Raw genomic sequence first — 56,384 nt, forward strand, 5'->3', positions numbered from 1 at the left:
GCTGGCCTGCGTGAGCACCAGCAGGTCCTTGGACAGCGCGCTGGCGCGGGCGTCCGGCCCCGCGGTCAGGCTGCGCGCGGCGACGCTGTCGCTGCGCAGCACGCCCAGCCCGGAGGCCAGCACGGCCTGCAGCGCGGGCTCGGTGCCGTCGTCGACCAGCTCGTAGTGCCGGTAGCCGAGGAACGTGAAGTGCCCGTCGGCCAACCACCGCAGGAGCTCGGCTCCATCGTGGACGTCGGCACCCGGCAGCGGCGGCGGGGTCTGGTCCAGCTCGTCGGCCAGCGACCGGGCGGTGGCGTGCATCCGCTCGGTGTCCTCGACGACCTCGCGCACGTCGTTGAGCACGTCGGCCAGGCCCTGCTTCAGGTCGGCGATCCGGTCGGTGTCGACGACCCGGTCGACCTCGACGAACATCCAGCTTTCGGCCATCGCGTCGGCGGGCGGGGCCGCCGGGTCCGCGTCGGGCAGCACCTCCAGCAGCTCGCCGGCCACGTCGCGGCGCACCACGACGATGGGGTGGATGATGCGCTGCACCTCGGCGCCGTAGCGGCCGAGCTCGGCGATCACCGAATCCACCAGGTACGGCATGTCGTCAGTAACGGTCTGGACCACCGTCGCCTGGCTACCCCAGCCGTCCTCGGCCCGATCCGGGTTGAAGATCTGCACCAGCGGCCGCCCCGCGACCCGCTCCGCGGCGAGCCGGTGGTGCGACCGCAGTGCCCCGACGAGGTCGGCGGGCTCGTCGTCGACGAGCTCCTCGGCGGGCACGTGCCGGTAGTAGGCGCGCAACAGCTCGGCGAGTTCCGGTGCGGACTCAACCGCTCTGTCCAGCAGACGGCGCTTGGCCAGTTCGGGGTTCTCGGACCGCTCGCCGACCGCGTCGTCCCCATCGGCTCGCGGGCGTTCTCCGGTCTTCAACTGTCCGGGATTCGAGGTCATCTTCAGGCAGCTCCACGCTTGACGGCACCTCTTTGTGCCAACAGGTTCCACCTTAAGACTGCCAGTTCCAGCGCCCGGCAGAGGGCGGTAGCGCGGTCGGGCACGTGAAAAGCGGCACAATGATCGATGACTTTGACGTTTCAGAAAACGGTCTTGATCGCGATTCCCACCCGGCCACCGGAAGGTGGCGTGGAATGTCGCCCGTCACGTCCGCGCAGGCCGCGGTGCACGTCGACGCGCGCCTGCGCATTCGGACCAAGCCGTTGCGCCGCTTCGGTGAAACGGCTTCAGAACAGCGGATCCACCGCCGTGGAGTCGCCCGCCGCCCGGCGGTGCCGAGGGGCCACGGCGGGACCTCGATCGTCCGATGTGGACGAATGAACGGAGCGGGAAACCTGGGAATGGCCGGTGACTCCGGACACACGCGCTTCGCTGTGCCGGCCCGACGGCGCGGCCTCCTCGACCTCGGGTTGCTCGCGCCGACCGCTCTCGTAGGCCATCAGCGCCTCGGTGAGCAGCTCCGCGAGGCCGATCTTCTCCGCTGCCCCCGCATCCGCCGCCGGTGGTTCCACTGCGGGCAGTGTTGCGGGAGGTGACATTGCGGCGGGCGGTTCCGGGGCCTCGCGGTCGCCTGCCGGTTCGGAAGTTCCCGCGACGGGCAGCGACGGCTGCGGTTCGACGACCGGGAGGTTCGGCTCGGTCGCCCAGTCCTGGCGGTGCCTGCCGAGCAGCTCCGCGGCGGGAGTCGGCGATGTGACCGCAGCGGCGGACGATTCTGGTGGTTCGATCGGTTCTGGTGGTTCGGCCGGTTCGGCGTGCCTAGCGCGGCGGCGCCCCGGGCGGGGCTCCGCGGACAGCTGGAGACCGGCGCGGATCTCGGCCAGCGACTTGCCACGCGATCGGCGACCGCCTTCGCGCTGCTCCGTCCCTGCCGCAGAAGCCCCAGCCGACTCGACCACCGGATCGTCCGCCGTCGGCGTGCCCGGGGTCAGGACGTCTGCCGGCGGTGTCTGGATCGTCGGTGTCTGAATCGTCGGTGTCTGAATCGTCGGGGGCTCGGTCGCCGGGGGCTCGGTCGCCGGGGCGGCTTCACCCTCACCGTGGAACGGTTCGAGCGACAGCGCATCGTCGGCCCGGTGTCCCCCCGGCCGTTCGGCGGCGGGTTCGGTCGCCGTCGGGTCCTGGCCGTACTGCGATTCGAAATCGGCTCGCGCTTCCGGCAGCGGATCGGCCACCGGGGAATCCGCCACCAATCCGGTTCCCGACCAGTCGTCCGGCCCGGCCGGAGCCCCGATCACCGGCATGATCGTGGTGACATCCGCGGCGCTCGAGTCGCGGCCGGCAGTGGCCGCCGTCCGGCGAAGGTTGTCCAACGTCGCGGCGAGCGCGCTCGTCCCGGCCTGGAGACCTGCGTCACCCGGCTGGTCCTGCTGCGGCTCGTACGCCACAGGCACCTCGGGAATGGTGCGCTCGGCGCCGGACGGCTGGTCCGAGCCTTCCGAAGGCCACCAACTCGCCTGCGACGAGGCCGAAGCCTGCTCGACGTGCTCCGCAGACTCGGGCTCCCCGCCGGGAACGCCCTGATCGGCGGGCGGCGGGAAGGCAACCGTCTCCGTGTGTACGAACTGACCGCCCTCGGTCTCCACCGTCTCGGTGCGTGCGAACTGACCGCCGCCCTCGGCTTCCGGCGGCTCGGCGGCCGGGAACGCTGCCGCACCGGACTGGTCCACCTCGGGCTCGGCCGGTTGGATCGTCACCGGGTCGAGCACGACCGTCGGCTGCGCCGACTCCTCGGAAATCCGGGGCTCGGGCATCTCCTGCCGACGGCGCCCGCCTTCGCGCTGTCGGGCGGCCCTGCTGGTGAGGGTCTCCATCAGTCGACGCGCCGCGTCGTGTGCATCCCCGTGCTCGGACTTCGCGTGCTCCGATTCGGCCTGCTCGACAGCGTCCTGCTCGGGCTGACGAGGTTCCGGCGGCCAGTACGCCGGCTGCTCCGGCACGACCGCTCGGGCCCCAGCCGGATCGGGGCCCTGCGGCACCGGCTCGTGCGGTACAGACCGGGATAGACCGCTCGAACGCGGAGGCACCTCGACGTCGCCCGCGAGCACCGGGTACTCCGCGAGCAACCGGACCCGCGCGTTGTGCACGGCCGCGCGCCAGCGCCGGTCGGCGGCGTACGCACCCCTCAGCGCGCGAAGCGCTTCGGGGAACTCCGCTCCCCGTTCGTGCACGTGGGACAGCGCGTTCAGCGCCTCAGCGAGCAGACCGTCCAGCTTGTGCCGCTCCGAGATGGCCGCGGTGTCGTTGAGCGTCCGCACCGCCGCGCCGTGGTTGCCGTCCGGCAGGTGCACGCGCGTCGCCATCGCGAGCCCCAGCCAACCGACCGGCCCGGCCGCCGCGGCGCGAACCGGCTGTGCCAGCACGGATTCCGTCGCCTGGACGGCCTCCGGACGGCGCCCCAGCTCCAGCAACGACTGCACCCGTTCCAGGATGAGACGGGTCCGGATCTCCCCGCTGTCCGCGGCCGGATCGCCGAGCTGCCCGAGCAGCGCGAGACCGGCGTCGGCCGCGGCGACGGCCTCGCCGAACTCGCCCAGCCGGCGGTGATGCCCCGCTCGCGCGGCGCGGACCCGAGCCTTGAGCAGCCGGGCGGTGTCCCGGCTGAGGCCGCACGTCTCGTACAGCCGCTCGGCCTCGTCGAGCGCCTCGGAGCGCTGGCCGTCCTGCTGGTGTGCGGGCAGTGACGCGGCCAACGCCAGCAGGGCGTGCGCCCGCACTTCGGGTTCGATCCGCTCCTGCTCCAGCACCGGGTTCAGCACCCGGACCGAGACCTCGCAGTTTCCCGCGCTGCGCGCGCACCACGCCAGCTCGACCCGCAGCTCCGCCACGACCTCGGCGTCACCCGCGGCCTCCGCGTCGCGGACCGCCGCGAGCGCCCGGACGGTTGCCGGGACGCCCCGGCCCAGCCGGTTCGAGGCGAACAACGCGAGGGCCTCGGCTCTCAGGCGAGCCGCCTGGTCACCGGTGCGCCTGGCGAGCGCGACCGCACGATCACTGAGCATCAATGCCAACTCGGGCACTCTCCACCGCATCTGCCGTGCGGGTTCGAGCAATCCCTGTGCCGAGCTTGTGTTCGGTGAAGCGGGCACGCTCGCCAAAGCGCCTCCGTTCAGCCCCTGGTCAGCTTGCGATGCGTCACTCGGTGCGGACGGGCCGCCTCCGCGCCCATCCTCTCGATCTTATTCGCTTCGTAGCCCTCGAAGTTGCCTTCGAACCAGAACCACTTCGCCGGGTCCTCGTCGTCGCCCTCCCACGCGAGGATGTGCGTGGCGACGCGGTCCAGGAACCAGCGGTCGTGGGAGATCACCACAGCGCAGCCGGGGAACTGTTCGAGCGCGTTCTCCAGCGAGCTCAGCGTCTCCACGTCGAGGTCGTTCGTCGGCTCGTCCAGCAGGATCAGGTTGCCGCCCTCCTTGAGCGTCAACGCCAGGTTCAGGCGGTTGCGCTCACCACCGGAGAGCACTCCGGCCGGCTTCTGCTGGTCCGGACCCTTGAATCCGAAGGCGCTGACGTAGGCGCGCGACGGCATCTCGACCTGACCGACCTGGATGTAGTCCAGCCCGTCGGACACGATCTCCCAGACGTTCTTGGCGGAGTCGATGTTCGCCCGGTTCTGGTCCACGTAGGACAGCTTGACGGTGTCGCCGACCTTGACCGTGCCGGCGTCCGGCTGCTCCAGGCCCACGATGGTCTTGAACAGCGTCGTCTTGCCGACCCCGTTCGGGCCGATGACGCCCACGATGCCGTTGCGCGGCAGCGTGAACGACAGGCTGTCGATGAGGAGGTTGTCGCCGAAGCCCTTCTTCAGCTTCTCGACGTCGACGACGACGTTGCCCAGGCGCGGGCCCGGCGGGATCTGGATCTCCTCGAAGTCGAGCTTGCGAGTGCGCTCGGCCTCCGCGGCCATCTCCTCGTAGCGGCCCAGTCGGGAACGCGACTTGGTCTGGCGCGCCTTGGCGTTGGAGCGGACCCACTCCAACTCGTCCTTCAGGCGCTTCTGCAGCTTCGCGTCGCGCTTGCCCTGCACGGCGAGCCGCTCGCCCTTCTTCTCCAGATAGGTCGAGTAGTTGCCCTCGTACGGGTAGGTGCGGCCGCGGTCCAGCTCCAGGATCCAGCCGGCGACGTTGTCCAGGAAGTACCGGTCGTGGGTGACGGCGAGGACGGCGCCCGGGTAGGTGGCCAGGTGCTGTTCCAGCCAGAGCACGCTCTCGGCGTCCAGGTGGTTGGTCGGCTCGTCGAGCAGCAACAGGTCGGGCTTGCTCAGCAGGAGCTTGCACAGGGCGACGCGGCGGCGCTCACCACCGGAGAGGTTCTTGACCTCCGCGTCCGGCGGCGGACACCGCAGGGCGTCCATCGCCTGCTCCAGCTGGGAGTCCAGTTCCCACGCGTCCGCGTGGTCCAGGTCCTCCTGGAGCTTGCCCATCTCCTCCATGAGCTCGTCGGAGTAGTCGGTCGCGAGCAGCTCGGCGATCTCGTTGAAGCGGTTGAGCTTCTGCTTGATCTCCCCGACGCCCTCCTCGACATTGCCGAGGACCGTCTTCTCCTCGTTGAGCGGCGGCTCCTGCTGCTGGATGCCGACGGTGTAGCCCGGCGTGAGGAACGCTTCACCGTTGTTCGGCTGGTCGAGTCCCGCCATGATGCGCAGCACGGTCGACTTGCCAGCCCCGTTCGGCCCGACGACGCCGATCTTGGCGCCCGGGTAGAACTGGATGGTCGCGTTGTCGAGGATGACCTTGTCACCATGCGTCTTGCGCACGTTTTTCATGGTGTAAATGAACTCGGCCATGCCATGAATCGTAGTTGCGCCCCGTGGCGGACCGCGCACGCGGTCCCCCAGCACCTCGCCGACGGCGTCCGGCCGCCCCACACCGGCGGTTATCACCTCCCCGGAACCGAAATCCGCAATGATCGGGAGAAAGAATCGCGATCAACCGCCGGGCAGCGAGACGAGCCCGCGGTCCGTCGCCGACCGTGGTCGGGGCACGCCCGGCGCCTCCGGTGGCGCGGCCCGCGCCAGGTCTAGGCCGATCGCGGTGGCCTCCAGCTCGACGACGGTGCGCCACTGCCCGCCCGCCTCGTACTCGCGGGTGCGCAACCGCCCGGTCGCCACCACCGGATCGCCCTTGCCCAACGCCGCGGCGACCCCGTCGGCCAGCCGCTTCCAGCAGTTCACCGTCGCGAGGAACCGGTCGCCGTCCACCCATTCCCCGGTGTCCCGGTCGAACCGGCGGGAGGTCGCCGCCGCCCGGAAGCTCACCACCCGGTTTCCGTTCTGCGTCTCCCGCACGACGGGCTCGGTGATGACGTAGCCCACCACCGTCACCTGGGTCTCGAACATCTCTGCCGCTCCTCTCGGTCCTGCGCGGCCGACTTCCGGCCCGCGAACCAAGACTGCCCGAAGATCGTCACGCAGCGCGACCGATTTACCGCGTTCCGTGACAACTCCGGCCGATCGGCCAGGTCAACTACGCCGAGGGGTGTCCTTGTCGGAGAGCTGCTTAAGCATTTCGTTGTAGGCGGCCAGATCCGCGTCGCCGTCCGCATCGGCCTTCCGGTCGATTCTCCGGGCGGCCCGGGAATCCGCGCGGGACCACTGGATCAGCAGCGCCAGCATGACCACGACCAGCGGCACCTCGCCCGACGCCCAGGCCAGCCCGCCGCCAAGCCGCTGGTCGGCGAGCAGATCGGTCATCCAGGGCAGGTCCAGGCCGCGGTAGAAGCTCGCCCCGATGACGGTCTGCGACATCATCAGCACGATCCCGAAGAACGCGTGGAACGGCATGGAGGCGAAGACCAGGCCGACCTTGCCCAGCGAGGGCAGCGGGCGCGGCGCCGGGTCGATGCCGATCACCGGCCAGTAGAAGATGTAGCCCACCAGCAGGAAGTGCGCGTTCATCGCCAGGTGCGCCCAGTGCTCGGTCAGCGCCACGTCGAACAGACCGGTGAAGTACAGCGCGTAGAAGGACCCGACGAACAAGGCCAACGCGACGATCGGGTTGGTCAGCAGCCGCGTCACCGGCGAGTGCACGAAGGCCAGCAGCCACTCGCGCGGCCCCGGGGGCTGCGACTTCCCGGCGGGCTTGAACACCCGCAGCGCCAGCGAGGTCGGGCCGGCCATCACCAGGAAGACCGGCGCCAGCATGGACATCAGCATGTGCTGGCCCATGTGCACGCTGAACACGGCGGGCGCGTACTTGCCGATCCCCGACGAGGTGGCCACCAGGATCGTCGCGCAGCCGCACAGCCAGGCGATGGTCCGGCCGACCGGCCAGGCGTCGCCGCGCTTGCGCAGCCGGTGGACGCCCACCAGGTACAGCGCGGCCAGGGTCAGCGCGAGCGTGCCGTAGACCAGGTCGAACCGGCCGTCGAACAGCAGGCGGAGGAACGTCGGCGGCTCGTCGAGCGGATAACCGATCAGCAGCTCGGTCCGGCCGGGCACCTCCCTGGCCCCGTCCGGCGGCGGCGTGCGCCCCAGCGCGACGGCGATGCCGATCGTGGCGAACATGACCAGCACCTCGCCCGCGCCCAGCCGCAGCAGCGCCGACCTGCCGGCCCCGCCGTCCAGCCGCTGCACGACGCTGCGGCGCTGGAAGAAGCCGAACACGCCGAGCGCCACCAGCCCGACGGTCTTGAGCACCAGCAGCACGCCGTAGGTGGAGGTGAACAGCTGCTCCGGCGAAACCCGGACCAGCGAGTTGATCACGCCGGACAGCGCCATGGCCGCCCAGCAGACCAGGGCGACCAGCGAGAACCGCCTGGCCACCAGCGGCAGGTGGGCGCCGTCGCGGGCAGCGTGCGCCAGCAGCGCCACCAGGCCGCCGACCCAGATGACCGCCCCGAACAGGTGGAAGAGCAGGCTGTTGGTCGCGATGTCGTGCGCGCCACCGCTGGCCGAGTGGCCGGTGGCGATCACCGGGAACAGCCCGGCGAGCCCCAGGCCGAAGGTCACCACGGTCCAGCCCCAGGACAGCACCACCCGGCAGGCCAGCGCGACCACGAACGCGAACAGCGCGGTCAGCGCCCAGGCCTTGGCTTCCTCCAAGGCATCGACGAGGCCGAACAGCACTTCGGCGCTGAGCACATCGGACACCGGGCGCCCGGTGGCGTCGGCGGCGATGAACGGCACCATCAGCGCCGCGCCCAGGCACCAGACGGCCGCCGCCCAGCCGGCGGTCCGCACGGCCGCGTACCCATCGGCGGCCAGCGCGCCCGAGCGCTTCGCCGGGATCCCGAACGCCGCCAGCAGCAACGAGCCGATGCACACCACCGCACCGGACTCCGCCAGCACCCGGACCACCGGCAACCCGTACTTCGTGATCGGCCCGGGATCGGGCAGGCCGAGCAGGGCGTATGAGGCACCGGCGGAAAGCGTGGTGAGGGCGGCGGCGATCAGGGCCGCCAGCACCCCGGCGGTGACGACCAGCACGCCCACCGCGCTGGCCGTGCCGCGCCGTTCCGGTGCTGGTACGGGGGTTTCGGATGGCACACACCGAGCGTAACGGCCGACGCGTGGCGGCCACGCCGCAGGATGGCGCGCGGGAACGTGGTCTGCCGCACCCGCGGGCCGCTACGGTTACCGCGTGACCATTGTCCGTCGCTGTGCGTTCCTGCTGCCGATGTTGCTGCTGTTCGCGGCGACCGCCTGCGCCGCGCAGGTTTCCGGCGAGCCGGTACCGGCAGCGGGGTTCTACGACAACACGACGCCGCCTTCGCAACCACCGTCGACCGTCGTGACCCAAGTGCGCATCGCCACCCCGCGCAACATCGAGGGGATCGACTCCTGCGGCCTGCTGACGCCGGTGGATCTCGCGGAGGTCGGCGGCCCGGTGGGACCGCCGCACGCGGACAACCCGATCGCGGGCGCCTGCGCCCACCTGCTGGCCAGCGGCCCGGAGAACACCGCAGCGGCCGGCTTCTACGAGCCGTACCAGGCCGTCGTCACCCGCCAGCCACGCGGCGCGGCGACCGACATCGAGGGCCATTCGGCCTGGTTGTACTGCGAGCTCGTGAACACGCACCAGACCTGCACCGCGGCCACCGCGATCCGGTCCGACCGGACGCTGGTGACCATGCTCTCGATGCAGGGTGCCTCCGCGGCCGATACCGCTGACCAGCTGTTCTGGCTCACCACGGCCGCCCTGCACAAGCTGCCACCCGCCTGATCGGGTCGCGTTCGGCAGTCGATCAGCTTGCCGTTAGGTACCGGCTCGGCAACGGTGCGGCGTCAGTCCCACACCTGCCCCCCCGTACGGCTACCCTGCTTGCTGCAGCCCAGGCGAGCCGCAACCCGATCGGCCCCCATAGCTCAGCTGGATAGAGCAAAGGACTTCTAATCCTTAGGTCGCAGGTTCGAGTCCTGCTGGGGGCGCAAAGGCGCAGGCGTGCGAAACGGGGGTTGATCCGGTTCAAGATCAACCCCCACCTTATTCCCATCTTCGCTTCAGCCGTTCGATAGCAGGTTCGAGCCCCTGTTGGGGAAGGCGCGAATCGCCCCTCACCGGGGGACTCCGGCGAGGGGCGATTTCTTGTATCTGGACCCACCAGGGGATCAGCGGGCCTGTTCGAGTTCTTCCTTTCCGCCGGCTCCGACGACGATGTTCCCGGCCGAGACCGCGCCGACGTAGCTGTAGGTCTGGCCGATGACTCCGGCGGGCGTCGACCGGACGCCGGTGAGCTGCCACGTCGTCGGGGCGACGCCCTGCTCGAACAGGCGCTGGCCCTTGCCCAGCGTCACCGGGAAGGTCAGCAGCCGCAGCTCGTCGACCAGCCGGTTCTTCAGCAGGAACTGGATGAGCCTGCCGCTGCCGTGGACCTGCAGGGCCCGCCCCTCCTGCGCCTTGAGGTCCGTCACCTGCCGGACCAGGTCACCGCCGGCGAGGATGTGCGTGTTGTGCCAGTCGGCGCTCGTCAGCGTGGCCGACGGGACGTACTTGGGCAGCGTGTTCAGCTTGGTCGCCGCCTGGTCCTCCGGGTTGGTGATGTTCGGCCAGTGCGCGGCCATCAGCTGGTAGGTGCGCCGCCCGAGCAGGAACGCGTCGGCGTCCTCGAACCACGGCCCGGCGATGGCGTTGAACCCCTCGTCGACGTGCGGCACGAGCCAGCCACCCAGGTCGAACCCGAGCGAGTTGTCCTCCGCCGGCCCGCCCGGGCTCTGCAGCACCCCGTCGAGGGAGATGAAGGTGGTCACGGTGAGCTTCATCGTTGGTTGATCCTGTCCTTGTTCCCGAGAGATGACGATCGGCAGCACGGGGCGCGCGAGCCGGCGTCGGCCCGGGCCATCACCCGCCGCCCGCCGTCCCGATCGACTGCGCAGCGGTTGTCCCGATGGAGGGCGGTCACCGGGTGGAATCCGCTGGCGCGGACCACGGCTGCCGCCCTCCTGTCGTGCGATTGCCGATGCTGCGTAAAGCCTGCGGAATCGCGGCGCGTCCGAACAAGACGACAAATCGAAACGTCCGTTTAGCCGCGATCAACGATCGGCGCGTGCCGGAGCCGCGCCGAAGAAGCCGGACCTGGCTGCATCGTTGAGTTCGAGTTCACGGTCGATTTCCCGATCGCGCATTGATCGTTCCGGATCCGGGCGCGATCGTTGGTCCCGGCGGCGAAAGATCCGGCGAGAGGAGGGACATCGCCGCCTAGCGGGCGAACGGGCCGTGCTCTTCGACGATCTGTGCGAAGTCCCTGATCAGGTCGGGCCGGCTCGCGGTGCGCCCAGTGCGCCAACGCGGCGCCGCGGATCGGGGCGAAGGCGATGTCGGGCCGAGGGGACACGGCTTCGCCGGAGGCGAGGACCGGGAAAAGCACCCCAGCCGATTTCGGCGTTGTCCCTGGCAGATCCGCTGAAGTCCGCGGCACATCACCTCTGGAACGGGCCCGTCCGGATTGGGAAGTTCCTCGCGCGGAAACGCCTACGTCATCAGGGCAACACCGCGGAGGAGGGCAGTCGTGTGACGCACGACCATTCGGATCGACTGGGCGGGATCGCGTTGTCCGTGACGCGGATCGTCGTGTCCTTCATGTTCATGCTGCACGGTGCGGCCGGCCTGTTCGGCGTGCTGGGCGCGCCGTACGCCGCGCCGCTGTTCGCTTGGCCGTCCTGGTGGGCGGGGGTCATCCAGTTCGTCGGCGGCGGTCTGGTCCTGCTCGGGCTCTTCACCAGGCCGGCCGCGCTGGTCTGCTCGGGCGCGATGGCGTACGCGTACTTCTCCGTGCACCAGCCCCGGGGCCTGCTCCCCATCCAGAACGCCGGCGTTCCGGCCGCGCTCTACGCCTGGTTCTTCCTGCTGATCGCCGTGCTCGGTGCCGGACCGTTCGCACTCGACGCGCTGTTCCGCCGAATCCCGCGCACACCCGAGCACGCGGCGCGCTCGGACTGAGCCCGTCAGGCGTTGACGCCGGTGAGGGCGAAGAACTCCTGCCGGGAGCGCGCGTCCTGCCGGAGGGTGCCCAGCAGCGTCGAGGTCACGGTGTTGGAGCCGGTGGCCTGCACGCCGCGCAGGGTCATGCAGGTGTGCTCGGCTTCGATCACGACGCCGACGCCCTTGGGGTCGAGCTGCGCGCACAGCCAGTCGGCGACCTGCTTGGTCAGCCGCTCCTGGACCTGCGGGCGGCAGGCGAAGTGCTCGACGATCCGGGCCAGCTTGGACAGCCCGAGGATCCGGTCGCCCGGCAGGTAGCCGACGTGTGCGACGCCGACGAACGGCAGCAGGTGGTGCTCGCAGACCGAGCGCACCGGGATCGACCGCGCGAGCACGAGCTCGTCGTACTGCTCCTCGTTCGGGAAGGTCGTCAGGTCGAACGGCCGCGGCGAGAACAGCTCGGCGTACGCGCGGGCCATGCGGCCGGGCGTGCCGACCAGGCTCTCGGAGTCCGTGGAGATCCCCAGCGCCCGCAGCAGGTCGCCGGCGGCCTTCTCGGCGGCGGCGAGGTCGATCTCGCCATCGGACTCGTGGACGACGTGCGGGGAGAGGGCGGACATCGGGCGTTCCTCCGGTCGGTTGTGCCAGGCCGGACCTGGTTTCACCAACGAACGTTAGTCTTATTCCGGAAGCCGGGTCAATGCAGCAGCATGCCGATGTTCCGGTGCGATTTCGGACACCGCATTGGGCGCGGGAAGCGTTACCGTTAGGACATGGTGTCCAGCGACGAGCCGGTGGCGGGCTCGATGGCGGCGATCGCCGTGTTGGCGGACGACCTGCGACGCGGGATGTACGAGTTCATCCGCCGCGCCCGGCGTCCGATCGGCCGGGACGAAGCGGCCGCCGCGGTCGGCATCTCCCGCAAGCTCGCCGCCTTCCACCTGGACAAGCTCGTCGACGCGGGGCTGCTGTGCGCGCGGTTCGAGCCGGTGGGCGGCATCCGCAAGGTCGGGCGCACGCCGAAGGTCTACGAGCCCACCGATGCCCACATCGGGGTGAGCATCCCGCCGCGGCGCCCCGACCTGCTGGCCGACATCCTGCTCGACGCGGTGCTCAGCGAGGGCGACCAGGAGACCGCGATCGAGGCGGCGATGCGCACCGCGCACGAACGCGGGCACCGCCTGGGCACCGAGGAGCGCATCCGCAGCCGCCCCGGCCGGCTCGGCGCCGAACGCGCGCTGACCAGGACCGAGGACGTGCTGGCCCGCTACGGCTTCGAACCGGACCGGGAGACGCCGACCTGCGTCCGGCTGCGCAACTGCCCGTTCCACCCGTTGACCGCCAGGTCGCCGCAGCTGGTGTGCGGGCTCAACCACGCCTTCCTGCGGGGATTCCTCGCCGGTCTGGAGGCCCGGTCCGTGGAGGCGGTGCTCGAACCGCGGCCCGGGGAGTGCTGCGTCGCCCTGCGCAGCACCTGAGGGTTCACCAGCGGGCGCGAGACTGGGGGTGCGCCCGCTGATGAACGGCTCAGCCCACGGCCGCCGGCTCCTTCACCTCGGGTTCGGCGACCTCGCGCCGGAAGGGTGCGGCGAGGGTCGGCAGGATGTGCCTGCGGTTGCGGATGAGCGCAGCGATCGCGATCGCGGCGTAGATGCCGCACAGGACGTAGCGAGCGGTCTGGCCGGGCAGCGCGAACTGCACTGCGAACAGCGCGAGCAGCGTCCACGCCGCCCAGCGCGGGAAGCGCAACGCCAGCAACGCGGCCACACCGAGCACCGTTTGCGTCGCGGTGAGCAGGAACTCCTCCACCTGGCGGGCGTCGAGGTGCAGCGCCGTCCCGCCGCCGCCGAACAGGTAGGCCACCGGCAGGCTGCCCACCAGCAGGGTCCACTGGTTGACCTTGCTGGAGATCAGCGTTCCGATGGCGTCGGCGCCCTTGCCGCGGACCGCGAACAGGATCGCCACGATGAACTCGGGCGCCTCCGAGGCCAGCGGCGCGAGCCACTGCACCAGCAGGAACTCGTCGATGCCCAGTTGGGTGCCGGTTTCGATCAGCGAGTGGGCGAACGGCTCGGCGCAGGCGACGATCACCGCGGCGGAGAACACGAACAGCGCGATCACCAGCGGCCGTCGGACGTGCTTGGGCAGCCCGCCGATGGTGGCCGCGGTGCCGACCAGGTCGGGTTCCGCCGTCTCCGCGCGCGAGACCTTCCACAGGTAGAACACGAAGAAACCGAGCAGCGCGAACCCGAGCAGCAGGGAGATCTGCCCGGTCGCGGGCACCACGAAGGCGACCACCGAGGCGATCGCGAGGAACCCGAGCTCCACCCGGTTGCCGGACTCCAGGGTCAGCTCCCGCACGGTCTTGCCGGTGCGCCGCTTGGCCAGCGCCAGCGCGACGATCACCACCAGCGACCAGCCCAGGCCGAGCAGCAGCCGGTTGGAGCCGGTCATGTTCGCCGCGGCGTAGGCGACGTAGGCGGGATCGCTGCCCGCGGTGTAGGCGAAGAAGAGGTCGACCGCGTACTCGGGCAGCACGGCGATCACGGCGAGGATGGCGATCGCCAGGCCGCCGGAGATGTCGACCTGCGCCGCCTCCGCGGCCCAGGCCAGGACGAACGACGAGGCGACGACGGCCATGCCGAACAGCAGCAGGCCGAGCACCGGGCTCACCGGCAGCCCGGCGAACCGGATGGTCAACGCGGGCACCGCCAGGGCTCCGCAGAGCGCGAGCGGACGCAGCAACTTGGTGGACATCGAGCACCTTCCCGGACCACGGCCTGCCTCGGCCGGGACGTCCAGGGGTCTCGGCCAGGCGCAGATCAGCTGGCCGAAGGTCTCGTCCACCCGCATCGCGGGCGCCACCGCCGGAGACGGATCTCAGCGTGTCGACGGTGGTCTTGCGGACTACTCCCCTTCGGAACGAGGACAACCCTCGCAGTCATTTCGTAGTTTTCGCAACCAACGAAGTGTTTGCGCGGCGGCCACCCCGGGGTTGTGCGATGCGGAAGAATCGAACTCGCCATGCCGAAAAATCCCGCGCTGCCCACCGCAGAACCCGGCCTGCCCAGGCAGGAGGCCGAACCGACCGAGGCCCAGCTGGCCGCCGCAGCGGCGACGTTCGCCCTGCTCGCCAGCCCGCCGCGGCTCCACCTCGTGTGGTTGATCACACACGGCTCGTACGACGTCGGCACGCTGGCGAAGCGGGTCGGCATCAGCATCGCGACGGTCAGCCAGCACCTGAGCAAGCTCCGGCTGGCGGGCGTCATCACGGCCCGCCGCGACGGCCGCCGCCACCTCTACACCGTCGACGACCCGCACGTGGTGGCGCTGGTGGACCAGATCTTCGACCACATCGCCCCGGACGGAACCCTCGCCCCGGACCCGCCGCAGACCCGCTGAACGGCGAGCGCAGCGCCCGGATTTGTGCACTGTGGACGCCCGTGGCCGCCCGGTTCCGCTTCGGCCTGGCCGGAGTTCTACCCCGCGATTCGGGTGCGGCGTTCTACCGGCATGCGCGAGTTGCTCGGCGCGGCCAGCGCCCAGCCATAAGCGCGGCTTATGCCCACCTCGGGATTCGGCCCCTACTCGGGCCCGGCGGCCGGAGGTTTGATGCCTGCTATCCCTACGAGGAGGTAGCGCGATGGCATCACCCCCGGACACGGCATCGGCGGAGCACGTGGTTCCCGCCGAGCGGCACCGGTCCATCTGGTCGGTCCGGATCGGCGTCATCCCGCTGCCGTTCTACGCGCTGCTGGTCGTCGTGCTCGCGGTGCTCGCCTGGCAGGACGACCTGAAGGCCGACATCCCGACGATGGCCGCGCTGCTCGGCGTCTGCAGCTACACCTGCTACGAGGTCGGCAGGCGCATTCCCGGCTTCCGCTCGATCGGCGGGCCCGTCATCCTGGTGACCTTCCTGCCCGCCTTCCTCGTCGCCGCCGAGTGGATCCCCGCCGACCTGGCCAAGAGCATCTCGACGTTCTACAAGTCCACGAACTTCCTGTACGTGTTCATCGCCGGGATCATCGTCGGCTCCATCCTGAGCATGAACCGCACCGTGCTGATCAGGGGCTTCCTCAAGATCTTCGTGCCGCTGGCCGCGGGCTCGGTGGCCGCGCTGGTGGTCGGTTCGCTGGTCGGCTGGGCGATCACCGGCGACCTGCACCGCACCGTCTTCTTCATCGTCGTGCCGGTGATGGGCGGCGGCCTCGGCGAGGGCGCCATCCCGCTGACCCTCGGCTACTCGCAATCCGGCGCGGGGCCGGCGGAAACGCTGCTGGCGCAGGTGCTTCCGGTGGTGCTGCTGGCCAACGTCTGCGCGATCGTCTTCTCCAGCGTGCTGTCCATGATCGGGCAGCGCTTCCCGCGGACCACCGGCTTCGGCAAGATCCAGCCCGCCGAGGGCGACGGGCTCGACCTCGCCGCGAGCGAGCAGCCCACGTTCGACATCCGGCAGCTGGCGGCCGCCGGGTTCATGGCCCTCGCGCTGTACCTGCTCGGCGAGGCCACGCACGCGCTGTTCGACTGGCCGGCGCCGATCGTGATGCTGGTCGCCGCGATCGCGCTGAAGCTGACCCGCTGGCTGCCGCGCAGCCTGGAGCACCACTCCGGCCTGGTCTACGGCTTCATGTCGACCGCCGTGACCTACCCGCTGCTGTTCGCCATCGGGGTGTCGTCCACGCCGTGGAACGAGCTGCTCAAGGCGTTCACCGTCGGCACCGTGGTCACCATCGTCGCCACCGTGATCACCATGATGGCCACGGCCTTCCTGGTGGGCCGCTGGATCGGCATGTACCCGGTGGACACCGCGATCGTCGTCGGCACCCACACCGGCATGGGCGGCACCGGCGACGTCGCGATCCTCAGCGCCACCCGCCGGATGGCCCTGATGCCGTTCGCGCAGATCGCGACGCGCATCGGCGGCGCGATCACGGTGACCATCGCGCTCATCGCGCACGCCAACCTGTCCTGAGAGGTGGAAAGCCAGTGCAACCCCTCCGCGGCGTGACCGTGGTGGCCCTCGAACAGGCCATCGCCGCGCCTTATGCCAGCAGGCAGCTCGCGGACCTCGGCGCGCGGGTGATCAAGGTCGAGCGGCCGGGGGCCGGCGACTTCGCGCGCCAGTACGACTCCCGCGTCAACGGGTTGAGCTCGCACTTCGTGTGGGTCAACCGCAGCAAGGAGTCGCTGACGCTCGACATCAAGGACCCGCGCGGCATGGCGGTGCTCCGGCAGCTGCTCGGCACCGCGGACGTGTTCATCCAGAACCTCGCCCCGGGCGCGGCGGCCCGCATGGGCCTCGGCGCCGAGGAGCTGCAGGCCGGCAACCCCGGGCTGGTCGTGTGCGACATCTCCGGCTACGGCAGCGGCGGCCCGTACGAGTCTATGAAGGCCTACGACCTGATGGTGCAGAGCGAGGCCGGGCTGCTGTCGGTGACCGGTTCCGGCGCGGACATGGCCAAGGTCGGCATCTCCGTCTCCGACATCTCCGCCGGGATGTACGCCTACAGCTCGATCCTCGCGGCGCTGCTGGAACGCGCGAACACTGGCAGGGGCGCGCACATCGACGTGTCGATGCTGGAATCCACGGTCGAGTGGATGGGTTTCCCGCTCTACTACACCTACGACGGCGCCGAGCCGCCGCCGCGCGCGGGCGCGGCGCACGCCACGATCTACCCGTACGGCCCGTTCACCGCGGGCGACGGCAAGGTCATCATGATGAGCATCCAGAACGAGCGGGAATGGCGGGCGTTCTGCGACCGGTTCCTCGGCCGACCGGAGCTCGCCGAGGATCCCGACTACGCGGGCAACGCCAACCGCAACGCCAACCGCGAGGAGCTGGGCCGGATCATCGCCGCCCGCTTCGCGGCCCTGACCGGCGACGAGGCGACCGCGCTGCTGACCGCCGTGCCGGTGGCCTGCGCCCGCGTCAACACCCTCGCCGACGTGTGGGAACACCCGCAGCTGGCGGCGCGCGGCCGGTGGCACGAGGTGCAGACGCCGCGCGGCCCGGTGCCCGCGCTGGCGCCTCCCGGACCGGTCGATCCCGCGCCGCGGATGGATCCGATCCCGGACGTCGGCGAGCACACCAGGAAGATCTTGGCCGAGCTCGGCCATGGCGAGTCCGATGTGGACGAACTCGTTCGAGATGGGGTGGTGTGATGGAGAACGCGGTCACCTGGCTGTTCGTGCCCGGGTCACGTCCGGAGCGGTTCGCCAAGGCCCTCGGCGCGGGGCCAGATGCCGTCATCGTCGACCTGGAGGACGCGGTCCCGGCGGACGCCAAGGCATCGGCGCGGGAGAACCTGCGCGCCGCGTGGCCGATCGGCGCTGGCGTGGCGGTGCGCGTCAATGCGCGCAGCAGCCCGGAATTCGACGCCGACATGCAGCTCTGCCGGGAGCTCGGCCCCGACGCGGTGGTCCTGCCGAAGACCGAGAGCGCGGAGGACGTGCGGGTGACGGCCGGGGCCACCGGCCGGCCGGTGCTCGGGCTCGTCGAAACCGCGCGTGGATTCGTGAACCTCGGCGAGATCTGCGCGGCTCCCGGCCTGACCAGGCTGGTGTTCGGGAGCATCGACCTGGCGCTGGACCTCGGCGTGACGGCCGACGCGGCGCTGGACGCCTCGCGGGCGGACCTGGTCCGCTGGTCCGCGGCGAACGGGCTGCCCGCGCCGGTCGACGGTGTCACGCCGTCGATCAGCGACACCGACGCCGTCGAGCGGGATTCGCGCCGCGCCAAGGAATGGGGCTTCGGCGGGAAGCTGTGCATCCACCCCGCGCAGCTGCCGATCGTCCGCGACGCCATGCGCCCGAGCGCCGAGGAGATCGCGTGGGCGCGACGCGTCGTCGACGCGGACGAGCAGGCGAACGGCGCAGCCGTGTCGCTGGACGGCGCGATGATCGACCGGCCCGTGGTCGAGCGCGCCCGGCGGTTGCTGCGCGCGGCGGAGTAGCCGAGCGGAGATCGGTTCGGCGATTTCGCGCGAAATCGCCCTCCGCCAGGCGTACCGAACGGCGTTTTCGCGCGAAACCGGCGCTCCTCGTGAGGGAGCGGTGACGGTTTCGCGCGAAAACGGCGTCCTGAGACTGGGCGGGCGATGCGTGGTTGAATCCCGGACGAGTGGAACAGGCAGCTGGAACGGGGGCGACGTGGACATCGCTCACCTGCGCGACTTCATCACCGTCGTCGACTCCGGCAGCCTGACCCGCGCCGCCTCCCGGCTCTACGTCTCCCAACCGGCGCTGAGCCAGCGGATCGCCCACCTGGAGGCCGAGCTCGGCGTCCGGTTGCTGGAGCGCGGGCCGCGCGGCGTGACGCCCACCGCCGCCGGTCGCGCCCTCTACCGCGACGCGCAGCGGCTGGTGCGGCAGTTCGACCGCATCGCGGGCGACGTGCTCAGCGGCGACCAGATCCACGGCCCGGTCGCCGTCGGGCTGCCGACGACCGTCTCGGTGCGCCTGGCGCCGGCGCTGTTCTCCTGGACGAAGGCGCACCACCCCGGCATCCACCTCCAGCTGTTCGAGTCGATGAGCGGCTACATCCAGGAACTGCTCACCCTCGGCCGCCTCGACCTGGCGGTGCTCTACCGCGACGACGACACCGTCCGACCGGCCGAAACCCCGCTGTACTCGGAAGACCTCTTCCTCATCGGGCAGCCGAAACCGCCCGCGGCCGACGAGGACGAGATCCGGCTGGTCGACCTGCACGACACGCCGCTGGTGGTGCCCGGCGGCCGCAGCAACCTGCGGGCGCTGATCGACCGGGCGTTCGCCGCGCAGGGCCTGGTGCCGTCGATCGTCGCGGACGTGGACTCGCTGGGCTCGATGATCCGCATCGCGGCCGGCGGCGAGGCGTGCACGATCCTGCCGCTGTCGAGCGTCGCGGACCAGGAGAACCACCGGGAGCTCGGCGTTCGGCGAATCCGCAACCCGGTCATCTCGCGCAGCGTCGCGGTCTGCAACGCAGTCGAGTACTACCCGTCCCGGGACGCGGTGGCGGCGGTGCAGGAGGGCATCACGGTGGTGACGCGGCAGATGGCCGCCGCCGGCGAGTGGCCCGGGATCCGGCTCGCCTAGCGCTTTTCCGCGCACCGGTCTGGCAATCTGTTCGGGTGCTGGAGATCGCGGACAAGCTGGGCTCGGTGCTCTCGGCCCTGATCGGGCTCCTCGGGCTGGGCCTGACCGGGTACGGGCTCCGGCTGCAACGCCGCGCGACGCGGCCGACCGCTCCCCCGCCGATCGCGAACGCCCCGTTTCCGTCAGACCCCACCGTCCCGCCGCAGCCCGGCCCGGCCCGGCTGGAGGTCCCGGACCGCTCCGCCTGGGTGCCGTCGTCGGAGTACCTGCCACCCGGGCAGTTCACGGGCATGGATCAGGGCTTCGGCTACCCGCCGATGCAGCAGCCGGACGTCCCGGGGCAGGCGGCGCCGCGCCGAACGGTCCTGGTCATCGGCCTGGTCCTGCTCGCCGTCGCGATCGCGCTCGGCGTCGTCACCTGGATCCTGTAGCGATTCCGGCAGATGTGCCCGGAGGCGGCTTCCCACCGGCCACAACCTGCCAGGCTGCCCCACCGGTCGTGAGTACTTTGGGCTGCTGTAGAGCCTGTTCTGGCTGTCGTGGTGTGAGGTGTGGTAGCGCGGGGTCTTGTCTTTGAAGCGGCGAAGCCGCTTAGCCCACCTACGCAACCGGCACCGCCGCGGGTTCTCAGGTGTTTTCTCGCGAGGACAGCCCCGACGTGGTGAATCGGCATTCATGAGTCGGGGATCCCACAGCGAGAAGACGCCTGAGGTTCCGCTACCCGCACCGCCACGCAGGATGAGTTTGGAAGCAGCCTCTGAAGAGCCTGTTTTCTCAGGGTTTGCGGGCTACTCCGCCGAGGAGGTTGTGCTCCGCGTCGGAGGGTTCCTTCAAGCGGGGGCCGTCGGGCCACCAGTCGAACAGGTACGTCAGGCCCGGTTCGATCATTTCCAGGCCGTTGAACAGCGCCTGGATCTCGTGGCGCTTCCGGTAGAAGCAGGTGCCCATCATCGCTTTGAACGCGGCTTGGGCTTCATCCGCCAGCCTGCCCCGGGATGTGCCGTCATCCGGGTGGTAGAGGTGCGAGATCGCGAGGAACGAGCCCGGAGCCAGGGCGTCGATGTAGGTCGACATGATGCCGGCCGGATCCCGGTCCGCCGCCACGTGGTGCAGGGTGTTGCCCTGGATCAGCGCCACCGGGCGGCTCAGGTCCAGGTACTTCGTCACCACCGGGTTCTGGAGGATCTCCGCGGGGTTTCGCATGTCCCCGAACTCGAAGTGCGTGTACTCGTTGTCGACCAGCAGCGCTCGGCCGTGCGCGACGACCGACGGGTCGATGTCGAAGTAGACCACCCGCGCCTCGGGGTTGATGCGCTGCGCCGCCTGGTGGGTGTTCTCCGCGCTCGGCAGGCCCGAGCCCAGGTCGAGGAACTGGTCGACGCCGGCCGGCCCCGCGAGGTAGCGGACCACCCGGATCAGCCAGCCCCGGCACTGCTTCCCGACCTGCACCGCGTCCGGGGCGATCTGCAGGATCTGCTGCAGGACCTCGCGGTCCACCTCGAAGTTGTCCTTGCCGCCGATGAAAGCGTCGTACACCCGCGCGATGCTCGGCTTGGACGTGTCGATCTGCGTCCTGTCAACAGCTGCCATGGTCGAATCCGCTCGGTCCGGGTGGTGTTGATCACGACAGAGTAGACCCGTTCGGACGATTCCCAAGGCGTTTCGGGAGAAATCCTGTTCGCGGTGCGACCCGGCGATAAGGAGCCGGTCCAGTTGCAGCCCCCGCTCGGCAAGGGCAGGTAGACGGCCCCTCCAGGCGGCGCCGCGGTCGGCCAGCCGTCATGGGCCGACGGGGTCTGCGCTTGTGCTGCGGGAGGCAGGATCGAAGAGGGCGGCGTGACGCAGGTGTTCGGCGAGTGAGGAGACGGCCGTCGAGGCGGCATGGTCCTTGACGCCCCAGGCCAGCAAGTGGTGGCGGCGAGCCCAGGGGTCCTGCAGTTCGCACACCTCGAGTGGCTGGTGGGGGTCGATGGCGGGACGCGGTACGACGGCGAGCCCGACTCCGGCGGCGGCGAGGGCGACCAGGACGTTGAGATTGGCGACGGTGGTGCGGTAGCGCACCACCGGGGCGTGTGGTGCGAGGTGCTTCTCGATCCAACGGCGCAGCGAGGAGTCGGCGTTGAGTCCGATGAGAGGGTGTTCGGCGACCTCGCTGTAGGTCAGCGCGCTCCGCTCGGCGAGAATTCCGCCGGTCTGGCCGATCACGACGAGGGAGTCGTCGCCGAGGGGCTCCATGTGCAGGCCGCAGTCACGGGCCTCCTCGTCGAGGACCACCCCCAGGTCCGCCTCGCCGTCGGCGAGCATCCGCACGGTCTGCGGGGTGCGGCTCTCGGACACCGTGACGTCGACGTCCGGGTGTGCGCGGAGGAACGAGACCAGTGCCCTCGGCACGAGCCGGTGCATCGCGGAGCCGCCGCCCAGCAGGGTCAGGGGAGCGGCGGGAGACCGGGTATAGCTCGCGACGGCACTTTCGAGTCGCGCGGTCTGGGCGAGCACGTCCCGTGCGTGGCGGGCCAGTGTCGTCCCGGCTGGGGTTGGCCGCACGCCCCGCCGGCCGCGGATCAGCAGTGCCACGCCGGCCTGGCCTTCCAGCGAGCGCACTCTGGCGCTGGCCGAAGGCAGGCTCAGGTGCATCCGGCCGGCACCCGCCGTGATCGACCCCTCGGTCACGATGTGGAGGAAGAGCCGCAGGTCGTCCAGGTCATAGCGCACCGCCTCAGCCTAAGTCCCAGCCTTAGGCAGGGTACGTCGATTACGCATTGTGGACCCACGGGTCACGGGACGATGCTCGGGCTGTGATCGAGACTTTGCTCGTTCTCCTGACCGGTATCGCCGCAGGAGCGCTGAACGCCATCGGTGGTGGGGGTACGTTCGTCGCGCTGCCCGCTCTCGTCGCGTTCGGCCTGCCACCGGTGACCGCGAACGCGTTGTCGCGGGTCGCCCTAGTGCCTGGGGCCGTGGCCAGCGCGTGGGTCTACCGACGCGAGCTCACCCCGGTCGGGAGAACGTCCACGAAGGCGCTGACGGCGATCAGCATGGCCGGCGGCGGTGTCGGTGCCGGCCTGCTGCTGGCACTGCCGGCATCGTCGTTCGACGCCGCGGCGCCCTGGCTGCTCGCCTCCGCCACGCTGATCCTCGCTTTCGGGCGGCGCCTCCCCCAGGCGTTGAGCGCCGTGCTGGGCCGCTCGGTCGGCATGAGTCCCCGGGCCGTCCTGATCGGTCAGTTCGTCCTCGCCGTGTACGGCGGATACTTCGGCGGTGCCGTAGGCATCACGATGCTCGCACTGTGGAGCGTCGGGCTCGGAATCGACGCCGCGGCCAGCAACCCGATGCGGGTCGTGCAGCTCGCGGCCGTCTTTCTCAGCGCGGCCGTGCTGTTCCTCTTCGCTTCGGACGTGCTGAGCGCTCCGCTCGTCCTCGCGGCCATGCTGGTCGGTGCGGTGGCCGGCGGCTGGGCCGGCGCCCACCTCGCCCGCCGTCTCCCCGCCTCGCTACTGCGGGGCAGCATCCTGGCCATCGCCGTGATCATGACTGTCATGTACTTCTTGCGCGGCTGAGCATGCGGGGCTTTTCGGGAAAGCCCGGCCCGGGAAGTTCCCGGGCCGGATCTCACCGTTCAGCGGGGGACGCTGTAGAGGACCCGCTTGCCCGGGTACTCCGTCACCGTCCAGACCTCGTTCTTGCCCGGCCAGTACGACAGATCCTCCACGCCGATCGCCACCTCGCGGTCCGGACCGTCCACTGTGAGCACGCCGGCTCCGGTCTGCTTGTCCGGCTTCGCCGCTTGGAAGTGCCCCGGGCCGGTCTGACCGCCACCGGTGCTGCTGAGGTACCAGCGGCCGTCCGTGGCCGTTGCGCCTTGCACGCGCGGTTTCGGCAGGCGGAGTGCCGACTTGGCCCGCCAGATGCCGTCGCCGTCCGGGCTCGGCAGGCCCGTCGCACCGTCGAGGTTCCAGCGCGCCACCCGGCCGTTCAGGTTCGGGTCGCCCTGATCACCGCAGTACTCGCCGGTCAGCAGCGTGTCCGGGTTGGTGCTGCGGTCCAGCGACACGTACGAGTAGCGCTGCCTGCCGCCCGCCAGGCACTTGTAGTCCGCCGGGTGGTCGACCACGCCCTCCGGGTTCGACCAGCCCGCCACCTGCGGCATCACGTAGCGGTAGCCGAAGCCGTAGTACACGTTGTTCTGGCGGCCCACCTGGTTCTGGTCGGCCGTGTCGCCGTTCGTCGCCGACTTCAGGTCGAAGATCGAGCGCATGTCGAACACCCGGATGCCGCGGGCCGTGTCGACGAGGTAGAGGTAGTTGCCGTACCAGACGATCCCGCCCGCGTGGACGCTGCCGCCGTTGCCCGCCTGCGGCGTGGTGACCGCCTCGTAGGACGGGTTCCCGTTGCTGTTGATGTACGGGTAGACAAGCAGCACGTGCTGGTACTTGCTGGTCGCCGGGTCGAGGAAGGAGACCCGCACGCCCTTCACCGGGCTGGTGTCCTTGTTGTACCAGCTGACCAGCAGGGCCTGCTTCGTCCCCCACTGCTGGTCTTCCTGCGCGTCCGCGACGGTCGTGACGCCCTGCGGCATCCACACCGCCGTGTCGGTGTCGCCCGCGTTGAAGCAGAACTTGCGCAGCGTCGGTTCCTTCATCGTGTCCAGCGCCGGGGAGGTGCAGGCGCTTCCGGTGCTGCCCTGGCGGTTGGCCTGGTCCAGGATGTTCTGCACGCCGAGCTTCGGCAGTTGGGCGTCCAGCTTGTCGACCCTCGACTGCAGGTCACCGCTGGTGTTGTTGAGCACGAAATCGTTGAGGTTGGGCGCATCCGCCGGGGCCGCCACGGCGGGCGAGGCGGCCAGCGTCGTCGTCACCACGGCCGCCGATAGTGCTGCGGCCAACAGGTTTCGTCTGCTCACCGGTGTCTCCTTCTGGTCGAGAGCGGCGAACATCGGGAGGCTACGCGGACAAACGCTGCGACAGAACGGAATTCACCTGTTCGCCCGTCACCGTTCGACCGCCTGGCGGGTGCCGGGTGGGCACCTGGCTGGTCCCCATTCCGCAATTTCCATTGAAATCGAACCTTCGATTTCAATGGAAATTGCGGACCGATCTCGGGGTGGGGGCATCGGCGGGGCCTTAGGGTGGGGTTCTCGATCGGTTCGGGAGGTGCGGTGGACGTCGATCCGGCGGAGCTCGACGAGGCCATCGCGCAGCGGTACGCGCAGCTCACCGAGGAACTCGACGACGAAACCGCCTACCAGATCCTGGTGGAGCTGGCGGACTTGCTGCTGCACCGTGCCGAGAGCGCCGACATCGACGATGTCGTCGAGGTCGCCGGGAACCTGCTCGACGCCCTCGCCGACGACTCCCCCGCCCGCGCCGCGCCGCTCTACCAACTGGGCCTGGCGCACGCGGTGCGCGCCGAGCGCGGCGCCCAGGAGGAGTTCCGCGCCGCCGTCGGCTACCTGCGGCAGCTGCGGCCGCTGCTGCCCGACGATTCGGCCGAGATCGTGGCCCGGATCGGCCTGATCACCGCGCAGGCGGCTCTCGTCCTGGATGCCTTCGAGCACGTAGACGACGCACTGGCCGATCTCGACGCGGCGTTCGGGCAGCTGCCGGACTCGTTGCTGCGGAACCAGATCCGCTTCCGGCGCGGCGCGATGCACCTCACCCGGTACCTGTCGATGGGCGGCGGCGAAACCGATCACCGGATCGCCACCGAGGACCTCACCGCGACGCTCGACGTGCCGGCGGACGTGCGCACCTCGGACGCCTGCCACATCGGCCTCGCCTTCCTGCTGCTGACCGCGGAAATGCCCGCCGAGCTGCGGCAGGGCCCCATCGCCGCCGATGTCGCCGACCGGATCACGCTGACGGCCCCGGCCGAGGACCTCGCCGAGGTGCGCCGCCACCTGGACGCGATCTCCCCCGACGGAGCCGGCGACGGCTCCGTGACCACCTTGAGGGTCATCGTCAACGCGGTGGGGAACCTCGACGGCTCGACCACCGAGGACTGGACGACCGCGATCGGCGAACTCGACGACGCGAAGCGGTCGTGGCCCGACGAGGAACCCGGCAAGCGGGAAATCGCCGCGCTGCAAGCGGGTTTGGCCACGAAGCTCGCCGAGGTCAGCGGCAGCGCCGAGGACGCGGACGCCGCGACCGCCCAGATCGCCGCCGCAGCCGCGGCCTTGCCCGCCGACCACCCCATGCGTTCGCTGCTGCTCACCGGGCTGGGCTTGGCCTCCAATCCAACCGGCAAGGCCGCTCCGGACCTCGACCCGGCCGAGAACGCCGCCGTGATCCGGCGGCTGGAGCAGGCGCTGGAGCAGTTCTCGGACGACGACCCGGATCGGGCGACGGTGCTCACCAAGCTGACGTCGACGCTGTTCAGGTCCGTCGGGACCGACCGCGCGCAGTCACCGGCGTCCCTTTCCCGGGTCCGGGAGCTGAGCGAGCAGGCGATCCGCCGCGGCGGCGCCGACCCGGTCAACGCCGGGATCAACCACTTCCTGCTGGGCGCCGCCGAGAGCTTCCAGGTGATCAACGACCGCGCCGAGGACAGGCTCGGGGCAGCCGTGGCGAACATGCGGCGCGCCGACGAGCTGCTGCCCGCCGACCACAAGTTGCGGCCGCTGATGATGCCGTGGCTGAGCTGGCTGCTCACCCAGCGGTTCATGGCCTTCGGCGGCCAGGAGGACCTCGACGCCGCCCGCTACTACGCGGCGACCGGCGGCGTGAACGACCAGATCACGCGCTTCGCCGCCGCCGTGAGCCGGCTTTCGCCGAACCGGCTCGACGCCGCCACACTGGACGGGGTGGCCGCGGAGTTCGAAGCGCTGGCATCGGAGATGTCGCCGGGAGACTTCCTCCAGCCCAGGATCGCGAGCGCGCTGGGAACGGCGCGAATGCTTAAAAGCCTCCTCGACGGCGACGAGTTGAGCTTCGACGGTGCCAACTCCGGCGAGGCGCGCGACGCGATGAACGCCGTCCTCGACGCCGTGGCCCGGGTTCCGGAGCACCACGTCGACCAGCCGAACGAGACCCTCGGCGCCGCGAACACGATGGTCGTGCAGGGCATGGCCACCCGGGATCTCGCGCTGCTCAACCGCGGCGTCGGCTTGATGGTCGAGGTCTGCGGGAAGAAAGACCTGTTCCCGCGCGAGCGTCGGCACGCGCTGGACATGCTGGGGACCGCGTTGCGGATCCGCTACGAGTTCACCCGCGATCCGCGCGATCTCAACAACGCCATCGACCGGTTCGAGCAGGTGCTCCGCGAGTTCGAGCCGGAGCCGGGCGCGTTCGAGACCGCGAACCTGCTGAACTCGCTGGCGGATTCCTACGCGACCCGCGGCGACGCGGTGCGTCGCGATCCGCAGCGCGCGGTGCAGAACGGACTTGAGGCGCTGCGCGAGCGGGCGCGCAACGTGCTGCTGCAATCCAGCGCCCGCCGCGCGTTGGACACCGCGAACACCGCGTCCGGCGAGGCGGTGCAGGTGAGCCGGTGGTGCCTGGCGTCGGGCCAGCCGGAGGCCGCGGTGCAGGCGCTGGAGCTGGGGCGCGGCATGGTGCTGCACGCCGCGACGGTCGACGCGAACATGCCGGTCCTGCTGCGGGAGAACGGCCACTCGGACCTGGCCGAGCGGTGGGAATCCGAGGTGGGGCAACAACAACCGTGGGATGTCGGTGGTGCCGGCCCGGCCGGCGTCGCCGATGCCGCGCTGCCCAGCGACCTGCGGTACCGGGTGCTGCGGGCCTTCGACGGCACCGCCGCCGAAGCGCACCTGCTCGCTCCGCCGCCGGTCGCGGAGATCGCCGCCGGGTTGCGCGCCGCGCGCACCCAGGCCCTCGTCTACCTGCTGCCCGGGGCCGCTGTGCTGGTCACCGCCGACGGGCGGGTCGAGCGGGTGGAGTCGCCGCAGCTCACCGAGGACGGCCCGGTCGCCCGGTTCGACCGGCTGCAGCGGGAGCGCGCCCGGGGCGACGACGTCGAGGAGCAGTGGCGCGCGGCGTTGGCGAGCGTCTGCGACTGGGCGTGGACCGCGGTGCTGAACCCGGTGCTGGACCTGGTCGCCGCCGGTCCTCGCGAGCGACCGCTGCGAATCGTGCTGATACCGACCGGAAAGCTCGGCACCGTGCCGTGGCACGCGGCGCGGCGGCGGGTGCCCGGCGGCAAGGTCCGGCACGTCTGCCAGGACGCCGTCATCTGCTACGCCGCGTCGGCGCGGCAGTTCGTCGAGGCCGGTCGGCGCGAAACCCGTTCCTGGGCAAGCGAACCGGCGCTGGTGCGAACACCGGACCTGCACTTCAGCCGGCACGAGCTCGGCCACATCCACGAGGCGCACTACGGGCACGGCACCTACCTGGGCAAGCCGCCCGACCCGCGGCGCCGCAGGCAACGCCGCGAGCCGCCGAAGCCCGCCGAGGTGCTCGCGCTGCTGCCCACCGCATCGCTGCTGCACCTGGCCTGCCACGCCACCCCGGCCGAGCTGCCGATCGAGTCCGCGCTGCTGCTCGGTTCCGGAGAAGTGCTGCCGGTGCAGGACATCCTGCGCCAGGCGCGGGACCGGCCGCGGGATGCCGCCGGGGCGCTCGTCGTGCTCGCGGCCTGCGCCAGCGACCTCACCGACCGGCAGCACGACGAGGTGCTGACGCTGTCCACCGCGTTCCTCGCCGCCGGTGCCGCCGGCGTCGTGGGCACGCGCTGGGAGGTCGAGGACCTGCCCACGGCCATGTTCATGATCGTGTTCCACCACTACCTCAACGCCGGCTACGCCGATCCGGCGAGCGCGCTGCGGGCCGCGCAGCTGTGGATGCTCGACCCGCGCCGCCGCCCGCTGCCCGGTTTGCCCGAAGAACTCTCGCTCTTCTTCGCCGACATCGACCCCGCCGAGCTCGCGCACTGGGCAGGATTCACCTACCAAGGCCGGTAGCGTCTGCTTTTATAAGCGGCGGAAGCCGCTTGCGGTGTGGGACTCAGCTTGCACCGCCGCGGGTTCACGGTGCCCACTCCTCTGGAGTTCTCCCAGCGAGGACAGCCCCGACGTGGTGAATTGGCATTCATGATGTCGGGGATCCCACAGCGAGAAGGCCGCGGTGACTCCCGCAGGGGGCCGCCACCCGCACCGCCACTCAAGCCCGCGAACATTCTCCATTCGAGAGGAGTCCCATGGCGTCGGCGACGTTCGGCATCGACCTCGGCACCACGCACTCGTGCATCGCGCACATCGACGAGGCCGCTCGCCCGGTGATCGCCAAGAGCGCGGTCGGCGAGGACACCACGCCTTCGGTCGTGTACTTCGAGCGGCCCGGCACGGCGCTGGTGGGCACGGCGGCGAAGAACTCCGCGCTGCTCGCGCCGCATCTGGTGGCGCAGCTGGTCAAGCGCGACATGGGGCGCAAGAACACCGAGTTCACCTACCACGGGAACCGCTACCCGCCGGAGAAGATCTCCGCGCTGATCCTGCGCGAACTCGCCCGCGCGGCCGAGGAGAACACCGGGCACACCGTGCGCGACGTGGTCATCACGGTGCCCGCCTACTTCGGCATCGCCGAGCGCGACGCGACCCGCAAGGCCGGTGAGATCGCCGGGCTGAACGTGCTCGACGTGCTGGACGAGCCGGTCGCCGCCGCGCTGCACCACCACGCGCTGGACAACGCGCCGCAGACCCGGCACGTGCTGGTCTACGACCTCGGCGGCGGCACCTTCGACACCACCGTCATCCGCGTTTCCGGCGACGACATCAAGGTGGTGTGCACCGACGGCGACGGCCGGCTCGGCGGCGCGGACTGGGACGAGCGGATCGCCGACCACCTGCTGGCCGCGTTCCGGGACGCGCACCCGAACCTGGATCCGAGCGCGGACGAGCTGGCCATGCAGGAGTTCGCCGACCGCGCCGAAGAGGCCAAGAAGGCGTTGAGCGCCACCATGTCCCGCAACGTCGCGCTGCGGGCCGCGGGTGCCGCGGTGACGGTGCCCTTCACCCGGGAGCAGCTGGAGGAGCTCACCGCCGACCTGCTCGACCGGACCATGACGATCACCGAGCGGATCATCGAAACCGCCCGCGGCAAGGGCGTCGAGCGGTTCGACGAGGTCCTGCTGGCGGGCGGCATGACCCGGATGCCCGCCGTGGCGGCGGAGCTCAAGCGGCGGTTCGGGCTCGACGCCCGACTCTCCGAACCGGACCTCGCCGTCGCCAAGGGAGCGGCGCTGTTCGCGCTGATCAGGCAGGCGAAGAAGGTCCAGGGCGCGCCGGCCGAACGGCAGCTGGGGATCAGCGCGGCCAACGTCGATGCGATGGCCAGGAAGCGGGTCGCGACGGTGGTGCCGCGGGCGTTCGGCGTCAAGGCGCTGGATCCGCGGGACCCGCTGGCGCTGACGGACCCGATGCGGGCGCGGCAGATGGTGGCGCACCTGCTGCACGCCAACACCGAGCTGCCCGCCGACACCGGCCCGTACCCGTTCCAGACGGCCATCGACAACCAGCGGATGGCCGAGATCGAGGTGTGGGAGCAGGCCGGATCGACGCCGTCGGACGAGCTGGCCGACAACACCAAGGTGGGGCACGGCATGCTCACCGGCATCCCGGCCCGGCCCGCCGGGTGCCGGATCGAGATCACCTTCCACATGTCCGAAACCGGCGCGCTGACGGTGCACGCGAAGGAGTTGGAGAGCGGCAACGACGTGCGCTTCGAGCTCGAGATCGGCGGCATGGACCAGAAGGCGGTGGCCAAGGCCCGCACCGACATCGCGGGCCACCAGGTGAGCGGTTAGCCCAGCAGCGCGGACAGCTCCGCGACCTCGGCCGTCACGCGGCTTTCCGCCTTCGTTAGCGAATAGCCCTCCGGATGGTGCGTGAGCACCACGACGATGTACCGGTCGCCGCTGCCGACCAGCCCGCTGGTGTGCACGTCCACGCCACCGCGCCCGGCCGCCCACGCCTGCTTGACGCCCCACTCCTCGCCGGGCAGCGCGCTGGGGATGCCGAAGTGCTGGTCGGTGCCGTCGGCGGCGGTGCGCGCGGCATCGCGCAGCGGATCGAGCAGCAGGGCCCGCTTCTCCTCCGGCAGCTCCAGAACGTGCTGGTACACCTTGACCACGTCGTTCGCGGTGATCAGCGTGTCGCCCCAGCGGCCCGGCGTGTCCGGGGGTTCGGTGTCCGACAGGCCGAGGTCGGCCGCGACGCGGGTGACGATCTGCGGCCCGCCACCGGAGGACCACAGTTCGCTGGCGATGCCGTCGTCGCTGTGCGAGAGCATCCGGGTCACCCGCGGGCTCGGTCGCTTCGGCGTGACGATCCCGCGCTCGACCAGGTCGAGCCCGATGAGCAACTTCACCAGCGACGCCGACCGGAACTGCCGGTCCGCGTGGTCGGTGTGCAGCGTTTCCTGCTCGACGCGGTCGAATACCACCGTGCCGGAGTCGGTATCCCCGGAGGCCTGGCCGAAGCCGAACGCGATGGCCAGGACCGCCACCACGACCAGCGCTGCGACGACCGGCCACCTGTTCCGCCGCCGGGGGCGCTGTGCCCGCAGCGGCCTGGTCTTTGCTTCCAACATGGCTCCAGCGTCGCGACGCGATGTCGGCGTCATGCCTTGGTCATGTCATGGTTTCGCTACAGAACCACATGGGTGCCGTGGTGGAGATCCATAATCGGCCGGTGCCGAATGTGCTGCTGATAGAGGACGACCCGGCCGTCCGGGCGGGGCTGTGCCTGGGCCTTCGCCGGCACGGACACGTGGTGGAGCCGGCGCCGGACGGGGAAGGTGGCCTGCGGCTGCTGGGCGCCGCGGACATCGTGGTGCTGGACGTGATGCTGCCCGGGATCGACGGTTTCGAGGTGTGCCGCCGGATCCGGGCCGCCGGCAACCTGCCGATCATCATGCTCACCGCCCGCGGCGATGACATCGACGTGGTCAGCGGCCTGGAGGCGGGCGCCGACGACTACGTGGTGAAACCGGTGCAGGCGCGGGTGCTGGACGCGCGGATCAAGGCGGTGCTGCGCCGCAATGGCGGTGGCGCGGACCAGGATCGGGAACGGCACGGCGACCTCGTGATCGACCGCGCCGCGCTGGAGGTGTCGAAGGCGGGCGAGCCGGTCCCGTTGACGCCGACCGAGCTGCGGCTGCTGCTGGAGCTGTCGAAGGTGCCCGGCCACGTGCTCAGCCGCCAGCAGCTGCTGAACCTGGTGTGGGAGCACGAATTCCTGGGCGATTCGCGGCTGGTCGACGCCTGCGTGCAGCGAGTGCGCATGAAGATCGAGGACGTGCCGGGCTCGCCCGTCTACATCCGGACCGTGCGCGGGTTCGGCTACCGATTCGGCCCCCTGTGATCGGGCGCTTGCTCGGCAGGACGCGGGGAATCCGGCCGCGGATGGTCCTGATCGTCACGTTCGTCGCGCTGCTGGCGACGGTCGCGGCGACCGGGGCGAACTACGTCTCGGCCCGCCGCACCGTGCTCGCCACGACGCAGGACCACTTCATGCAGCAGCTGCGCGACGACGTCGACCGACTGGCCCCGGATCTCCGGCTGCCCCTCGACCAGGCCGCCCTCGACGAGCTCGCCGGCCGGCTCGGCAGGCACACCGTCGTCGTCTACGGGAACCTGACCACTACGAGCGGGGCGTACTCGGCAATGGCGATCCCGGTCGACCTGCGGGCGACGGTGCGCGACGGGTCGCGGATCGTGTTCCAGCGGCCCGACGACTACGGCGGCGCCATGCTCGTCGTCGGCATGCCCGTGCTGACCACCGACGAGCACTTCCAGCGCCACCCGTCCGGGCTGGAGGTGTACGGCTGGTTCCCGCTCTACGACCAGCGGCGGCAGATCCAGGAGTTCGCGACGAACGGCTGGCTGACCGGTGCCGTCGCGGTGCCGTTCGCGGTGATCGTCGCCTGGCTCGCCGCCAGCGCGGTGCTCCGGCCGGTGCGCCGGCTGCGCGATGGCGCCCGCAGCCTCGCCCGAGGCGACCTGACGACGCGGCTGCCCACCCGCGGCTCGGACGAACTCGCCGAGCTGGCGCGGACTTTCAACGACAGCGCGGCCAGCCTGGAGGCTTCGGTCGGCGAGCTGCGGCGGATGGAGGCCGACTCCCGGCGGTTCGTCGCCGACGTGTCGCACGAGCTGCGCACCCCGCTGGCCGCGATGACGGCGGTCAACGAGGTGCTCGACGAGGAAGGCGCGGGGCTTCCCGGCGACGCCGGCACCGCCGCCCGGTTGATCAGCTCGGAGACGAAGAAGCTCGCGCGGCTGGTGGACGACCTGATCGAGATCTCCCGGTTCGATTCCGGTGCCGCGCGGCTCGACCGGCAGGAAACCGACCTCGGGGAGCTGATCAGCGGGACGCTGCGCACCCGCCAGTGGGGCGACCGGGTGGAGGCGGACCTGCCGCCGGGGATCGTCGCCGAGGTCGACGGCCGGCGGGTGGACGTGATCGTGGCGAACCTGGTGGGCAACGCGCTCCGGCACGGCGAGCCCCCCGTGCGGGTGCGCCTGCGCAGCGCCGCCGGGCAGGCCGTCGTCGAGGTCACCGACACCGGCCCGGGGCTGCCGGAAGCCGTGCTGCCGCACGTGTTCGCGCGGTTCTACAAGGCCGACGCGGCGCGCACCCGGTCGGAAGGCAGCGGGCTCGGGCTGTCGATCGCGATGAAGAACGCGGCGTTGCACGGCGGCATCATCGAGGCGGGCAACCAGCCCGGCGGTGGCGCGAAGTTCACGCTGCGGTTGCCCCTGGAGGTCTCGTGAGACGCATCGCCTTGGCGGCCGTGCTGCTGGTGCTCGCCGGTTGCGGCGTGCGGCCGACGGACGTGGTGCTCGCCGGGAAAGCGCCGGACGGCATCGCGCGGGGGCCGGTGCTGTACTTCGTGACCGGTGAGCCCGGCCAGGTCAGGCCGACCGTCCGGGAGACCGGCCGGCTCGGCACCGTGACCGACGCGCTCCGCCTGCTCGCCGCCGGGCCCACCCCCGCCGAAGGCGCGGCCGGATTCCGCACGGAACTGCCGTTCCTCACGACCGAGCAGGTGTCGGCCGGCGCCCCGGACTACGGGATCGTGACCGTGCAGGTCCCGGTGCCGCCGAGCACGTTGTCCGCTCTCGCATCGACGCAGCTGGTCTGCACGGCCGTCGGGGTCAGCGCGATGGCCGGGGCGAACGCCCAGAAGCTCATGGTGCAGCTCAGCGGCTCGGGGGAGGTCGGGAAACCGGCGCTCTGCCCGGCCAACGGGTAGGTCGTGCCCGGCGCAACGCCCAAGCCCGACGACAGGCCGCCGGAGAACCTGTTCCATGCGCCGATTTCGCGCGAAATCGCCGCCCCCGCACGCACCTACGCCATGTCAAAGACAGCAGCCCGTCGCTACCGCATCCCTACCCCACCGCAGCCGGAACAGGCTCTATAGCCTCGCGGTCATGGCGGACTGGGAGCTTCGGGACTCTTCGGCGGCGGACGTCGAGGCGGTGGCCGAGCTGCGGGCCGTGGTGCTCCGGGCGGATCTCCAGCGGCTCGGCCGGTACGACGAGCAGCGTGTGCGGCAGCGGCTGCGGGACGGGTTCGAGCCGGCGCACACCTGGGTGATCGAGGTGGGTGGCGCCTTCGTCGGCTGCGTGGCGCTGCGCCCCGCCGGAAGCGCCTACTGGCTGGAGCACTTCTACTTGGCCCCGGACCTGCAGGGCAAGGGCATCGGATCTGCCGTGCTGGGCAGCCTGCTGGAGCGGTGCGACCGGGAGGACGCCCTGGTCCGGCTGAACGTGCTGCAGGGCAGCCCGGCCCGGAAACTGTACGAGCGGCAAGGGTTTTCGGTCGAGACCGAGGACGCCGTGGACGTCTTCATGGTGCGCGCCCCGACGTCGCGAGCGCCCGGCGATCGATCGAGCTTCCGCGATCCCGGCCCCGTCGCGTTGGATCTTGGTGTTGACTGAACCGCGGACACCGGACGCGCACCGGAGAGGAGGTCGACGTTGAGTCAGCAGCGGATGTTGGACGCGCTGGCGACCGAGTGGGACGACGTCGCCGACCGGCTCGACCCCGAGACGTTCACCAGGCTGGTCGCGCTGGTCGCCGAGCTCCAGGACGCGGCGGATTCGGAGACTTCCGCGCTGATCGCCGAGGACATCGCCTCGCTGCTCGGGGACGTGCTGCCGGTGACGCACCCGGTGCGCCGGGCGCTCGCCGAACCCGTGTCGCGGTTCCGCCGGCCGGAGGTGGACTGGCAGCGGCTGAGCACGGACCTGAGCGACCGGCTGGCGGATTCCGCGCCGCGCGCCGACCTGGACCGGCTGCGCGCGGCGGATTCGCTGGACGCGCACCAGGTTTCGGCGGGCGGCGGCGACCCGGCCGACCCGGACCTGATCCGGCTGCCGGGCGTCGACGGCCCCGCCCGGTGGCCCGCGTTCCAGTTCGACGCCGCGGGGGCGCCGCGCGAGCTGGTGCGCACCGTGAACCGGTACCTGCGCGCCGCCGACGACCCGTGGGGAGCCGCGGACTGGTGGCTCGGGATCAACGACTGGTTGGGCGGGGTGCCTGCCGAGCTGATCGGCCAGGTCACCGACCAGGCGTTGATCGACGCCGCTCGCGAAGACTCGGCGGAGGTGTGACCATGCCGATGGCCACCCCACCGCTGGAGTTCGAAGCCGCCCCGACCCGGTACGTGCTGCCCGCCGACACCACGCTGTTCCGGCTGCACGACCGCAGGCGGCACGCGGCCGAGTTCAAGCCCGCCCAGGCCGGCAACGCGCCGGGCGGCCGGTTCGACGGCACACCGTCGGACCCGTTTCCCAGCTATTACGCCGGATTGCAGGTGACGACGGCGCTGGCGGAGGTGCTGCTGCGCAATCTGGGCTTCGGCGGCAACGGGCAGCGGCTGATCCGCCGGGCGCAGATCGCCGAGCGACGGCTCAGCGCCGTCCGCACCGCCCGCGAGCTGACCCTGGTCAGCCTGCTGACCGGGCCGGATCTGGCCGCGGTCGCGCAGGATTCCTGGCTGGTCGACGCCGAGGGCAAGGACTCCTACGAGCGGACCCGCGACTGGGCGGCGTGGATCCGGGCGCAGGCGGCGTGGGCGGACGGGCTGATCTGGCCGTCCAAGCGGGATACCGGGAATCCGGCCCTGGTGCTCTTCGGCGACCGCTGCGGAGCGGACGGCCTGGACGGCGAAGAACCGGAACTGCAGATCGACCTGGACACCCCGATCGGCGAGGCCTGGCTGGCCAAGATGCTCGCCCCCTACCGCGCAGCGGTAGCCCCCAGACCGAACTGACACCCCGGCAGCCACGAGCCCGCGGGTGCCGCCGAGCGGAACGAGCGAACGGCCTGTTCACTTCATCTATCGAGGCGAACAGGCCGTTCGCGAAGTGAGTGGTTCGGCAGGCCAGAGGTCAGGAAGGTTCCGTCAGGCCGGTGGGGACCTGCCATTCGTAGCGGCGGCCCTTGTTCGTCATGCGCAGCCCTTCCTTGAGCGCCACCCGGCCGAACTCGCCGGCGAGCTTTCCGGCCAATGGCACCTTGTCGCCGGTCTTGCCGTAGCCGAAGCTCAGGCCGGACTGCAGCTGGAGTCCCAGGGACGTCCAGTCCGCGGGCGGCACCGCGAGGATGTCGGCGGTCCGGTCACCGGCCAGGTGGCGCATCAGGCTCGGCCCCACGCCGGCGAAGGCCGGGCCCGGGAGCACTTCGCGGATGAAGTCCAGCAGGGCCTTGGTCATTTCCCTCCCGGCTTCGGAAGGGGCCTGCTGCCGTTCGAGGATCCGGTCCTTGAGCACCACCGCCGAGTCGAAGTCGGACGGGTTGAGCCGCTCGTCGACGCCCAGGACGTGGCCGATGACGCGCCAGATGTGGAAGAAGTCGTCCCGGTCCCGGGCGGGCAGTTCCACGCCCAGCCGCTGCAGGCCGAGCGGGATCACGACGGCGAAGCTCAGCAACGTCCCGGCGAGGTCTTCCTGGTTGATCGGGATGCCACCGTTGTTGTCCCAATCACCCAGGCTGGAGACGTGGTAGCGCATGGTCGCGTGCAGCAGGCGGATCTTCTGCGCGGATCGCACGCCCCGGCCGTCGGCGCCGAGCCCGCCTTCGTCGAGCACGTCGACCACGAACTGCGAGGTCTCCACCAGTCGCCGGTAGACCTGCCCGGTGAGCCGCTGGGACCGGTGCAGGACCTGCACGCCGTTGGCACAGGCGTAGCAGAGCGGGAGCGATCCGCACAGCAAGGTCGAGAGCACGTGCGGCTCGTAGCGGCCCAGCAGATCGTTGCCTCGCTCCATCCGGGCCGGATCCGCCCAGTCCGGCAGCACCGAGGACCGGTCGAGGTAGTCCCGCAGCTTCGGCGGCAGGCCGTCGGGTATCGCCTGCCCGTTCCGGCCGAAGCCGAGCAGCGCCTGCCTGACCGGTTCCGCCTGCCCCGCCGCGTAAACCTCGGCGATGGCGTCGTCGGCTCCCGGGTCACCGGCACCGCGCATGCGGTCCAGCAGGTCATCGGTCCAACGGACATCCGGCATCTCGAACTCCCGTCACGTGCCGCCCGGCCCGACCCGTTGCCGGGCCGTTGCTCACACGCGGGGTCCTACCGGCAACCCGAGGAGGGCGCGCCCGACAACACCCGATCCAGCGACCGGAAGCCACCGGACGCGGGAGCTCAGCGCTGGGACCAGGTTCCGCCGTGTTGGAGGAACGCCCATTCGCGTTCCCAGGCGCGCATGCACATGCGGCGGGCCAGGTGCTGGGTTCCCGTGATCAGGGCGATGCAGGCCAGCTCGATCACCAGCAGCATCAGCAGTGCCGCGAAGATCGCCGACGCCGTGATCGCTCCTCCGCCGGCCGGGGCCGGTACCCGGTTGCCCGCCTGGTCGACCCACACGGTCACGGTGTCGCCCGGCGAGCTGTCGGCCGGGACCTGGACCGTCGCGGTCTGCGTCCGGGCCAGGCCGGCGCGCCACTCGACGACCGCGGTCGAGTTCAGGGCGTCCTGGCTGTAGGCCTCGGAGACCGGGACGCTGAGCGCGGGGCGGGTGGTCAGCACCGCGTCCACCGGCCGTGTGGTCTCCGCTGCCGTCGTCGCACGCTGCGTGAGGTCGGCGTGCAGGGACGCGCCGAACAAGCCCGACGCGGGGATCGCGATCAGGGCGACCATGAGCAGCAGCACCGAGATGCCCGCCGCGAACCGATCGATGGGCCTTCGCAACGGGTTCCGGTTCACCCCCAGTGCGTTGACCAACCACGCTGCGTGCGCTTTCAGCGCCGCGACCATCGCCGACCTCCAGACATCCGGTGCACCAAAGAGCCGCGAACGACCGTCGTCTTGTTTCGCCTCGATGGTTGTGCGCAGCATCCGCCAATACGAGTATCCTCCCCACCCGCCCCATCGTTATCACAACGTGACCAGCCATACACCAACGGTGTAGCAGATCACGTTATTCACAATCCGCGATCCCATCGGCCGGGATGAGCGAGTCGGACTTTTCAGTGCACGGGAATTCAATTCCGGCAATTCGAACCATGGCCGGCAGGCGTCCGGTGGTCCCGCGACCGGCGGCCGCGGGACCACCGGGTCAGCCCCGTGTCCTCAGTGGACGGAAGAAGGCGCGCAACTCCTCAGCCACCTGCGCCGGTTCCTCGTGCGGCATGAAGTGCCCGCCGCGCCCCGGCCTGCTCCAGTGGCGCAGGTCGCGGTAGATGCGCTCCGCGAGGCTCTTCGGGAGGTTCGCGAAGACCGGCTCCTGGCTCAGCGTCACAGCCCCGGGCACCTCGATCGGCGGGACCGGCGCGTTGCGGTGGTAGTCGTAGTACTGCCGGAACGACGAGCCGATGGTGCCGGTGGCCCAGTACAGGGTCGCGACGGTCAGCAACGCATCCTTGTCCCAGCGCCGCTCCAGGTCACCGCCGCAGTCGCTCCAGTCGCGGTACTTGTCGGCGATCCACGCGACGAGACCGGCCGGCGAGTCCACCAGCGCCGCCGCGACCGTGTCCGGCCGGGTCAGCATGATCTCGCTGTACCCGCCGTCCGACTCGTCGTAGGCGGCCACCTCGTCGAGGTAGGCCTGCTCCTCGGCCGTCGGCGGCCGCTCGCCGAAGTCGGTGGCGATCACCGCGGTGGTCACGTGGACTCCCGCCACCTCGCCCGGGTAGAGCGCGCCGAGCCACTGGGTGACTCCGCCGCCGATGTCGCCGCCGAAGGCGCCGAACCGCCGGTAACCCAGGGTGCCGGTCATCAGCTCGTGCCAGATCTCGGCGACGCCGCGACGGGTGAACGGCCCCGCCGGCAGCTCGGAGAACAGGAAACCCGGCAGCGAGGGGATGATCACGTCGAAGGCATCGGCCGGATCGCCGCCGTGCGCGGCGGGATCGGTCAGCGGCCCGGCGACCCGCAGCATCTCCACGAAGCTGCTGGGCCAGCCGTGGGTCAGGACCAGCGGCAGCGGCGCGGGCGCGCCTTCCGCTCGCTTGCCGCGCAGGTGCACGAAGTGCACCTGCCGGCCCGCGACCTCGGCGAGGTAGTGCGGATAGGCGTTGAGCGCCGCTTCGGCGGCGCGCCAGTCGAACCCGTCCGCCCAGTAGGCGACGAGCTCGCGGAGGTAGCCGGGATCCGTCCCGCCGGCCCACCCGGCGCTGTCGGACGCGGTCGTGAAGCGGGTGCGCGACAGGCGGATGCGCAGGTCGTCGAGGACGTCGTCGGGAACGGAAATGCGAAAGGGCTGAACAGTCATTTCTTCCTTCATCCAGTGCACGTTTCGTGGAACGAGCTCTCCTGGATGTCGGTCAGACCGCCGCCGCAGCAGCCAGGAGCGCCCGGATGGAACGGGTCGTCGTCATCGGGCTCACCTCCTCGCTTTGTCGCGGCTGACACGACTTTACCGCAGCGATCACCTTGCACGAGCACCGCTCACCGGCCGCGGCGAGCCGACAGGCCGGTGGCCATCGAGGCGATGCCCGCCGCGACGCCCGCAGCGTCGTCGATCTGCTGGTCGGCGTCCGGAACACCGGGGCAGGCCAGGTCCGCGAGCGAATCCGCGGCGTCCGGCCCGAGGCCGCGGACGACGATGCGGATGCCCATCGCGCAGGCCTTCCGCGCCAGCTCACGAGCCTTCGCGTGGTCCCCGAGCGCCCCGTCGCTGAAGATGCAGAGCACGCGGTCGCCCGGATACTCAGGCAGCACCTCGATGCCGAGCCGCAGCGCGGACGACAGCACGGTGCCGCCCCACGTCTTCGCCTTCCGGAGCGCGGAAACCACGTCGTCCAGCCGGGCTTCCGGCGGCACGTACTGCTGCACGACATCGGACCAGAGCACCAGCCCGCTCTTGTAGTGCGCGCCGTCGGCTTCGGCGAGGAACCGCTCGCCGCCGGCGATGGCCTGCTCCAGCCGTTGCCCCCGCATCGACGCGCTCACGTCGATGCACAGCAGGACGTGCCCGCCGTACCGCTCCTGCAGCCTGGGCAGGTACTCGCCCGGCGGCGCCTGCGTCAACCCGATCCCGCCGAAGTCCCGGCGAATCCACGAACTCATCGCTCCCCCGAACTCAGCACCGCACGGTCAGCCCGGCGATGGTCTCGGCCAGCCGCTCGGTCGCCGCGCCGTCCACGACACCGTCCACATAGGCCTCCAGCTCCAGCGCCGCGCCGCTGAGCGGCTCCCGAGCGGTCACCGCGAGCAGGCCGTCCGCGCTGACGCGCAACGTCAGCTCGATCACCGATCCGGCGGGCAGCGGCGGCAGCCCGGCGAACTCGCCGTCCAGCACCCGGCGGTTGTGCTCGACCTCCGCCGACGGCACGTCGCCTGCCTGCTCGAACACCTGGATGCGGACCGACCGCTGCCGGTTCACGATGGTGGCGAACCGGGCCGTCGCGGTGGCGGGCAGCGGATCGTTGCGCTGCACGAGGTGGTCGACGAAGCTCCGCAGGCCTTCGTCGCGGCTGTCCTCGACCAGCACGCCGAAGCTGCGCGGCACCACCGCCGCCGACGTGCCGGCCTGCGCCGTGGCGAGCCGGTGCGCGCGCACCGCGGCCCCCGACACGACGGCCAGGTCGGGATCGACGATCTTCGGCGCCCGGCCGAGATGTGCTTGCAGCGCGGCACGAATCATCGGTGCCTTCGTGGCGCCGCCGACCAGCAGCACCTCGTCGATCCGCGAAACGCCCTTCGCCGCCGCATCGGCGAGCACCCGGTCGACGATCCGCAGGGTGCGCTCCACCAGGTCCGCGCCGAGGTCCTCCAGCGTCGCCCGGTCGATCTCGAAGCTCCCCGAGTCGTCGCCGCAGCGCAGTTTCACCCGGCGGCCGGTGACCGTGCTGAGCTGGCGTTTGAGGTGCTCGGTGACGTCCTGGAGCCGTTGCCGGAACTCCTCGTCGTCCGGGTCCGCGTCCGGGAACTCGCGGGCGAACGCCGCCGCCAGGTGCTCGGCGATGCGCTCGTTCCAGTCGGCACCGCCGAGCCTGCTGTCGCCGTCGGTGGCCACCACGTGCACCCCGTCGCCGGCGACCCGCAGCACGGTCGTGTCGAAGGTGCCGCCGCCGAGGTCGTAGACGAGCGCCGCGCCGGGCTCCGCCTGGGCGGAGTAGTGCAGCGCGGCCGCGACCGGTTCGCTCAGCACCTCCAGCACCTCGATGCCGGCCAGCCGCGCCGCCTGCAAGGTGGCTTCGCGTTCCCGGATGCCGAAGTACGCCGGGACCGTGATCACGGCACGGACGGTCCCATGTGGACCGAAGCGGGCGACGGCGTCGTCGACGAGGCTGCGCAGGATCAGCGCCGACACCGATTCCGGGGTGTGCCGCGCGCCGTGGAACAGCAGCTCGAACTCGGTACCCATCCGGCGCTTGATCAGCTCGACGGTGTTCTCCGGGTCGAGACTCTCCCGCGCCGCCGCCCCGACCACGGCCGTGTCGGCGGACGCGAAGTGGACCAACGACGGCGTGGTGAGCTCGCCGAGCCGGTTGCGCACCACCTCGACCTCACCGTCCACGATGGACGCGACGGCGGAGTAGGTGGTGCCCAGGTCGATGCCGAGCACCAACTCGTCAGGCACCGCCGAACACCGCCGTCGTGAAGTCGGTGCAGCTGACCGCGGAGCCGAGGATCGTGAGCAGCATCGCGATCGCGAAGACCGCGATCAGCAGCCAGCGGTACACCCGGTAGTTCGCCGGGGGTCGGATGGTCATACGGCCTCCGTGGTCGGCTTCTCGTCGCGGCCGAGGGCGAAGCCGCCGCGGCCCATCAGCCAGCGGAACGGCGCCGCCGGGGTGAGCCGGTGCCCCGGCCTGATCCCGGTCACCGAGGACACCACGAAGTAGCGCACCTCGGCGAAGTCCCGTTCCGCGGCCAGCACCAGGTTGTCCAGGCCCGCGGTGTTCAGCCACTCCCGCACCGCCCCGGCGCACAGGTCCGCGGCCCACGGCAGGTCGGTCAGCAGGTCCGCCTTGACCACCGTGACCGCCAGAGCCCGGCGCTCGGTCTGCACCCCGTAGTCGCGCAGCCGCCGGGCCGTCACCTGGTAGACCTGCTCGGGGTCGCCGCTGGCCGGATGTGCTTGCGCCAGGCGGGATTCCAGCGCGCCGCCGAGCTGGTCGCGCACCCAGCCGATGGCGAACGGGTCGACCACCAGCACCAGTCCCCCGGCGTGGTCGAGGAACTCCAGCTCGCTGTTGTCGTCCCGGTCGAGGTAGAACTCGCCGGCCGCGTCGAAGAGGTGCACCAGCGCCTGGTCGCGGGCCTTCGCCGAGCCGCCGCGGGTGAACCGCACCGTGATCGCCGCGGGCAGCTGCCCGGCCGGCGTCTTCGCGGTGTCGCCGCCGGTGGTGATCAGCTGCTCGCCGTGCTCGAAGGCCTGCTTGCTGGCGCCGTCGACGAAGTCGAGCACGACGCCTTCGGCGGCGGCCCGGTCCCGCAGGGTGACCAGGCCCGCGTGCACGAGCCGCGTCTTGCCCGCCGACACCGGGCCGAAGACCGGCACCCGGATGTCGGTGACCGCGCCCGAGCCGCCCCGCAGCGGCCGGTCGCAGCGCTGGCACAGCGCCTCCAGCCGCTTGGACGCCCGCAGCACGGTCGTCGGCAGCTTCGTGCCGCACCCGCAGGTGCGCGACGCCGCGCCCAGCGCGCCGGGCCGGATGTCGCGGTGCACCACCTGGCAGCCGTCGCAGCGGTAGGCGGGAACGGCCATCACGTGGTAGCAGACCGGGCAGCTGCCGCTGGCCTTCCGCAGCCGCCGCACGACGAGGTCGTAACCGCGCAGCAGGCCGACCAGCGCACCCCGGCCGAGCCAGCCGATGCCGAGCACGACAGCCCCGACCACCAGCACTTCCGCCGCGCCGAGCAGTGCGCCCAGCGTGACGCCCGACCAGATCAAGGCGGTCAGGCCGATGCTCACGTATCGGAGCTTGCTGCCGGTGCCGTAGTTGAGGCCCCACTGCCAGCCGCGCACGATGAAGAGGAGGCCGTTCTGCCAGGCCGCGACCAGGTCGCGGCGCCACTGCGCGGCGAGGTAGCCCGGCCAGGCCCAGTCGTGCGGGAACGGCCCCTTGGGCTTGCGCAGCCCGGCGGTGCCGTTGACCACGTCGTTCGGCGTCACCAGCTGCGGCTCCGCGGCGCCGCGACCCGCCAGCACCAGGCACGTCGACACGAACGCCCACGAGCTGCCGAACAGCACGAAGAACGGGAACAGCCAGGCCAGGATCCCGATGACCACCGTGGCCAGCCACAAGCCCAGGCACAGCACCAGGAGGGCCCCGATCACGTAGGGCATTACTTCTCCCGTCTGCCGAACAACCGGCGCGCGAACTCGCGGGTGCGGGCCGGTTTGGGCTTCTGCTGCGAGAACTCCTTCAGCCACTCGTGCCAGCCCGCGGCGTACTCGGCCGCCACGCCGCGCAGCACCTTGCTGACCCGCCGGTAGTCGGTCGGCTTGTGCTGGCCCGCCCAGCGCTCCAGGGCCTTGTCGAACGCCGTCCGCACCTGCTCCGAGGCGGCGTCCTCCCAGCCGGCCAGGAACGCGAGCACGACCGCGTGGTCGCGCCGCGACTGCGCGGCCCGCTCGTCGTTCCACACCGCGGGCAGCGCGTGCACCAGCATCTGCTGGAGCTGGTCGCCGCCCCGCACGGTCAGGTCGAGCGCGGCCGGCAGGTCCATGTCGAGCAGCACCGCGATGATCTGGTCCGCGCGGGCGGTGAACACCGACTCCGAGATGTCCTTCAGCGTCGCGGCATCGGCTTCGGCGCCCTTGCGGGCGAAGTTGCTCAACCAGGACCGCAGCCGGCCGTCGTCCTCCCACAGCTTGCGCAGGTCTTCCCGGTCGCCGAGGTGATGTCCCAGCATCCGCAGGACGTCCAGGTAGCGACCGGACACCTTGGACTTCTCCAGCACCGTGAACGCCCGCTGCGCCAGGGAATCCGAGACGGCCGTCGACGGCAGCGCGGTGAGGAAGTCCTTGAGCTCGGCCATGGTGGGCGCGGAGTTCCGGTACAGCGCCTCCCACACCGCTTCGCCGGTGCCCGGCCGGTCCGGCGCGCGCAGCTGCTCGCGGAACCGGGCGGTGGTCTCCTGCCGCACCGAGCCGCCGGAGGCCACCGCGGCGGCGGCGACCGCCGCGTCCAGCGGCATGAACGGATCGCTGATCGTCGGCGCCAGCAGCCGCCACCAGCGGGCGTCGATCGCCTCGGCGACCTCGGCGGTGCCGGGGCCCGCCAGTCGGCGGGCCAGCACGTCGCGCAGCAGGTCGATCATCTCCGGACCGCACGTCCAGCGCGCCGGATCGACGCCGGCGTGCGGGTGCTCCGCCCACCACGCGACGAACCGCCCGGCCGCCTCGGCGAACCGGCCCACCCGGGGCCGCACGCCGAACCTCGTCGCGGTCCGCAGCAGCAGGTCCATCCGCTCCGGGGCGACGGCGCCGGCCGCCGCCTCGACCAGGATGCAGGCCTCCTCCACCTCGTCCGGGCTCCACGGCCGCGGCGACAGCGGGGCCCGGGAATCGGCCGGGGTGCCGCGCACGATCTCGTCGATCTCGCCGCGCAGCAACGCGATCCGCACCCGGCCGGCCTGCGCCGCGTTCGCCTCGGCCAGCTTCGCCAGCACCGGCAGCGCGGGCGACGAGGCCAGCACCGCGTCCAGCACCGGTTCGACGACGTCCGATGTGGACACCGGCGGCGGGGACACCAGCCAATCCGCCAGCGCCATCGCGGAATCCTGCCCGGACACCGCCTCCTCGAGCATCAGCACCCCGGCGGCCAGCCGGTCCGCCTTGCCCGGCCGCCGGTCGTCGCGGTTGCGGGCGAACTGGTGCGACAGCTCGATGGCGTCGACCACGTCGTAGGGGTCGGCGCCGAGGAAGCGCGGCACCCAGTGGCGGGCGGCGGCGGTCGGCTCGTCCTTCCGGCGTTCCCCGGTGACCAGGTTGAACACCACGTAGTCGGAGTTGCGGTCCGGATCGGCCAGCGACCCGGCCCAGTCCGGGTGCACCGCCAGCACCTCGTGGCGGCTGTACTGCGGGTTGGTGGCGAACACCCGGAAACCCACCCGCAGCGCCCGTTCCTGGGGCAGCAGGAGCGTTCCGGCCGCGATCCAGCGCACCGCGGTCTCGGCGTCCTCGCTGACGAACACCACCCGCGACGCGTCCTCGCCGTGCAGCCGGTCCATCGCGGAATGCACTGCGAGCAACCAGGATTCGCCGTCCTGCCGGCTCAGCACCCAGTCGCGCAACGCCTCGACGCCCAGCGGCCCCGCCTCGGGCTCGGCCGACACCGCGGCGCATTCGGTGCTCTCCGCGGGCTGCTCGACCCACCACGGCGCGGCCCACAGCTGCGCGGGCCGGATCGGCCCGTACAGCTGCGGATCTGTGGTGGCCAGCGCGTGGGTGAACTGGTTGCCCTCCCGGACCCCGCCGGTCTCGGCACCCAGGTAGATCCCGCGGGCCGTCGCGTAGACGCCGTCGTGCACGTGTACCAGCGACGGCGGGTACTGCGAGACCTCGCGCTTCTCGCGCATCCAGCCCACCGGGGCCTCGTAGAGCGTCGAGCGCTGCACCGCGGTCATCATCTCGTCCGTGGTGCCCGGCGAGACGGCCTGGAACTGGAATCCCGCGCCGCCGCGCAGGCCCTGGCCCGGCCGGCAGTCGGTGTAGTACAGCGACTGGAACTCGCGCCCGCTCATCCTCGGCTCCGTTCGATGATCCGGAAGTGGCTGAGCAGCCACAGCAGTGGTTCGTCCACGCGGAACGGCCGCACACCGGCCGGGTCGATCTGCTTGCGGCCATAGTCCGGTTCCGCGCCGAGCGAGGAAACCGCGAAATAGCGGAACGTCTGGTAATGCGCGCGCAGGTGCCCGTCGATGTCGTCGGCACCGAGGTCGGCCAGCAGCGCCCGCAGCTGCTCGTCGGTGTCCTGCCCGCCCGCCTCGTCGTACTGCGGGCCGGTGGCCGGCGGGCGGAGCAGCGGGTGGTTCGCGCCGAGCATCCCGAAGAACGCGTCGATCTTGGAGAACACCACGGCGATCGGGGTCTCGACCTTCTTGCGGTCGCTGAGCCCGACGCTGGTGCGCAGCATCTCGGTGACCCGGGTGAGCACGTTGATCGGCGGCTCGGTCCCCTGGCGGCTGGCGTCGGGCACCGCGATCCGGTCCGCCGCGCCCGGCAGCTGGAACGGGTCGAGCAGCACGATCAGCCCGTCCGCTGCGGTCAGGTACGCCTGGCTGTTGACGAACTCCTGGGTCGTCATGTCCTCGCCGGCGGCGTCGTAGAACGACAGCGTCGTGGTGTTGTGCACCTCGCGGCCGAACTGGACGCGCGGCTGCCGCCACTGCATGACCAGCGGGACGCGGATGCCGTCGGCGGAGCCGGCGGTCGACTCGAACAGCGACCGGTCGTCGAACAGGGCGTGCTCGTAGTCCGCCAGCCACTGCGCGGTGCCGACCCCGGCCTGCTCGCCGGCGAAGGAGATGTCGGCGCCGAAGCGGCGGCGGATGTTGTTCCGCAGCTCGTGCACCAGCACCGTGGTGTAGACGGTCTTCCCGGCGTCCTTGCCGCCCACCACCCCGATCAGCGGGCTGCGGCCCTCGGCGAAGTTGGCGGGCAGCGGCGTGTGGCACACCGGGCAGGCGCGGATGCCGCTGACCGTGCCGCAGTCCGGGCACGGCGCCTTGCGCGGCGTGCGCCCGAACCGCGACGACGGGGGCGCGAAGGTCGGCCAGGACGCGGGCGCGTAGCCGGTGAGCCGCTGCCGCTCGGTGTCGACGGCCTTGCGGCACTTCTCGCGGCCGGGCGCGGGCCGGCCGGTGCACTGGAACCGCAGGTTGCCCGCGGGGAACCGGTGGTAGCAGTAGGGACAAGCGACCTTGGCCATCAGCAGCCTTCCGCGTTCCGCCGCAATTTCAATGGAAATCGAAGATCCGATTTCCATTGAAATTGCGGTCCTCCGGTGTGTCGGCCTGCCGACATGCCGGAGGTTGTGGACAACTTCCGCAATTTCCATTGAAATTGCGGAACTCCTCGCCCGGGGGCGACGGCGGGGCCGGGGGGCGGTTGCGCCGCGTCGGGGATGGACATCAGGACACCTTCAGCTGGGAGATCGGCGGGTCGATCAGCTGGACGCCGGGGGCGTTGACGAAGCACCGCAGCCAGTAGGGCTTCCGGCGCGGCAGCTCGACGGTCAGCTCCAACGGGTCGCCGAGGTGGTGGACGTCGCGGTGCACGACCTGGCCGTCGTCGGGTTTGAGCGGCATGACGCGGCCGGGCGCGATGACCACCAGCACCGTGCAGTCCGGGACGGGCTGGTCGGCGGTCACCACGATGCGCGCGGTGCTCGCGCCGAAGAGCCGGTTCTGCCGTTCGATCCGGTAGCTGACCTGCGGCGGAGCACCGGTCAGCACCAGCGCGACGGGGTCGGACCGGCTTTCGCCGTTGTCGGCGGACGCGATCGCGGACACCTGCACGCGCACGTCGCCGGCCCCGGCGTCGATCCGGCAGCCGCCGCCGGCCTGGTACTGCTGCCGGGTCAGCCGCACCCGCCCGGCCTCCGCGTCGGCCGCCGGGTTCGCCCAGGTCACCTCGGCCATCCGGACGCCGCCCGGCCACACCCAGGACAGCACCAGCTCGCGGCCGAAGCGCCGCGCGTCGAGCGAGGTGACCGGCGGCAGCGTCGCGGCGACCCGGGCGGTGTGCCGCACCGGCACGGTCTCGGCGGCGACCTCGGTGCCGTCCGGGCGGCGGTAGCGAGCGGTCAGCAGGTAGGTGTAGTCGCCGTCGACGTCCACAGTGGAGTCCCGAAAAGCGGTGCTGCCGTTGGTGGGGACGACGACCTCGTCGGACTCCCCGTCCCGGCGCCGCCGCACGTCGACGCCGACGACGTCCCGGTGGACGACCCAACTCCCCTCGACCGCCCCGGTGCGAACGGCCAGCCGGACCCTGTGCACGGGAGGCAGCACGTCGACCACCGCCCCGGCGGGCCGCGACCACGCGCCGCCCTCCCCGGCGGCGAAAACCGCGTACCCGACGCTCCCGCCCGCCGCCACGGCGGCGTCCACCACCACCGTCTCCGCGCCTTCGGCGACCACGTCGCCGTCGTCGGCGTCGCCGGGCGTCCGCCCGGCTCGCCGCACCACCCGGTACCGGGTGGCGTCGTCGTGGTCGGGCTTCGCCCGCCACGACACCCGCACCCCGACGCCTTCCGGCTGCGCCGTCACGGCGTCGACCGGGCTCAGCGGGATGCGCCGCAGCTCCGCCGCTATCGCGTCGTCATCGGCGGCGAGCCGCGCGGCTTCGCCGAGCTGGCGCCTGGCTTCGGCTTCGGCTCCGCCGCGCAGCGCGCGGTCCGCCGCTTCGCGGAGTTCCCGCACCTGCTGCGCGTGCCGGTCGACGGCCGCTTTCGCGGCCGCGGCCTCGTCGGTGTCGGTGATCGCGGCCAGGGTTTGCTGTGCGGCGATGAGGTTTCCGGCGGCGAGGAGTTCGGTGACCTTCTGCAGGCCGGTGACCGGCGGCGCGGCGGAGCCGGTTTCGCTGAGCACGCTGACCACCGCCAGCCGCGCTTCGTCCGCGTCCAGGCTGCTGCGGCCGAGCACCCGCAGCAGCGCACTGGCCGGCGCGCCGTTCTCGCGGAGCCGTCGCACGTCGTCGAGCAGGTGGTAGAGCGCGAGCAGCCGGAGGTCTGCGCCTTCCTTGCCCGCGGCGGTGTTGAGCAGGCCGAGCGCTTCGCGGGCGGGCTGGTTGCCGGAGCGCCGGTTCTCCCGGTCGATCGCCTGCTGGACGGCTTTGGCGGTGAGTCCGGCGGGTTTGGGCGGGCTGCTCTCGAAGTCCGCCAGGAGCTTGTAGCTGTCGAGCTTTCCGTGCAGGAGCTCGGGAATCCCGGTGATCTCGGCGTCGCCCAGCAGCGCCTTGAGGCGGCGGAAGAGGGTGTCGGGCAGGCCGCTGGTCTTCGGCAGTTCCGTCGGCGGCGCGGTCCGCACCCCGGCCTTGGCGAGGGCCCGGTCGACCTCGGCGGGCGCCAGCTGGCCGAACGTCTCGCGCATCGCCTCCAGCTGGCCGGGCGTGATCAGGCCGAGTTCGCCGAAGTTCGCCTTCAGCATCGCGACGAGTTCGTCGATCTGCTCCTGGCTGGCCCCGGCCCGGGCGTCGTTGCGGTTGCGCCACCAGGCCATGCTGGACATCTCGTTGCCAGCCGCGCGCCGCAGCTCCTCGTCCTCCCGCAGGAAGGCCTTGTAGACGCTGGTGGTGAAGCTGGACTTCGCGGTGGACTGGGCGCTCTTGTTCCAGTGCGAGCGGACCTCAGCGAGCCGCTGTGCCAGCTCGGCGTCCGAGAAGCCCCGCTCGACCGCATACCTGGTCAGCAGGTCGTCGGGTAATCGGCCGCTGCGCCCCCGCAGCGGCCGGACCACCTCGCGCTCGTAGACCTTGGGATCGAAGGGTTGCATCGGAGTCCGTCTCTGACCTCGTGATTCCGGTGGAAACCAACGCGCTGATTCACATCGAGCCGCTCTGTCGTGAGTGGCTGTGGCCGCTCGGACAGCCATTGCCACTCACGACCCCACCGGCGCCGAGACGCGGGCAGGTTCGGGTGGAGGCACTTCAGCCGGAGACCGTGATCCCGGCGACCACCCTCTTGGCCTCGGCGACCTCCTCGTCGCTGCGGACGCTCACCCGGACCTTGATGTCCAGCGACTTCCCGGTGGACGGTTCGGTGGCGGTCAGCTCCAGCAGGCCCTCGTCGTCGACGGTCATCCGGATGTTCACCGGCGATCCGACCGGCAGCGGCGGCAGCCCGTCGATGAGGCCCTTGCCCTCGTTGATCGGCTTGTTCTCGGCGAGTTCCGGCCCGGCGACCACGCCGGACTGCTCGAACAGCTCGATCATCACCCCGGTCTGGCCCGCTTCGACGGTCGCCGCCTCCAGGACCCGCTCCGCGGTGGGCAGCGAGTCGTTGGCGTGCACGAGGTGCTTGACGAAGTGCTGCGTCGGCTTCTGCTGCCAAGCCGGGTCGCTGGTGTCCACCAGCTTCACGCCGAATGCCTTGGGCAGCACGTTGCGGGTCTTCTTGGCGGCGAGGTCCTCCAGCGCCTTGACCGAAATCCCGGTCTGCTGCGCCACGTTCTGCACGGCCTCGGCGACACCGGTGGTGCCCTGCTCGGCGGCGTCGGTCATCTCGCGGTGCACCACGCGGCCCAGCGCGTACAGCGCGGCGCCCTTGGCCACCGCCAGGTCCGGGTCGTGCAGCTTCGGCTCCCAGCCGAAGTCGGCGCGCAGCCGCTCGGCGACCGCCGGCATCTTCGTCGACCCGCCGACCAGCAGCACGTCGTCGATCTGCGCGCCGGGCTGCTTCTCCTGCAGCGTCGCCAGGGTGCGCTTGAGGATGTCGATGGTCTTGTCCAGCAGGTCCTGGGTTTCGGCCTCGAACTGCGCGCGGGTCACCTCGACGCGCGCGCTGACGCCGGCGCCGCGCAGCGCCACCGCCCGGGATTCGGCCTTGGAGAGCTGCTTCTTGGTGTCCTCGGCGGTGGTCGCCAGCGACTGCAGGAACTCCTCGTCGTCCTCGACCTCGGTGCCGTCCGGCGCCTGCTCCAGGAACTTCGCCAGCAGGTGGTTGCGCAGCCGCAGGTCCCAGTCGGCGCCGCCGAGGTGGTCGTCGCCGTCGGTGCAGACCACCACGATCTCGTCCTTCGACACCCGGATCACCGTGGTGTCGAAGGTGCCGCCGCCGAGGTCGTAGACGAGGATCGTCTTGTCCTCGGCGTCGGTGGTGGCCTCGTAGTGCAGCGCCGCGGCCACCGGCTCGGGCACGATGCCGATCACGTCCAGCCCGGCGATCTGGCCGGCGTTCTTGGTCGCGCTGCGCTCCAGCATGCCGAAGTAGGCGGGCACGGTGATCACGGCGCGGCTCGCCTCGCCGCCGGTGTGCGCGGCCGCGTCCTGGGCGAGCTGCTTGAGGATCAGCGCCGAGATCGATTCCGGCGTGTAGGTGGTGCCGTGGAACTCGAACTCGGCGTCGCTGCCCATCTGCCGCTTGATCAGCGACACCACCCGGTCCGGGTCGATGATCGCGGAGTTCTTGGCCACCGACCCGACGACCACGTTGGACTCGTTCTCGAAGAACACCACCGAGGGCGTGGTCTCGCTGCTGTCGGTGTTGCGGCAGACGGTCGGGCGGCCGGTCTCGTCGACGTACGAGATGGCCGAGTAGGTGGTGCCCAGGTCGATGCCGAACACCTTCAGGTCGCCGTCAGACATCTGCGCTCATCCCCTCTGCTCGCGGGTCGTTCTCGGTGGCGGGCGCGGTTTCGGCGCTCCAGCGGTACACGTGCACCCGCGCGGGGACGGTCACGCGATCGGTCGTGGTGTCCAGGTATCCGTCGGAGACGACGGCGGCGATCTGCTCGTGCCGGCCGGGGTCGTCGGCCGGGAGGACCTTGATGGCGCGGTGCTCGCGCGCCGAGAACGCGGCACCGACCTCGGGCCGGATCGGCGCGCTGCCGCAGCGCTCCAGCGCCTGTTCCGCGCTCAGCGCGAAGGATTCGAGGAGGTCCGCGACCTGCTGCCGGCCGAGCTCCGCGGGCAGCGTGCGGGATTGGTGCAGCAGGTCCTTGCGGAGGTTCTGCAGGTCCGTGGTGATCGGGCGCAGCACGAGGTTCTGCTCCCCGGCCCGCAGCCGCTCCACCTCGGCGTGCAGCTTGTCGATGACGCGCTCGCGGGCGGCGGCGCGCTCGTGGTGTTCGCGAACCTGCTCGGTGAGCGCCGTGACCGCCTCGGTCAGCTGCGCGAGCGGGTCCGGCTCGGGTAACGGCTCGGCGGATTCCGCAAGCGGCTCAACCGGTTCCGGCGCCTGGTCCGCCTCCGGTACCGCCGGTTCGGGTACGCCGGCGACCGCGTCGACCGGCTCCCCGGTGTCCGCCCGCCGGTCGCCGTGCCCTGGCTCGTCGCGCATGAACTCGCCCGCCTCGCTGCTCACCGCTGCCGCGGAGTGACCAGTAGATGATCACCAAGCCTAGTATTCTCCCGCACCGTTCAAGCGGGATTCGCGGACTTTGACGGCAGCACTGCGGAAGCGGTTCCCGGCGGCGGTTGCTCCGAACCGGTGAGTCACGACCCGTGAGTACTTTGTGCCGCTATAGCAGCACAAAGTACTCACGGCTGGTGACCAGCGGAAATGAAGAGGGTGGCGGCGCATCGGGGCGCGGACCGCCGCCACCCGCGCACTCACCGGGTGGCGAGCACGTCCTCGCGGAACAACTGCGGCGCGATCAGCACGCCACCGGCGAAGTTCCGCTCGACCTCGGCGATCTCATCCGGGTTCGGCTTGGGGTTGTCGCAGTCCGGCCCGGCGCTGGCGCCCGACATCAGGTCCTCGCACAGCCCGGTCCGGTTGTCCGGCAGGCCGAGGATGTGCCCGAGCTCGTGCGCCGCGATGCGGATGGTGTCGTGGCCCTCGTTCACGGCCTGGCGTCCCATCCAGATCCGGCCCTTCCCGAGCCCGATCACCTCGGCGCGCGGCCAGCCGTTGTCGGCGAGCACCACCACGTCGGCGGCGCCGCCGGAGGCCGGTTCCAGCCGGACGTTCTGCACGTTCTCGTTCCAGACCTTCGCGCCGGCGTCCACCGCATCGCGGAATTCGGCCGCCTGGCTGGCGTCGTAGGTGACGACCCGGACGTTCTCCGGGACCGCCGCGCCGGCCGAGGCCGGGACGACGAGTGCGACCAGGAATGCGATGAGCAAACCGACGACGGGTCTTATCGTTCGGGGCAGGTTCATCTGCGGACCTCCTAAACGAACCGGATCACGGTGCCCTCGAACGTATTGCCCCCACCAGCGCCGCACGGTCTCCTGGCGTAGATGTGCCACGACGCGAATTTCCCGGAATAGCGCCGGACGGTCGCATTTCCCGCGAAATACCGGAAATTGCGTGGCCGCCGGATCGACGCAACAGCAGAATGAACTAGTGCCACCGGAACTTTGGGAGGACATCGAGATGACCGGCGAACTCAAGCCCATGCCCCGGGACTGGCAGCGCGCGCTGGCCATCGTCGCGCACCCCGACGACCTCGAGTACGGCTGCTCGGGCGCGGTGGCCGCCTGGACCGCGACCGGCCGGGAGGTCTCCTACCTGCTGGTGACGCGCGGCGAGGCGGGCATCGACGGGGTCGCCCCGGAGCAGGCGGCGCCGCTGCGCGAAGCCGAGCAGCTCGCCGGTGCCGCCGAGGTGGGCGTGCATTCGGTGGAGTTCCTCGACCACCGCGACGGCGTGATCGAGTACGGCCTGGCGCTGCGCCGGGACCTGGCCCGCGCCATCCGCGAGCACCGGCCGGGGCTGGTGATCACGCTCAACCACCACGACAGCTGGGGGCCGGGCAGCTGGAACAGCGCCGACCACCGGGCGGTGGGCCGGGCGGCGCTGGACGCGGTGGCGGACGCCGGGAACCGCTGGATCTTCCCGGAGCTCGTCGACCACGGCTACGAACCGTGGTCGGGGGTGCGCTGGGTCGCGGTGGCCGGATCGCCGCACCCGACGCACGCCGTGGACATCACCGGCACCATGGACCGGGCGGTGGCGTCGCTGGCGGCGCACCGCACCTACCTGGAGGCGCTCAGCGACGAGCCCGCCGAGCAGCACGCCCGGAGCTTCCTGGAGGGAACGGCCCGCGAGCACGCCGACCGCTTCGGCGGCCGCGCGTGCGCCGCGTTCGAGCTGATCGGCGAGGACTGATGCCCCGCGCCGGGGTTTCCGCTGGTCACTCGGGTCGTGAGTGTTGTGGAGTGCTATCGCGCCCCACAACGCTTCCGGCCCGGGACCTGCAGGAACGCCACTCCTCGATCGGTATGACGAGGAGTGGGAACGCGGGTAGCATCGCGGTATGAAGGTGAGTGTGAGCCTGACCGACGAAGACGTCAGCTTCGTCGACGAGTACGCCCAGCAGATCGGCGCGCCCTCCCGCTCGGCGGTGATCCACCAAGCGATCAACCTGCTGCGCAGCGCCGATCTGGAAGATGCCTACGCCAGTGCCTGGGAGGAGTGGGACGCCGGCGACGACGCGCTGCTGTGGGACGCGACGGCCGCCGACGGGATCGCCGATGCGTCGCGGTGACCTCTACTGGGTCGACTTCGAACCGATCCGCGGCTCGGAGGCCAACAAGACCCGGCCCGCGGTCGTGATCAGCAACGACGCCGCGAACCGCAGCGCCCAGCGCGCGGGCCGCGGGGTGATCACCGTGGTCCCGGTGACGTCCAGCGTCGACCGGGTCCACCCGTTCCAGGTGCTCCTGCGGGCCGACGAATGCGGCCTGCCCAAGGACTCGAAGGCCCAGGCCGAGCAGATCCGGGCGGTGGCGGTGAACCGCCTCGGCAACCGGATCGGAACGCTACCGCGCAAGACCCTCGAGAACCTCGACAACGCCCTCCGCCTGCACCTGCGGCTGTAGGGGTCGTTCCGGAATGGGGCGCGGGCGCGCGTGAGACGTGACCGCCTGGGACACGGAGCGGCGATTTCGCGCGAAATCGCCAACCTGTCAGGCACCGGGCACCTTCAGGGATGAGATGCCCCGGAACGCCCCCTTGGTCAGACCAGCGCGGGCAGGCCGACCGCGGCGTCCACGGCGATCGCCACGAACAGCAGCGCCAGGTACGAGTTCGACAGGTGGAACAGCTTCATCGGGTTGTAGGCCCGGCCGTTGCGCACCGCCGCGTGCATGCGCTGCGCGACGATCAGGAACGCCGCCCCGGCGAGCACCGCGAACGCCACGTACACCCAGCTCGTCACCGGCACCAGCAGCAGCGTGCAGCCGACCGTCGCCCAGCTGTAGGCCAGGATCCGCGCGGACACCTGCCGCGTGGTGGCGACCACCGGCAGCATCGGCACCCCGGCTCGCGCGTAGTCGTCCTTGTACTTCATCGCCAGCGACCAGAAGTGCGGCGGCGTCCACAGGAACACCACCCCGAACATCACCAGCGCCGGCCACTCCACCTTGCCGGTGACGGCGGCCCAGCCGACCACCACGGGCATGCAGCCTGCCGCGCCGCCCCACACGATGTTCTGCGAGGTCCGGCGCTTGAGCACCAGCGTGTAGACGAAGACGTAGAACAGCAGCGCGGCCGTGGCCAGGATCGCCGACAGCAGGTTCGCGCCCAGCCACAGCACGGCGAAGGACACCAGGCCCAGCACGATGCCGAAGATCAGGGCGTTGCGGCGCGGCACCTCGTAGCGCACCAGCGGGCGCTTCTTGGTCCGGTTCATCACCGCGTCGATGTCGGAGTCCGCCACGCAGTTGAGGGCGTTCGCGGCCCCGGCCGACATGGCGCCGCCGAGCAGCGTCACGGCCACCAGCCACAGCGACGGGATGCCACGCTGCGCGAGGAACATCGCGGGGATCGTGGTGACCAGCAGCAGCTCGATGACGCGCGGCTTGGTCAACGCCACGTAGGCCGCCAGCACGCCGCGCCGGCGACCGGCGGGCGGAGCGGATTCGGGCGCGGCAGAAGGGATGGCTGTCATGAGGCGCGCGATTCCTCCGACTTCGCGGGCTCGACGATCGGCTTGCCCGCCATCCGCAGCTCGTGCCAGTGCGTCACCTTGCGCTCGGCGACGAACGCGCCGAACGGGATCGTGCCGGCCAGCAGCACCAGCAGCATCCGGCCGATCGGCGCGCGGAGCTGGGTGGTGGCGACCACGGCGACGAGCAGGTACACCATGTACAGCCAGCCGTGCGCCACGCCGATCCGGAAGGTCCACGTCTCGCCGAGCTGCTGGGTAGCGGAACCCTCCGCCCACAGACCGGCGAAATGGCCGTACTTGAGCACCATCGACGCGCAAAGCAGGATCAACAGCACCGCGGTGACGTACGCCATGATCCGGTAGAACGCCAGCACACCAGGCTTCACGCCAATCCCTCAATCCCGCCTCGTGCTTGGAAAGACCGGTGTCAATAGACCGTACGCCACACGCTCGGAGGACTTGCGCCGGACCTCGTGCAGAGTGGCGGCGCCCACCTTTGACCCCGTTCTCGTGGTCATTTTGCGCACGTGGTCCGGGATCCCCGGCTCATGCATGGCCCAACCTCAGATCATCCGGTACGCCTTGGCGATCAGCTCGAAGGAGTGCAGCTTGGTGTCCCGGTCCGGGACGTTGGCGGTCAGCATCAGCTCGTCGGCGCCGGTGCGTTCGCGCAGCTCGTCGAGCCCGGCCCGGACGGTGTCCGGCGCGCCGTGCACGGCGTCGGCCAGCCAGCTGTCGAGGAAGCTCCGCTCCAGCTCGGAGTACGGGTACTCGCGGGCTTCCCGGCGGGACGGCTGCTTGCCGGGCATGCCGCGCCGCAGCCGGAGCATGCTCAGCGCGACCGGGCGGATGATGTCCAGCGCTTCCTCGTCGGTGTCGGCGGCGACGGCCTGCACGCCGATCAGCGCGTACGGCTCGTCCAGCACCTCCGAGGGCCTGAACGACCGCCGGTAGAGCTCCAGCGCCGGCACCGTGTTCTGCGCGCTGAAGTGGTGCGCGAAGGCGAACGGGAGGCCGAGCTCGCCGGCCAGCTGCGCGC

At 71.1% G+C, this 56,384-nt stretch carries 49 protein-coding genes and 1 tRNA gene (2 of these 50 only partly in view); 22 read left to right on the top strand and 28 right to left on the bottom strand.

The annotated features are described in order from the left end of the window. From AC07EQ_RS14460 to AC07EQ_RS14480, 5 genes are all read right to left on the bottom strand, one after another. Window positions 1-939 carry the beginning of an NAD-glutamate dehydrogenase gene (locus AC07EQ_RS14460; RefSeq protein WP_478388428.1) on the bottom strand. Its footprint begins 4,035 nt before the window's first position, so 939 of the gene's 4,974 nt are visible here — the first part of the coding sequence; its start codon is at window positions 937-939; its stop codon lies beyond the left edge, outside the window. Window positions 940-1,226: 287 nt separating this feature from the next. Continuing rightward, entirely contained in the window at window positions 1,227-4,001 is a 2,775-nt protein-coding gene (locus AC07EQ_RS14465; RefSeq protein ID WP_478388429.1) for a hypothetical protein, read from the bottom strand. A gap of 107 nt (window positions 4,002-4,108) precedes the next feature. Then, the gene (gene ettA, locus AC07EQ_RS14470; RefSeq protein ID WP_478388430.1) at window positions 4,109-5,785 is read right to left on the bottom strand and encodes an energy-dependent translational throttle protein EttA; all 1,677 of its coding nucleotides are present in this window, start codon (window positions 5,783-5,785) and stop codon (window positions 4,109-4,111) included. A 141-nt stretch (window positions 5,786-5,926) separates the two neighbouring features. Then, on the bottom strand, window positions 5,927-6,337 hold the full coding sequence (ssb, locus tag AC07EQ_RS14475; protein WP_478388431.1) for a single-stranded DNA-binding protein: 411 nt from the start codon (window positions 6,335-6,337) through the stop codon (window positions 5,927-5,929). 123 nt (window positions 6,338-6,460) lie between these two features. After that, entirely contained in the window at window positions 6,461-8,485 is a 2,025-nt protein-coding gene (locus AC07EQ_RS14480; RefSeq protein ID WP_478388432.1) for a bifunctional copper resistance protein CopD/cytochrome c oxidase assembly protein, read from the bottom strand. 94 nt (window positions 8,486-8,579) lie between these two features. Between AC07EQ_RS14480 and AC07EQ_RS14485 the strand changes: the two genes are divergently transcribed. After that, window positions 8,580-9,161 (top strand): DUF3558 family protein, encoded by a 582-nt coding sequence (locus AC07EQ_RS14485; protein ID WP_478388433.1) that lies wholly within the window; start codon window positions 8,580-8,582, stop codon window positions 9,159-9,161. Window positions 9,162-9,293: 132 nt separating this feature from the next. Continuing rightward, window positions 9,294-9,367, top strand: a tRNA-Arg gene (locus tag AC07EQ_RS14490). 180 nt (window positions 9,368-9,547) lie between these two features. Here the strand turns inward: AC07EQ_RS14490 and AC07EQ_RS14495 are convergent. Next, window positions 9,548-10,198 carry a dihydrofolate reductase family protein gene (locus AC07EQ_RS14495; protein ID WP_478388434.1) on the bottom strand — a complete coding sequence of 217 codons (651 nt, stop codon included), beginning with the start codon at window positions 10,196-10,198 and terminating at the stop codon, window positions 9,548-9,550. Between the two features lie 748 nt (window positions 10,199-10,946). Here AC07EQ_RS14495 and AC07EQ_RS14500 point away from each other — a divergent pair. Next, a complete protein-coding gene (locus AC07EQ_RS14500) occupies window positions 10,947-11,375 on the top strand; it encodes a DoxX family protein (RefSeq protein WP_478388435.1) in 429 nt (142 codons plus the stop codon). 5 nt (window positions 11,376-11,380) lie between these two features. Here AC07EQ_RS14500 and folE read toward each other — a convergent pair whose 3' ends face one another. Beyond that, window positions 11,381-11,977, bottom strand: a complete 597-nt coding sequence (folE, locus tag AC07EQ_RS14505; RefSeq protein WP_478388436.1) for a GTP cyclohydrolase I FolE — start codon at window positions 11,975-11,977, stop codon at window positions 11,381-11,383. A 153-nt stretch (window positions 11,978-12,130) separates the two neighbouring features. Here folE and AC07EQ_RS14510 point away from each other — a divergent pair, with 153 nt between their 5' ends. After that, window positions 12,131-12,835 (top strand): helix-turn-helix transcriptional regulator, encoded by a 705-nt coding sequence (locus tag AC07EQ_RS14510; RefSeq protein ID WP_132486963.1) that lies wholly within the window; start codon window positions 12,131-12,133, stop codon window positions 12,833-12,835. Window positions 12,836-12,884: 49 nt separating this feature from the next. On the opposite strand, the gene AC07EQ_RS14515 is transcribed toward AC07EQ_RS14510, so the two are convergent. Next, complete coding sequence (locus tag AC07EQ_RS14515; RefSeq protein WP_478388437.1) at window positions 12,885-14,114, bottom strand: sodium:proton exchanger; 1,230 nt, start codon at window positions 14,112-14,114, stop codon at window positions 12,885-12,887. A 267-nt stretch (window positions 14,115-14,381) separates the two neighbouring features. Between AC07EQ_RS14515 and AC07EQ_RS14520 the strand changes: the two genes are divergently transcribed. From AC07EQ_RS14520 to AC07EQ_RS14545, 6 genes are all read left to right on the top strand, one after another. Beyond that, entirely contained in the window at window positions 14,382-14,759 is a 378-nt protein-coding gene (locus tag AC07EQ_RS14520) for an ArsR/SmtB family transcription factor (RefSeq protein ID WP_478388438.1), read from the top strand. A 241-nt stretch (window positions 14,760-15,000) separates the two neighbouring features. Next, a complete protein-coding gene (locus AC07EQ_RS14525; protein ID WP_478388439.1) occupies window positions 15,001-16,329 on the top strand; it encodes a 2-hydroxycarboxylate transporter family protein in 1,329 nt (442 codons plus the stop codon). Between the two features lie 14 nt (window positions 16,330-16,343). Continuing rightward, window positions 16,344-17,519, top strand: coding sequence for a CaiB/BaiF CoA transferase family protein (locus AC07EQ_RS14530; protein WP_478388440.1), 1,176 nt, complete (start codon window positions 16,344-16,346; stop codon window positions 17,517-17,519). Then, window positions 17,519-18,310, top strand: coding sequence for an HpcH/HpaI aldolase/citrate lyase family protein (locus AC07EQ_RS14535; protein WP_478388441.1), 792 nt, complete (start codon window positions 17,519-17,521; stop codon window positions 18,308-18,310). Before AC07EQ_RS14530 ends, AC07EQ_RS14535 begins: the two co-directional genes overlap by 1 nt. Before the next feature lie 196 nt (window positions 18,311-18,506). Next, window positions 18,507-19,433, top strand: a complete 927-nt coding sequence (locus AC07EQ_RS14540; protein ID WP_478388442.1) for a LysR substrate-binding domain-containing protein — start codon at window positions 18,507-18,509, stop codon at window positions 19,431-19,433. Window positions 19,434-19,468: 35 nt separating this feature from the next. After that, on the top strand, window positions 19,469-19,864 hold the full coding sequence (locus AC07EQ_RS14545) for a hypothetical protein (protein WP_478388443.1): 396 nt from the start codon (window positions 19,469-19,471) through the stop codon (window positions 19,862-19,864). 343 nt (window positions 19,865-20,207) lie between these two features. On the opposite strand, the gene AC07EQ_RS14550 is transcribed toward AC07EQ_RS14545, so the two are convergent. Together AC07EQ_RS14550 and AC07EQ_RS14555 are read right to left on the bottom strand one after the other, a co-directional pair. Beyond that, window positions 20,208-21,023, bottom strand: coding sequence for an SAM-dependent methyltransferase (locus AC07EQ_RS14550; RefSeq protein WP_478388444.1), 816 nt, complete (start codon window positions 21,021-21,023; stop codon window positions 20,208-20,210). 189 nt (window positions 21,024-21,212) lie between these two features. Further along, complete coding sequence (locus tag AC07EQ_RS14555; RefSeq protein WP_478388445.1) at window positions 21,213-22,145, bottom strand: LysR family transcriptional regulator; 933 nt, start codon at window positions 22,143-22,145, stop codon at window positions 21,213-21,215. Between the two features lie 83 nt (window positions 22,146-22,228). Between AC07EQ_RS14555 and AC07EQ_RS14560 the strand changes: the two genes are divergently transcribed. Further along, window positions 22,229-22,990 carry a sulfite exporter TauE/SafE family protein gene (locus AC07EQ_RS14560; RefSeq protein ID WP_478388446.1) on the top strand — a complete coding sequence of 254 codons (762 nt, stop codon included), beginning with the start codon at window positions 22,229-22,231 and terminating at the stop codon, window positions 22,988-22,990. Window positions 22,991-23,049: 59 nt separating this feature from the next. On the opposite strand, the gene AC07EQ_RS14565 is transcribed toward AC07EQ_RS14560, so the two are convergent. Next, window positions 23,050-24,333 carry a hypothetical protein gene (locus AC07EQ_RS14565; protein WP_478388447.1) on the bottom strand — a complete coding sequence of 428 codons (1,284 nt, stop codon included), beginning with the start codon at window positions 24,331-24,333 and terminating at the stop codon, window positions 23,050-23,052. Window positions 24,334-24,588: 255 nt separating this feature from the next. Here AC07EQ_RS14565 and AC07EQ_RS14570 point away from each other — a divergent pair, with 255 nt between their 5' ends. Together AC07EQ_RS14570 and AC07EQ_RS14575 are read left to right on the top strand one after the other, a co-directional pair. Next, a complete protein-coding gene (locus AC07EQ_RS14570; protein ID WP_478388448.1) occupies window positions 24,589-28,350 on the top strand; it encodes a CHAT domain-containing protein in 3,762 nt (1,253 codons plus the stop codon). Between the two features lie 236 nt (window positions 28,351-28,586). After that, window positions 28,587-30,191, top strand: a complete 1,605-nt coding sequence (locus AC07EQ_RS14575; RefSeq protein WP_478388449.1) for an Hsp70 family protein — start codon at window positions 28,587-28,589, stop codon at window positions 30,189-30,191. Here AC07EQ_RS14575 and AC07EQ_RS14580 read toward each other — a convergent pair. Beyond that, on the bottom strand, window positions 30,188-30,976 hold the full coding sequence (locus AC07EQ_RS14580) for a serine hydrolase (protein WP_478388450.1): 789 nt from the start codon (window positions 30,974-30,976) through the stop codon (window positions 30,188-30,190). The two genes, AC07EQ_RS14575 and AC07EQ_RS14580, sit on opposite strands and share 4 nt — an antisense overlap. Window positions 30,977-31,044: 68 nt before the next feature. Between AC07EQ_RS14580 and AC07EQ_RS14585 the strand changes: the two genes are divergently transcribed. The 6 genes from AC07EQ_RS14585 to AC07EQ_RS14610 all read left to right on the top strand — a co-directional run bounded on the left by AC07EQ_RS14585 (window position 31,045) and on the right by AC07EQ_RS14610 (window position 35,668). Beyond that, a complete protein-coding gene (locus AC07EQ_RS14585; protein ID WP_478388500.1) occupies window positions 31,045-31,749 on the top strand; it encodes a response regulator in 705 nt (234 codons plus the stop codon). A 41-nt stretch (window positions 31,750-31,790) separates the two neighbouring features. Beyond that, window positions 31,791-33,161 (top strand): ATP-binding protein, encoded by a 1,371-nt coding sequence (locus tag AC07EQ_RS14590; protein ID WP_478388451.1) that lies wholly within the window; start codon window positions 31,791-31,793, stop codon window positions 33,159-33,161. Continuing rightward, window positions 33,158-33,643, top strand: a complete 486-nt coding sequence (locus AC07EQ_RS14595) for a GerMN domain-containing protein (RefSeq protein WP_478388452.1) — start codon at window positions 33,158-33,160, stop codon at window positions 33,641-33,643. Before AC07EQ_RS14590 ends, AC07EQ_RS14595 begins: the two co-directional genes overlap by 4 nt. 178 nt (window positions 33,644-33,821) lie before the next feature. After that, window positions 33,822-34,331 (top strand): GNAT family N-acetyltransferase, encoded by a 510-nt coding sequence (locus AC07EQ_RS14600; protein ID WP_478388453.1) that lies wholly within the window; start codon window positions 33,822-33,824, stop codon window positions 34,329-34,331. 39 nt (window positions 34,332-34,370) lie between these two features. Continuing rightward, on the top strand, window positions 34,371-35,006 hold the full coding sequence (locus AC07EQ_RS14605) for a hypothetical protein (RefSeq protein ID WP_478388454.1): 636 nt from the start codon (window positions 34,371-34,373) through the stop codon (window positions 35,004-35,006). 8 nt (window positions 35,007-35,014) lie between these two features. After that, window positions 35,015-35,668, top strand: coding sequence for an RES family NAD+ phosphorylase (locus AC07EQ_RS14610; protein ID WP_478388455.1), 654 nt, complete (start codon window positions 35,015-35,017; stop codon window positions 35,666-35,668). Window positions 35,669-35,786: 118 nt separating this feature from the next. Here the strand turns inward: AC07EQ_RS14610 and AC07EQ_RS14615 are convergent, their stop codons facing one another. From AC07EQ_RS14615 to AC07EQ_RS14675, 13 genes are all read right to left on the bottom strand, one after another. Continuing rightward, entirely contained in the window at window positions 35,787-36,899 is a 1,113-nt protein-coding gene (locus AC07EQ_RS14615) for an oxygenase MpaB family protein (protein ID WP_478388456.1), read from the bottom strand. 137 nt (window positions 36,900-37,036) lie between these two features. Further along, window positions 37,037-37,648 (bottom strand): Rv1733c family protein, encoded by a 612-nt coding sequence (locus tag AC07EQ_RS14620; RefSeq protein ID WP_478388457.1) that lies wholly within the window; start codon window positions 37,646-37,648, stop codon window positions 37,037-37,039. Between the two features lie 301 nt (window positions 37,649-37,949). Further along, window positions 37,950-39,104, bottom strand: a complete 1,155-nt coding sequence (locus AC07EQ_RS14625; protein ID WP_478388458.1) for an epoxide hydrolase family protein — start codon at window positions 39,102-39,104, stop codon at window positions 37,950-37,952. A gap of 176 nt (window positions 39,105-39,280) precedes the next feature. Beyond that, complete coding sequence (locus AC07EQ_RS14630; protein ID WP_478388459.1) at window positions 39,281-39,901, bottom strand: vWA domain-containing protein; 621 nt, start codon at window positions 39,899-39,901, stop codon at window positions 39,281-39,283. A 13-nt stretch (window positions 39,902-39,914) separates the two neighbouring features. Then, on the bottom strand, window positions 39,915-41,417 hold the full coding sequence (locus tag AC07EQ_RS14635) for an Hsp70 family protein (RefSeq protein WP_478388460.1): 1,503 nt from the start codon (window positions 41,415-41,417) through the stop codon (window positions 39,915-39,917). Continuing rightward, window positions 41,410-41,550 carry a hypothetical protein gene (locus tag AC07EQ_RS14640; RefSeq protein ID WP_165968182.1) on the bottom strand — a complete coding sequence of 47 codons (141 nt, stop codon included), beginning with the start codon at window positions 41,548-41,550 and terminating at the stop codon, window positions 41,410-41,412. Before AC07EQ_RS14640 ends, AC07EQ_RS14635 begins: the two co-directional genes overlap by 8 nt. Further along, on the bottom strand, window positions 41,547-43,130 hold the full coding sequence (locus AC07EQ_RS14645; RefSeq protein ID WP_478388461.1) for a TRAFAC clade GTPase domain-containing protein: 1,584 nt from the start codon (window positions 43,128-43,130) through the stop codon (window positions 41,547-41,549). Before AC07EQ_RS14645 ends, AC07EQ_RS14640 begins: the two co-directional genes overlap by 4 nt. After that, window positions 43,130-45,532, bottom strand: a complete 2,403-nt coding sequence (locus AC07EQ_RS14650) for a GTPase-associated protein 1-related protein (RefSeq protein ID WP_478388462.1) — start codon at window positions 45,530-45,532, stop codon at window positions 43,130-43,132. Before AC07EQ_RS14650 ends, AC07EQ_RS14645 begins: the two co-directional genes overlap by 1 nt. Then, the gene (locus AC07EQ_RS14655; RefSeq protein ID WP_478388463.1) at window positions 45,529-46,719 is read right to left on the bottom strand and encodes a zinc ribbon domain-containing protein; all 1,191 of its coding nucleotides are present in this window, start codon (window positions 46,717-46,719) and stop codon (window positions 45,529-45,531) included. Before AC07EQ_RS14655 ends, AC07EQ_RS14650 begins: the two co-directional genes overlap by 4 nt. Window positions 46,720-46,921: 202 nt before the next feature. After that, window positions 46,922-49,282 carry a SaeA-related protein gene (locus tag AC07EQ_RS14660; RefSeq protein ID WP_478388464.1) on the bottom strand — a complete coding sequence of 787 codons (2,361 nt, stop codon included), beginning with the start codon at window positions 49,280-49,282 and terminating at the stop codon, window positions 46,922-46,924. Window positions 49,283-49,436: 154 nt separating this feature from the next. Next, window positions 49,437-51,092: an Hsp70 family protein gene (locus AC07EQ_RS14665; protein ID WP_478388465.1), complete on the bottom strand. Its 1,656-nt coding sequence runs from the start codon at window positions 51,090-51,092 to the stop codon at window positions 49,437-49,439. Next, a complete protein-coding gene (grpE, locus tag AC07EQ_RS14670) occupies window positions 51,085-51,810 on the bottom strand; it encodes a nucleotide exchange factor GrpE (RefSeq protein WP_478388466.1) in 726 nt (241 codons plus the stop codon). Before grpE ends, AC07EQ_RS14665 begins: the two co-directional genes overlap by 8 nt. A 248-nt stretch (window positions 51,811-52,058) precedes the next feature. Beyond that, window positions 52,059-52,610 (bottom strand): snapalysin family zinc-dependent metalloprotease, encoded by a 552-nt coding sequence (locus AC07EQ_RS14675; protein ID WP_478388467.1) that lies wholly within the window; start codon window positions 52,608-52,610, stop codon window positions 52,059-52,061. Window positions 52,611-52,827: 217 nt separating this feature from the next. On the opposite strand from AC07EQ_RS14675, the gene AC07EQ_RS14680 reads away from it, so the two are divergent. From AC07EQ_RS14680 to AC07EQ_RS14690, 3 genes are all read left to right on the top strand, one after another. Continuing rightward, window positions 52,828-53,562, top strand: coding sequence for a PIG-L deacetylase family protein (locus tag AC07EQ_RS14680; RefSeq protein ID WP_478388501.1), 735 nt, complete (start codon window positions 52,828-52,830; stop codon window positions 53,560-53,562). 148 nt (window positions 53,563-53,710) lie between these two features. Further along, complete coding sequence (locus tag AC07EQ_RS14685; RefSeq protein ID WP_132487043.1) at window positions 53,711-53,941, top strand: ribbon-helix-helix domain-containing protein; 231 nt, start codon at window positions 53,711-53,713, stop codon at window positions 53,939-53,941. Beyond that, entirely contained in the window at window positions 53,928-54,275 is a 348-nt protein-coding gene (locus AC07EQ_RS14690; protein ID WP_478388468.1) for a type II toxin-antitoxin system PemK/MazF family toxin, read from the top strand. The genes AC07EQ_RS14685 and AC07EQ_RS14690 overlap by 14 nt, the downstream gene beginning before the upstream one ends. A 137-nt stretch (window positions 54,276-54,412) precedes the next feature. Here the strand turns inward: AC07EQ_RS14690 and AC07EQ_RS14695 are convergent, their stop codons facing one another. From AC07EQ_RS14695 to AC07EQ_RS14705, 3 genes are all read right to left on the bottom strand, one after another. After that, a complete protein-coding gene (locus tag AC07EQ_RS14695; RefSeq protein WP_478388469.1) occupies window positions 54,413-55,345 on the bottom strand; it encodes a heme o synthase in 933 nt (310 codons plus the stop codon). Continuing rightward, window positions 55,342-55,731, bottom strand: coding sequence for a DUF3817 domain-containing protein (locus AC07EQ_RS14700; protein WP_397526565.1), 390 nt, complete (start codon window positions 55,729-55,731; stop codon window positions 55,342-55,344). Before AC07EQ_RS14700 ends, AC07EQ_RS14695 begins: the two co-directional genes overlap by 4 nt. Window positions 55,732-55,908: 177 nt before the next feature. Next, window positions 55,909-56,384, bottom strand: partial view of an LLM class flavin-dependent oxidoreductase gene (locus tag AC07EQ_RS14705; RefSeq protein ID WP_478388502.1) — the final stretch only. Its footprint extends 616 nt past the window's final position; 476 of the gene's 1,092 nt are visible here — the last part of the coding sequence; the start codon falls outside the window, past its right edge; its stop codon occupies window positions 55,909-55,911.

The organism is Saccharopolyspora sp. NPDC045839, assembly GCF_056431645.1.

What these genes read in the sequence shown, in the direction of transcription:
- AC07EQ_RS14675 (WP_478388467.1), bottom strand. Translation starts at nt 52,610, where the DNA reads ATGAACCTGCCCCGAACGATAAGACCCGTCGTCGGTTTGCTCATCGCA.
- AC07EQ_RS14625 (WP_478388458.1), bottom strand. Translation starts at nt 39,104, where the DNA reads ATGACTGTTCAGCCCTTTCGCATTTCCGTTCCCGACGACGTCCTCGAC.
- AC07EQ_RS14535 (WP_478388441.1), top strand. Translation starts at nt 17,519, where the DNA reads ATGGAGAACGCGGTCACCTGGCTGTTCGTGCCCGGGTCACGTCCGGAG.
- AC07EQ_RS14695 (WP_478388469.1), bottom strand. Translation starts at nt 55,345, where the DNA reads ATGACAGCCATCCCTTCTGCCGCGCCCGAATCCGCTCCGCCCGCCGGT.
- AC07EQ_RS14510 (WP_132486963.1), top strand. Translation starts at nt 12,131, where the DNA reads ATGGTGTCCAGCGACGAGCCGGTGGCGGGCTCGATGGCGGCGATCGCC.
- AC07EQ_RS14550 (WP_478388444.1), bottom strand. Translation starts at nt 21,023, where the DNA reads ATGGCAGCTGTTGACAGGACGCAGATCGACACGTCCAAGCCGAGCATC.
- AC07EQ_RS14680 (WP_478388501.1), top strand. Translation starts at nt 52,828, where the DNA reads ATGACCGGCGAACTCAAGCCCATGCCCCGGGACTGGCAGCGCGCGCTG.
- AC07EQ_RS14585 (WP_478388500.1), top strand. Translation starts at nt 31,045, where the DNA reads ATGGGTGCCGTGGTGGAGATCCATAATCGGCCGGTGCCGAATGTGCTG.
- AC07EQ_RS14655 (WP_478388463.1), bottom strand. Translation starts at nt 46,719, where the DNA reads ATGGCCAAGGTCGCTTGTCCCTACTGCTACCACCGGTTCCCCGCGGGC.
- AC07EQ_RS14620 (WP_478388457.1), bottom strand. Translation starts at nt 37,648, where the DNA reads ATGGTCGCGGCGCTGAAAGCGCACGCAGCGTGGTTGGTCAACGCACTG.
- AC07EQ_RS14525 (WP_478388439.1), top strand. Translation starts at nt 15,001, where the DNA reads ATGGCATCACCCCCGGACACGGCATCGGCGGAGCACGTGGTTCCCGCC.
- AC07EQ_RS14660 (WP_478388464.1), bottom strand. Translation starts at nt 49,282, where the DNA reads ATGCAACCCTTCGATCCCAAGGTCTACGAGCGCGAGGTGGTCCGGCCG.
- AC07EQ_RS14495 (WP_478388434.1), bottom strand. Translation starts at nt 10,198, where the DNA reads ATGAAGCTCACCGTGACCACCTTCATCTCCCTCGACGGGGTGCTGCAG.
- folE (WP_478388436.1), bottom strand. Translation starts at nt 11,977, where the DNA reads ATGTCCGCCCTCTCCCCGCACGTCGTCCACGAGTCCGATGGCGAGATC.
- AC07EQ_RS14640 (WP_165968182.1), bottom strand. Translation starts at nt 41,550, where the DNA reads ATGACCATCCGACCCCCGGCGAACTACCGGGTGTACCGCTGGCTGCTG.
- AC07EQ_RS14465 (WP_478388429.1), bottom strand. Translation starts at nt 4,001, where the DNA reads ATGCTCAGTGATCGTGCGGTCGCGCTCGCCAGGCGCACCGGTGACCAG.
- ettA (WP_478388430.1), bottom strand. Translation starts at nt 5,785, where the DNA reads ATGGCCGAGTTCATTTACACCATGAAAAACGTGCGCAAGACGCATGGT.
- AC07EQ_RS14665 (WP_478388465.1), bottom strand. Translation starts at nt 51,092, where the DNA reads ATGTCTGACGGCGACCTGAAGGTGTTCGGCATCGACCTGGGCACCACC.
- AC07EQ_RS14515 (WP_478388437.1), bottom strand. Translation starts at nt 14,114, where the DNA reads ATGTCCACCAAGTTGCTGCGTCCGCTCGCGCTCTGCGGAGCCCTGGCG.
- AC07EQ_RS14610 (WP_478388455.1), top strand. Translation starts at nt 35,015, where the DNA reads ATGGCCACCCCACCGCTGGAGTTCGAAGCCGCCCCGACCCGGTACGTG.
- AC07EQ_RS14630 (WP_478388459.1), bottom strand. Translation starts at nt 39,901, where the DNA reads ATGAGTTCGTGGATTCGCCGGGACTTCGGCGGGATCGGGTTGACGCAG.
- AC07EQ_RS14580 (WP_478388450.1), bottom strand. Translation starts at nt 30,976, where the DNA reads ATGTTGGAAGCAAAGACCAGGCCGCTGCGGGCACAGCGCCCCCGGCGG.
- AC07EQ_RS14520 (WP_478388438.1), top strand. Translation starts at nt 14,382, where the DNA reads ATGCCGAAAAATCCCGCGCTGCCCACCGCAGAACCCGGCCTGCCCAGG.
- ssb (WP_478388431.1), bottom strand. Translation starts at nt 6,337, where the DNA reads ATGTTCGAGACCCAGGTGACGGTGGTGGGCTACGTCATCACCGAGCCC.
- AC07EQ_RS14645 (WP_478388461.1), bottom strand. Translation starts at nt 43,130, where the DNA reads ATGCCCTACGTGATCGGGGCCCTCCTGGTGCTGTGCCTGGGCTTGTGG.
- AC07EQ_RS14575 (WP_478388449.1), top strand. Translation starts at nt 28,587, where the DNA reads ATGGCGTCGGCGACGTTCGGCATCGACCTCGGCACCACGCACTCGTGC.
- AC07EQ_RS14650 (WP_478388462.1), bottom strand. Translation starts at nt 45,532, where the DNA reads ATGAGCGGGCGCGAGTTCCAGTCGCTGTACTACACCGACTGCCGGCCG.
- AC07EQ_RS14600 (WP_478388453.1), top strand. Translation starts at nt 33,822, where the DNA reads ATGGCGGACTGGGAGCTTCGGGACTCTTCGGCGGCGGACGTCGAGGCG.
- AC07EQ_RS14690 (WP_478388468.1), top strand. Translation starts at nt 53,928, where the DNA reads ATGCGTCGCGGTGACCTCTACTGGGTCGACTTCGAACCGATCCGCGGC.
- AC07EQ_RS14615 (WP_478388456.1), bottom strand. Translation starts at nt 36,899, where the DNA reads ATGCCGGATGTCCGTTGGACCGATGACCTGCTGGACCGCATGCGCGGT.
- AC07EQ_RS14685 (WP_132487043.1), top strand. Translation starts at nt 53,711, where the DNA reads ATGAAGGTGAGTGTGAGCCTGACCGACGAAGACGTCAGCTTCGTCGAC.
- AC07EQ_RS14590 (WP_478388451.1), top strand. Translation starts at nt 31,791, where the DNA reads ATGGTCCTGATCGTCACGTTCGTCGCGCTGCTGGCGACGGTCGCGGCG.